Below are 56401 nucleotides of genomic sequence, written 5' to 3' on the forward strand. Positions count from 1 at the left end.
AGCCCGGCTGCCATGAGCACTTGACGCTGATCGACGCCATTGTGGCGGGGTCGCCGGACGCGGCAGCCGCCGCGATGAAAGAGCATCTGCTGAATGTCCGCAAAGCGATCATTTCGCATATACATCACCCGTTTTGACCATTTTTGCAGTCTGTGATGCAGCGCAATGAAACGTGCCAGTTGACTTGGCATCCGGCGTGTATACCATCTGCATACCAGTGAGTACCGGGGGTGATAATGGTCACGGCAGCGACGGACGTACGGCGACCGGACGGCGGGATCGTTCTGGCGATTACCTTTCAGTACTACCGTGATCTGGCCGCCGCGATGAGGTTCTACGAGGACATTCTCGGCCTGACGCTCGCCATTGATCAGGGCTGGTCCAAAATCTACCGCATTGACGGTCAGGCGCATGTGGGCCTCGTGGACGAGACACGCGGCATGAAGAAATGGCGCGCGGAAAAGACGGTCCAGCTGTGCTTGCGGGTGCCGGATGTCGACGCCTGGTATGCCTGGGCCAAGGCCAGTGCCGTCGCGAACCTGAGCGAGATGTTCGACAGTGCGGAGCTTGGCATACGTGCCTTCGTCATGGACGATCCTGAAGGTTACCAGATTGAGGTGCAGACTGCGAAGCCGGGGCACTGACACGAAAAAGGCGACAAACGCGCCGAAAAAAGAAAACAGTAAGGGAGTTTGCTATGAAATACCTGTCTCAGTCCGCGCTGCGCGCCGGGGCCGTCGGTGTGGCCCTCATGGTCGCAACAGGGGCCACCGCGCAGGAGAAGTCGGTGATCATCGGCTTGACGTCCGATCCCAGCCATCTGTATCCGCTGGCGGGCGAGGAGCTGTCCTCGAACATCATGTACTACCATCTGTACGATCCGCTGGTGAAGCGCAGCGCCGATCTGTCGTTCGGTCCCGGTCTCGCTGAAAGCTGGGAAAACGTGGATGAGACGACCTGGCGTTTCAAGTTGCGCGAGGGCGTGACGTTCCACAATGGCAACACCTTCACCGCTGATGACGTCGTTTTCACGGTCGCCAAGGCACGCGACTCCATCCGCCCCGATCTGGTCGCCAACATCGCCGAGATCGTGGCGGTGGATGATCTGACGGTCGAGATCAAGACACCACAGCCCTATGCGGTGCTGCCGAATGATCTGGCGGAATTGCTGATCCTCGATGAGGAGTACACCACCGAGACGGGCGATGAGCAGATGGACCTCAAGCCCATGGGCACCGGCCCCTACAAGCTGGTGGAGTGGATCAAGGAAGAAAAGCTGACGCTGGAGGCTTTTGACGACTATTGGGCGGGTGCACCCGAGATCAAGAGCGTCACCTTTCGCCCGATCACGAACCCGGCGACGCGCACTGCCGCACTGCTGACCGGCGAGGTGGATGTGATTCAGGATCTTGCCGTGCGGGATGTGGACCGGGTCAAGAGCGAGGCGGATTTCGAGGTGCTGACCCGGCCCAGCCTGCTGAACGTGGTGCTGGCGATGGACACAAGGGCGCAGTCGCCGACGATTGAGGGCGAGAACCCGATGACTGACGTGCGCGTGCGTCAGGCGATCGCCCACGCCATTGACGTGGATGCCATCAACAAGATCGTGATGAACGGGCTGGCGACGCCCAGCGACCAATACGTACCGTCCTCCCACATCGGATATGTCGAAGGTGCGAATTTCCGCGAGATGTATCCGCTGGACATCGAAAAGGCCAAATCTCTCTTGGCGGAAGCGGGACATCCTGACGGTTTCACCATGACGCTGGATGCCACCAACAACCGCTATGTCAACGATGCGCAGATCGCGCAGGCGCTTGCCTCCATGCTGGCCAAGATCGGTGTGACCCTTGAACTCAACATCATGCCTAAGTCGAATTTCTGGGGATACATCCGGGTGCCCACGGAAAACTCCAGCTTCATCATGAGCGGATGGGATGTGCCTGCGGGTGACGCAGGGTCGATGTATGGCGCGCTCTTTTACACGAGAGACAAGAAAGAGGGCTACGGTCAGGTGAACCGCGGCTCCTATTCCAACCCTGAGGTTGACGCTCTCGTTGACAAGGCGGATGCCACGCCCAGCATCGAGGAGCGGGACCAGCATTTGCAGGAGGCGACCAAGATCCTGCTGCAGGAGGTGCCGATGATCCCGGTGCATTATGAGCAGGACATCTACGCCGCGCGGAAGGGTGTGACGCTGGAGCCGCGGGTGGACAAGTTCATCTGGGCCTACGACATGGACGTCGAGTAAGACCATCGGCCCCGGCGGAGCAATCTGCCGGGGCTTTTCTTTATCCTGAGAGACAGAAAACCCCCGCATGTTCGGTTACCTGATCAAACGCCTGATCCAGATGCTGCTGGTGCTCTGGGTCGTCTCGGTCATCGTGTTCCTGATGATGAGTTTCACCGGCGATCCCGTGTTCATGGTGGTGCCCATCGATGCAACCGATGCCGAGATCGCGCAGGCGCGGCGGCTGCTGGGCTTGTACGACTCTCTGTTGGTGCAATACTGGAAGTTCATCACCAGCCTGGTTCAGGGCGATTTCGGGCGATCCTACGTGTTTCGCCAACCGGCAATGACCCTGATCCTCGAACGGATGCCCGCCACGGTCGAGATGGTGCTGGTGGCGATGGTGCTGGCTGTGGTCGTGGCGATCCCGCTGGGCGTCTATGCGGGGGCCAATCCCAACGGACGGTTGAGCCGCATCATCATGTCCAGTTCACTTTTGGGCATTTCGCTGCCGGGGTTCTGGGTGGGTATGGTGTTGATCTATCTTTTCGCGGTGAATTGGGGTGTTTTTCCGTCCTCCGGCCGTGGTGACACGGCCGAGGTCTTCGGCCTGCGTGTCAGCCTGCTGACCTGGGACGGATGGCACCACATCGCGCTGCCCGCGATCACGCTGTCACTGGGGACGATGGCGATCCTGCTGCGGATGACGCGGGCCGGGATGATGGAGGTCAGCCGACAGGATTACATGAAGTTCGCCCGCGCCAAGGGGGCGACGCGCCGCGATGTACTGTACAAACACGGGCTGAAAAACGCGCTCATCCCGGTGGTCACCATATTCGGGCTGCAACTCGGCGATCTGATTGCCTTTGCCACGATCACCGAGACGATTTTTTCCTGGCCCGGCATGGGCAAGCTGTTGATCGACAGCATTTACCGCGCCGACCGCCCGGTGATCGTGGTCTACCTGATGCTCGTTGCGCTGATTTTCGTGGTCATTAATTTCCTCGTCGACATCGTCTATACGCTGATCGACCCGCGCATCACGCTGAAATGAGGGCGCTGGCATGACGGCTTTCCTGAGAACAGAGTTCTTTCACAATTATACGCGCAGTTCCTCGGCCATCATCGGCAGCGCCCTGATGGCGTTCTTTGCGGTGGCCGTGCTCGCGGGGCCGTTTCTGGTGGCGCAGAACCCATACGATATCGCCTCGCTCGATCTTATGGACAGCTATAAGCCGCCGGTGTGGCTGGATGGGGGCGATCCGCGCTACTGGCTGGGCACGGACGGGCAGGGGCGCGACGTCTGGGCGTCTATTCTCTACGGCGCGCGAATCTCGGTCTTCATCGGGCTGGTGGCGATGATGGCGTCCTGCGTGATCGGGACGCTGCTGGGGCTGCTCGCGGGTTTTTACGGTGGCATCGTGGACAGCGTCATCATGCGCATCGCCGATGTGCAACTGTCGTTTCCGTCCATCCTGATTGCGCTTTTCCTCATGTCGGCGGTGGGCACCGGCGTCGACAAGGTGCTGATCGCGCTGACGGCGGTGGGGTGGGTCGTCTATGCGCGTACGGTGCGCGGATCGACCCTGTCTGAGATCGAAAAGGAATATGTGCAGGCCGCGCGGGTGGCGGGGCTGCCCAATCACAAGATCATCCGCAAACATGTTCTGCCCAACGTGCTGACCCCGCTGATCGTGATCGCCACAATCCAGGTGGGTACCTTTGTCCTGATCGAGGCGTCGCTGAGCTTTCTGGGTGTGGGCGTGCCGATCACGCAACCATCGCTGGGACTGCTGATCAAGAACGGTTTTGACGTCCTTTTCAGCGGATTGTGGTGGACGTCGGTCTTTCCGGGCGTGGCGATCATGATGCTGGTCTTCGGGATCAACCTCTTTGGTGATTTCCTGCGCGACGAACTGAACCCGAGGTTGAAGTGATGAAAGACGCAGCCACGCCTGTGCTTCTTGAGGTCCGCGATCTGCGCACCTACTTTCACACGTTTTCGGGGACTGTCCGGGCCGTGAACGGTGTCAGCTTCGAGATCGGGCAGGGCGAGGTGATGGGTCTTGTGGGCGAAAGCGGCGGGGGCAAATCGGTCGTTGGCTTTTCGATACTGGGCTTGATCGACAGCCCCGGCAGGATCGAGGGGGGCGAGATCCTGCTGGAAGGCCGCGACCTTGTCACAGCCGGAGAGGATCATCTGCGTGATGTACGCGGGCGCGAGATTTCAATGGTGTTTCAGGATCCGATGACCTCGCTCAACCCGCTGCACACCGTAGGCCGGCAGATGGACGAGGTTCTGCGCCTGCACAGTGATCTGCGCGCAGATACCCGGCATCGGGCCTGCGTTGAGATGCTGGAGAGTGTCGGCATCAGCCGTGCAGCCGAACGGCTCAAGGCCTATCCGCATCAGTTTTCTGGCGGGATGCGACAGCGGGTCGTGATCGCCATCGCAATGCTGGCCAATCCCAAGCTGATCATTGCCGACGAGCCGACTACCGCGCTGGATGTGACCATCCAAAGCCAGATCCTGAAGCTCATGCGCGCGCAGATCGCAGACAAGGGCGCGTCGATGATTTTGATCACCCATGATCTGGCCGTGGTCTCTGAGATGGCGGACCATATTACCGTCCTTTACTGCGGCAATGTCGTCGAACGCGGACGCACGCGGGACCTGATCGAAAACCCCGCCCATCCCTACACGCGGGGCCTGATCGACAGCATCCCCGACACCAGCGAAAGGCTGGACCGGCTGAATCAGATCCCGGGATCTGTGCCCGATATCCGCACGCTGCCTGCGGGATGCAATTTTCGCGATCGTTGCCCCAGGGCACAAGCGCTTTGCGCGACGGAGGAACCGGTGCTGGCCCCGCAGCACAACGGGCTGATGGCGGCCTGTCATTTCCCCCTGCAACCGGGAGAACGGCCATGACCGACGCCGCCGTTCTGGAGGTGCGCGACCTGCACATGCAGTTTCCCATCGGCGGTGGCATCCTCGACCGTCTCAGGCTGGACCGACGCGGCATCCGGCTGGAAAACCCGATCGTCAAAGCGGTCAATGGCGTAAGCCTGCGGATCGAGCGGGGGGAGATCATGGCGCTGGTGGGCGAAAGTGGTTGTGGCAAGTCAACCGTCGCCAAGACGATCGCGCGCATTTACAAACCGACGCGCGGCGAGGTGCGGATCGACGGCACGGACGTGGCGGATTTTGGTTATGCTCAGATGCTCCCCGTGCGGGCGCGGATGCAGATGATCTTTCAGGATCCCTATGCGTCGCTGAACCCGCGTCAACGGGTGCGCGACATCGTGGCCGAGCCCTTGCTGGAGCAGAGCAAGACGGCGCAAATGCGCGCGGCGGTGCCGGACCGCATCGCGCAGCTTCTGGCGCGGGTCGGTCTGAACGCGGAGCATGCGGGCCGCTACCCGCACCAGTTTTCGGGCGGTCAGCGCCAGCGCATCGGGATCGCGCGCGCACTGTCGGTCACGCCCGGCCTGATCATCGCCGATGAGCCGGTGTCGGCGCTGGATGTGTCTATTCAGGCGCAAATTCTCAACCTCATGAAAGATCTGCGCGACGAATTTGGTCTGGCCTATCTCTTCATCAGCCACGATTTGTCTGTCGTCCATCACATCGCCGATAAGGTCGGCGTGATGTATCTGGGGTTCATGGTCGAAAACGCCGCGCGCGACGTGCTTTTCGCGCGTCCGCGTCACCCCTATACACGCGCGTTGTTGTCGGCGGCCCCCAGCATCAAGCCGAAGCGCGACAAAGAGGAAATTCTGCTGACGGGTGAGGTGCCCTCGGCGCTGGATTTGCCGTCGGGATGCTGTTTCCGGACCCGCTGCCCCTTTGCATGGGACCGCTGCGCCAGCGAGCAGCCGGCGCTGCAGGATGTGGGTGATGGACAGACCGTCGCCTGCCATCTGATCGACGAGCCCGAAAGGGACATATTGTGACGGTCATTGCGCAGGCCCGCCTGGGCATCCACGATCCGCATGATTGCACCGACGCAAGCGATGAGCTGCCGATCCTGCATGCGGTGTACGACACGCTCGTGCGTCGGGTCGGTCAGGATTTCGTGCCGCATCTTGCCGACAGCTGGGAGGTGTCAGAGCAGGCAACGGTGTGGATCTTTCACTTGCGGCCGGACGTCAGGTTTCATGACGGCTCCCCCTGTGACGCAGCCGCTGTTGCGCAAAGCCTTGAGCGGATGGCGCGCGAGGACAAGGGCTATACTCTCGGAGCGCCCGCTGTGTGGCGACAGTTTCTGGGCGGGGCTTTGCTTGAGATCATGGCCCCCTTGTCGCTGCGCGTGACGCTGAAGGCGCCTATGGCCGATCTTCTGGATGTGCTGGAACAGGGGTTCATCGTCGCCCCCTCTGTTTTCGAGGCCTTGGATGCAGGTGACCACAGGGCGCAATGCGGCACCGGACCTTACCGCATCACCTCTATTGCGCCTGACGAGATCAGAGCGACGCACACCAAGGATCACTTTGCCGGACGCCCCGCAAATCCCGATATCACGTGGCGGCTGGTCGCCAGCGCCGCCGAGCGGCTGGCGCAGTTGCAAAACGGCGAGGTGCAGATCGCGAACGCGCTGGACTATGAGGCGTCGCGCGCTCTGGGCGACAGCAGGCAAACGTTTCTCTCACCCGTGGCGATCATCTATCTGCTGAATGCGGCACGCGGTCCGCTGTCTGATGCTCGCGTCCGGCGCGCGCTCAGTCTGGCGGTCGACCGCGAGGGCCTGGTCGAGACGGTGATGCAGGGGGCGGCCCAGCCCTTGCGCGGTTTCGTGAGCCCCAACCATTTTGGCGCGGGGAAAGGTGCGGGGACAGATACCGATCGCGATCTGGCGCGCGACTTGCTGGCACGGGCCGGGTACGGCGAAGGCCTGACATTGGAGGTGGATTGCCCGACGCGCCTGCCCGATGAGGCCGAGCGTCTGACCGCGGCGCTGGCGGATCAGCTTGCCAGTGTGGGGATCACGCTGAATGTCCATGTGCACCCCGAGCGTGAAGACTACGCGCATATGGTGCGGCGCAAGGAAATCCGCGACATGTGCGTTTTCGATTCCAGCCCGATGAGCACCTACCGCGTGCTGTACGAAAAGATCGACTCTCGCGTGGCCGGTTCGTGGTGGCAAGGCTACGCCAATCCGGAAATCGAGGCGCTGATCGACCGGGGCCGCGTGACGATGGACCGCGCCGCGCGCGCCGAGATCTGGCGCGAGGCTTACGCCCTGCTGCAGGAAGATCCGGCCTGGCTCACGCTTTACAACCCGGTGCGTGTGATCGGGCTGGCCGGTCGTCACCCGGATTTTGCGATGCCGGTGGACGGGGTCATCGACGTGCCGCGCCTGCCGTGTTTCGGGGGAACGTCATGAAGGCTGACACGCTGATCCACGGCGGGACGGTCGTGACAATGGATGCTACCCGCCGCGTGATCGAAAACGGGGCCATCGCGATAGAAGCAGGGCGTATCGTCGCTATCGATACCGCGGCTGCGCTGCAAGAGCAGGTCGAGGCGCGGGCGACGGTTGAATGCGCCGGTCATGTGGTGTTCCCGGGTCTGATCGATGTGCACGCGCATGCGGGCCACGGGTTGGTGAAATCCATTGGCATGCACGGTGGTGACCGCTGGGAAGAGATCTGCGGCGAGGTCTACACACAAGCCTCTCCCCCCGCGTTTTGGTACGCAGAAGCGCGGCTTGCCGCGCTGGAGCGCCTGCGCTTCGGTGTGACAACGGGTGTGTCGCTGCTGGGCGGCGGCGACACGATCATGCGCACCGACGATGCGGCCTACGCTGCCGCGCATTGCACGGGCGTGAGGGACGTCGGCACCCGCAGCGTGGTCGCGGTCGGACCCACCCGCGCACCCCATCCGGTGATCTACGCGCATTGGCAAGGCCGGCAGCGCCACACCTATTCCGTCACGTTTGAACGCCAGATGGAGACGTGCCTTCAGATCGTGGATGACTGGCATGACAAGCACGACGGGTCCATCCGGATCGCGATGCTCTACCCTGTGCTGCGCGATGAGCACGAGCGTGACATGACGCCAGAGGACTACGCCACTGCCTGTGCTCAGGCAAAAGCGGTGCGGCAGGTGGCCCGCGACCGGGGGCTGATTTTCACGCAGGATGGTCATTGGCGCGGGTCAATCCGGCGCGCAAGCAAGCTGGGTCTTCTGGGGCCCGACAGCCTCTTGTCGCATTGCATAGACCTGCATGGGGATGAGATCGACCTTGTGGCGCAGACGGATACCAAGATCGCGCATAACCCTTCCGCCAATGCGTCGATCCTCGGGCGCTGCCCCGCGATAGAGATGATGGCAGCGGGCGCAACCGTCGCATTGGGCTCGGACGCGACTGCCCCGGACCGGTCCGCCGACATGTTCCGACACATGCAGCAGGCGATGCACTATCACCGGACCCATTTCAGCGATGCCAGTGTTCTGCCCATCGGCAAGGTGCTTGAGATGTGCACCATCGGCGCTGCCCATGCCTTGGGCCTGGCAGAGGAGATCGGATCCCTCGAAATCGGCAAGCGGGCGGATATCGTGACCATGTCCCTGCGCCGCCCGCATCTTCATCCGCCCCAGATGGCGCTGCACCGGCTGGTGTGTTTTGCCAATGGCAACGATGTCACCAACGTATGGATCGGGGGTGAGATGCTGCTTGAGGATCGCCGCGCCACTCGCGTCGACGAGGCGGCGATACTGGACGACGCCGCGGCGCAGGCGGCGCGGATGATCGAGCGGATTGATGGTGCGGCAGATCTGGCCCTGCCGCCGGATTTCTGGGGCGGCGGGGCGTTGGGCAGATGACTGACTGTGCTGTCACTCCCGGTAGCAGCCAGCAGACAGTTGACAACACTGTCAGCAGGGTCCCGGGGGATATGCGCCTCAGGCACCGCGCCGGTCAAAGGGTGCGGGCCGACCAAACGGTCGCTGCGCGCAGAGAGGCGGGCGCATGCCAATCGCGCGCTTGTGGCCGAACCTGGTCACACAGCGGCAGTGGAACAACGCGACAGGAGCCAAGATGACTGAGTTAACGTCCAAAGCTGCCGGTGTCTTCGTGATTGCGGTGACGCCATTTTACCCGGATGGGCGCATCGACCTGGAAAGCTGTGACCGGATGGTGGATTTCTACCTTCAGGCAGGCGCAACAGGATTGACCGTGCTGGGGATGATGGGTGAAGCGCCCAAGCTGACGGTCGAGGAGTCACGCGAGGTCGTTGCGCGTATTCTGGCGCGCGTTCAAGGCCGCGTGCCGGTGGTTGTCGGCGTATCTGCACCCGGTTTCGCGCAGATCGGGGCGTTGACGCGGATGGTGATGGATCTGGGGGCCGCCGGCGTCATGGTTGCACCGCCCGGCTCCCTCCGGACGGATGAGCAGATCATCAGCTACTACCGGCAGATCGCGGAGTTGATCGGCGATGTGCCCTTCGTCTTGCAGGACTTTCCGCTGGTGACAGGTGTGCAGATCGCGCCGTCGGTCATCGCCCGTATCGTCAACGAACTGCCGCGCTGCGTGTGCCTCAAGCATGAGGATTGGCCCGGGCTCGAAAAGATCAGCTACCTTCGCCAGCAAGGCGTGCTGGAGCGGCCTCTCTCGATCCTTTGCGGCAATGGCGGGCTGTTCTTGCCCGAAGAGATGAGGCGCGGCGCGGACGGCGCGATGACTGGTTTTGCCTACCCCGAGATGATGGTCAGCGTGGTGGCGCATCACGCCCGGGGGTATGACGCGCGCGGGCGTGACATTTTCGATGCCTACCTGCCGCTTGCCCGCTTTGAGCAACAACCGGGGCTTGGGCTGGCAATACGGAAATACACCCTCGCCAAACGCGGGATCATCGCGCACGACGCGCTGCGCAAGCCAGGGGCGGTCCTGTCCGCACAAAGCAGGGCCGAGGTGGATGCGTTGATCGAACGGCAGGAACGCAGATTGAAGGAGTTGCAGTAATGGATCTGGGGATTGCGGGAAAGCGCGCGCTGGTGCTCGGCGCGAGCCGTGGACTGGGCAAAGCCATCGCCCAAGGGCTCTCGGCAGAGGGGGTGAGTGTCTACGCTGCCGCACGGAGTGTGGACAAGATCGCCGCCTATGCAGACGGGGTTCAGGGGTTGCAACCGGTCGCACTGGATCTGGCCGAGAGTGAACAGGTCGAGCAGATTGCAGGCGATCTTCTGCGCAGTGGCGGTGTCGATATTGTCGTGAACAACGGCGGCGGCCCGCCTCCCGGTACGGCGCAGGCAGCAACGCGTGAGGCGTGGCTGTCGCATTTCGAGGCGATGGCAGCGAACCTCTTTCATCTCAATACACGCTTGCTTCCGGCGATGAAGGACAAAGGTTGGGGGCGCATCATCTCGGTCACGTCATCGGGTGTCGAGCAACCCATTCCCAATCTGGCGCTGTCAAACGGGATCCGCTCGGCTGTGGTCGCGTGGTCCAAGACGCTTGCCAATGAGGTCGCAGGCGACGGCATCACGGTGAACGTCGTTATGCCGGGGCGGATCCACACAGAGCGCGTCGATGAGCTGGATGCCGCAGCGGCAAAGCGCACCCATACGGATGTTGCAGAGGTGGCTGCAAAATCGCGCATGACGATCCCGACAGGCCGATACGGCAGACCGGAAGAGTTCGCCGATGTCGTCACCTTTCTGGCATCCACGCGCGCAGCTTATGTGACAGGATCAAAGATCCGGATCGACGGGGGATCAATCAAATCGATCTAAAAGGCTTCGAGGCCTATGATGAGGGCAGGTGAAATAGGGCTCCGGACAGGCTGCGTGTTTTCAGGCAGGGATCGTCGAAAGACCTGACGTGATTGTCGTTCCTGAAAGCGCGGGTCTGGTGATCTATACAGTGTGATGGGCAAAGAGGGGCCGAGCAAAAGATACGTCCGGTTTCGCTATTGCTGTGCCATTGGCGTCCGGATGCCTTTGGCGGTAAGCGACGATCTCTCGCGCAGAGTGTCGATCCGGACGGCACGGACCTTGGGTTGGGGAGACGTGTCGCTCGGCCAGCTATGCACAGAGCATTTGAGCCGCCGTCGTCTTGGGTCAAAGCCGTTCGCTGCAATGCATTGCATCACGACGGAGGGATGCCATCACGCGCTCCGTAGATATTGTTCGCGGAACGGGCCGGAAAGTCTGCCTCGGTCTGCGGAAGCAAGCCTCACGCCAACCATGTCTTGCGGTGCTAGAAGCACACTGCTAGCGTCGGCGTACGCATGGCCAAGATGCCAGGCGATGGAGATTTTATGTTCACGATTGCGGGAAACCGCTAGGTCCTGAACCGCAGGACCATGAAGCTGAATAGGGTCTGAGCACCATGTGTCAGGCTCTGATTTTATGCGACCTGTGAACACCCGAACCACCATGAAAATTCATGATCGAGACACAGGTCGTGCGCCCGTCCCATGGAGCGATCCCGCTCCTGTGGCGGCAGGATGAAAGACAAAAGATCAATGATCATACGAACAACAAAGAACGAAGACATTCCCGCGTTACAGGACGTGCTGGACCGCACGGGGCTTTTCCCGGGCGACGTGTTGCCCGGCATGGCGGCTGATTTTCTCGCTGACGAGGAAAGCCCCGACCTCTGGTTGACATGTGAAGCGGAGGGCAGGGCCATCGGCTTTTGCTACGCGGTCCCGGAAGAAATGGCAGAAGGCGCGTGGAACATGCTGGCCATTGCAGTTTTGCCAAGCAAGCAGGGCGGCGGTTGCGGGGGCGTACTCTTGCGGCATCTTGAGGCAAAGCTGAAGGAACGGGGGCAGCGCATTCTGATCGCTGATACATCGGGTACAGACGCCTTTGCACGGACCCGATCCTTCTACCTCAAGAACGGCTATGCCGAAGAAGCGCGTATCAGGGATTTCTGGGCGACGGGTGATGATAAGGTCGTCTTCTGGAAGTCGCTTGGCTAGTCACTCAGCTAAAGCCGGCCTGTCGTCCGGCAGGCCGGTTTTCGCTCTCCCGGAGCCGCCGCAAAACCCGGCGTCGCGATGCTGCCAACAGGGTGCCGCGAAGCGATCCGTTGGACTTGCCAAAATAAGATGAAAGTGCACGGTCGCCCATGACACAGGTGCCGCGACCACGCATCAATCCTGCGCTGGCTATGCCTTATGCGCACAAACCGCCCCCGCGGGCTTCAGTATGAGTTCACCGATCACCGGATGTCGCGACCCGGGCTGACGTTGGCACCGTGGCGCCCAGCCGCAGCGCGCAGAACTTTCGCTCGACTGCAGCGATGGTCCTTTTTACGTCACCAACCCGCAGCGGTGAACCGGGCACCGGTTTCTGTGCCTCAGCCATCGGTTTGCCCCGCCAGGTTCTTTTTACCGGCTGTAATTGACCGGAACAGGTTTTTTGGCAAGTATCGAGGAATAAAAGGGAATGGCCGCATAGGCCAAGGGAGGAATAGATGAATATCTTTAAGGTCGCCATCGTGGCGCTTGTTGTTGCGGCCGGTTCTGCGGCTGCCGAATACCCCGAACGCGAGGTTCTTGGCGTTGTGATGTGGGGGGCAGGCGGCGCGACGGATACCGTCGCCCGCGCCATAAACCCGGCCGCCGAAGAAGCGCTTGGCAAGCCCATTGTGGTGCTGAACAAGTCCGGCGGCGCGGGTGCGATTTCGACCGCCTTTGTGCGCGCCGCACCTGCGGACGGATATACCTTCCTTTACGGGGCGGAAAACCCGCAGCTTCACGGGGTCATGGGTGTGTCGGACATCGACTACGGAGACATGTATCCGATCAATATCCTCGGGCGCGGAGTGGCCGTCATCGCGGTGCCGGCCGCCTCGGAATACCAGACACTCGGCGATCTGCTGGATGACATCGCGGCGAACCCCGGTTCGGTCAAGATGGGCTCCACCGGCCCGGGCGGTCTGCCCTCCACAATCGCGGCATTGATCTCGAACGCGACCGATTTTGACGTCACCGCCATCCCCTTCGATGGTGAAGGCCCCGGTCTGACCGCGATGTTGGGCGGCGAGGTTGACTTCATGCCGACCGGCATCTCGGCAGCGGCCGAACAGGTCAAGGCGGGCAATATGCGTGCCTTGGCGGTCGTGAACCCCGAGCCGGTAGAGACCTTGCCGGATGTGCCATCCATTACCGACACGCTCCCCGACATGGAACGCTTTCTGCCATGGGGGCCGTTCTACGGCGTTTTCGTTCGAGCCGATGTGCCGGAGGAGGTCAAGTCCACGCTGACCGAGGCGTTTTCAACCGCCGCGACGGCCCCGACCTTCCTTGAACTCATGGCCAATCGCGGCAACGTCGTCATGAACATGAGCGGGCAGGAGGCTGTTGATTTCCTTGCCAAGTGGCAGCAGGTCACCGTCTGGGCACTTCAGGATACCGGTGCTGCCAAAGTGAGCCCGGAGGATCTGGGCATTGCCCGACCGTGACCGTTCTAACCGACCCGCTGATCTGTGGGTGGGTCGGGTCAAAAGCTTCTTATGAAAAGATCTGAACCCCAGCGGCCCGGAGAGCGCCTGTTTGCGCTTCTTCTGGTCGTGTTCGCGGGCTACATGTTCTGGGAATCTCACGCGATTTCCGGTTTCTCTGGTCTGACAACAGGTGGTGTCATGCCAATGCTGGCGTCGGGCGTCATGGTGTTGACAGCGCTCGTGATCCTGACCGAAACGATCCGCAAGACCAGGACTGCCGAGCCCCACCCGCAAGGGCTGATCAGCTATCTGTTTCCGCTTCGCGTGGTGTTGTTCACCGTCCTCGTGGCCGTGTATGTGGCGGCAATTCCCAGCGTCGGTTTCCTGCCCACCTCCGGCGGGCTGCTCTTTGTGTCCATCTGGGCACTCTGGCGACGGGGCCCGGTCTGGTCACTGGCGATTTCCCTTCTTTCGATCGGAGTGATCTATCTGCTGTTCCGTGTGGTCTTCAGCGTTGTCCTGCCCACCGGAAGCCTGTGGCAATGATCGAGACCTTGGGCTTTTTCGCGACGTCGTGGACGGATCCCTACCTGCTGGCTCTCACGGCGCTCGGCACCTTTGCGGGCATCTACATCGGCGCGATCCCCGGCCTTTCGGTGACCATGGCCGCGTCGATCCTGATCTCTTTCACTTTCAAATGGGATGTCAATGACGCACTGGCGCTGATCGCAGGCGTTTATGTCGGCGGTGTCTACGGCGGCGCGCGAACCGCCATCCTGCTGAACATTCCCGGCGCGCCGAGCGCCATCGCCACCGCGATCGACGGCTATCCGCTCGCGCAAAAGGGCCTGGCGGGAGAGGCGATCGGCCTGTCGACCGTGATGTCGGTGATGGGCGGTCTGATCGGTGTTCTGGCGCTCGCAGTCGCGGCGCCGCTGATTGCCGAGTTCGCGATCAAGTTCACGTCCCGCGAATACATGCTCCTGGGTATTATCGGTATTCTGCTGGTCGGAACGTTGTCGGGCGAGAGCTTTGCCAAAGGAGCGTTCGCCGGAGCGCTTGGGGTCATGATCGGCATGATCGGTCTTGATCCAATGACTGCCGAGACGCGATTTACTTACGGCTCGATCAATCTGATGGGCGGTGTCCCCTTCGTTGTGGCGATGATCGGGTTCTTTGGTGTGGCAGAAGCGCTGGTTCAGCTCGACCATGTCTCGGTCGCTCCGATCAAACAGAAGGTCGCCCGGATTGTCCCCGCCTGGTCGGACCTGCGCCGCTACCTCGGGCTTGGCCTGCGATCATCCGGGCTGGGCACGGTGATCGGCGCGCTGCCGGGCACCGGTGGCGACATCGCCGCACTTCTGGCCTATGATCAGGCAAAACGCAGCACCAAGGATCCCGAAGTCCCTTTCGGCGAAGGTGCCAAAGAGGGGCTGATCGCGCCCGAGACGGCAAACAACGCGGCGGTTGGTGGTGCCTTTGTTCCGATGCTGACGCTGGGCATCCCCGGGGATGCGGTGACGGCCATCATCATCGGCGCGCTCTACATTCACGGATTGAAACCGGGGCCGCTGCTGTTGACCGATACGCCGCATCTGTTCTGGTTCATCGTCGGGAACCTGACGCTGGCAAACCTCTTTTTGCTGGTGTTCGGTCTGACGGGCATTCGCATCTTTACCAAGGTCGTAGAATGCCCGCGTGCGGTTCTGATCCCGTTGATTATCATCCTGTCCGCTGTCGGTGCCTACGCAATCCAGAACAATCCGGTCCATATTTCTTGGGCACTGGCATTTGGTATCCTCGGGTACATTCTAAAGCGCTACGGGTTTCAGGTGGGGCCGATCATTCTCGGGGTGATCCTGGGGCCGATGATTGATGCGAATTACCGGCGCGCGATGATCGGGGCACAGGAGAACGTAGGTACATTCCTCTACGATCTTGTGAGCCACCCGATTTCATGCGTCTTGACCGGAGCGCTGATCTTGATGCTTGTCAGCCAGCTTCCGTTTGTAAAGCAGTGGCGTAAGGGGTCGCCTCCAGACAACCACGGTCCGGCGTAGGTCCGAAGGTACCGGTCTGGCGGTGTTGCCAGCATCTGCGCTTGCGAATTTCGTGCGGTACGATGCCGCGCAAAGATCGCGTTGAGCTTTGTCGACATGACACAGGTGGGGGGTGGCGTGTGTCGCAGAGTATTCTGGTGGCGGATATCAATGCTGAGCGGATTGCCCGCATTTGCTATCGAGCACCTGAAAGCCGCGGGGTCGTTCGCTTGAGACGCGTTCGGACAATCCCGATTGCCAAGATATGAGTTGCGCCAGCGGTGACCGGAGAGCTTTGGCGGAAAGGAGTAGGAGATGCCTCGACAGCAGTCAGGGACGTTTCCGCCGACCGTACAACGCGCCGATGGTCAGCCGCTACAGCTACCTCGTCACGGAGAATTACTTAAGGGGAGAAGTGGCAGCCCGTAGGGGAATCGAACCCCTCTTTCCAGGTTGAAAACCTGGCGTCCTAACCGATAGACGAACGGGCCACTGACGTGAGCGGTTGATTAGGCAATCCGCGCCCGGCGCGCAAGCGGAAATTTCACGGCTTCCCAAGAAACTTGATCGGTTCAACCCTCCGCCGGGGCGGCGTCTTCAAGGCGCAATTGCACGGATTGGCGACCGCGCCAGCTGTTGAGCTCCAGACGCCCGGCGAGATGAAAATGCCCGCCGCCATGGCCGCTGAGTGCCGCACCCAGCGGGCCGTCAAAGGCGCTGAAACAAATGGCATCGAGGGTCTGTTCGCCCGTCGCACCAAAGCTGAGTTTCAGATGACTTTCCCCCACCCGCTTGGCAAAGCGGATGGCCATATCCGCAAAGACATAGCGCGGGGCAGCCGCACCGGCGCCGTAAGGTCCCGCTTGTTCGATCTGGCTGATCAGATCCACCGTCGCAGCCCCGGGCATCAGCATCCCATCGAGCCGCAGATCCCGCGGGCCCGCGAGATGCGCACCCTGGCGGTCCAGCAGTTCAGCCAGCCGTGCCATCGCCGCCTCCAGCTTATCCTCCGCTACGGTGAGCCCGGCGGCCATCTTGTGACCACCGCCCTTGATCAGCAGGCCCTCGCGCGCCAACCGCTGGATGGCACCGCCCAGATCAATGCCCGCGATGGAGCGACCCGAGCCTTTGCCGATGCCGTCCTCCACGCCGATGACGATGCTGGGGCGGTTGCAGGCGTCCTTGAGACGTGAGGCGACGATACCCACGACGCCCGGATGCCAGCCGGGTCCTGCGGCCCACACCAGCGCGCTGTCCATTCCGCGCGCTTCGGCTTGGGCAAGGGCTGCGGCGCGCACGCTGGCCTCGATCTCGCGCCGTTCGGTGTTGAGGTTCTCCAGCCGGTCGGCAAGTGCGTCCGCCTCGTGCGGGTCCTCGGTGGCCAGCAGGCGTGCGCCCAGATCCGCCGCCCCGATACGCCCGCCTGCATTGACGCGGGGGCCGAGCAGAAAGCCCAGGTGGTAGGACGTGGGCGCGGTATCCATGCGTGCGGCATCCGCAAGTGCGGCGAGCCCCACCCGTTCGCGCCGTGCCATGACCCGCAGGCCTTGCCGGACAAAGGCGCGGTTCACCCCGATCAGCGGCGCCACATCGGCGACGGTCGCCAGCGCCACCAGATCCAGCATCGCCATCAAATCCGGGCCGCTTTTGCCCGCGGTGCGCAATTGACGGCCCAATTCCACCAGCAACAAGAACACCACACCTGCGGCGCAGAGATGGGCAAGATCACCGCTCTCATCCTGCCGGTTCGGGTTCACCACGGCGAGCGCGGCGGGCAGTGTCTCTGCCCCAAGGTGGTGATCGAGGATCACCACATCCGCGCCGCGTGCCGCTTCCACCGGGCCATGTGACAGTGTTCCGCAATCCACGCAGACGATCAGATCATGGTCTCGGGCCAGCTCCGCCATTGCCGCATCGTTGGGCCCGTAGCCTTCGTCGATGCGGTCGGGGATATAGAGCGTCGCGCGGCGCCCCATCTGCCGCAGCCAGACGATCAGCAGTGCGGCGGAGGCGCCGCCATCCACATCGTAATCGGCAAAAATCGCAATCCGCTCGCGCCCGGTCACAGCGGCCAACACGCGCAGCGCCGCCTTTTCCATGTCCTTGATCGCATGAGGGTCAGGCAGCAGCTCACGCAGGGAAGGGGCGAGGAACGCAGCCGCCTCACCCGGCGGGACCTGCCGCCGCGCGAGGATGCTGGCGACGGGTGTGGGCAGGCCGGTTTGCTGGGTGATGGCTTCTGCCGCGCGCGCCACGTCGAGCGGCGGTCCAACCCAGCGGCGCCCCGTTAAGCTCTGCTCGACGCCGAGAAAGCTCACACCGGTTAGTGGGTGTCGACGGGGGTGCGGTAGTTGATCCGGCGGACAGAGCCGGTTTTGGAGCGCATGATCAGCGTCTCCGTCGTCATCCAGCCGGGTTCGCGTTTCACCGCGGGCAGGATGTTGCCTTCGGTGACACCGGTCGCGGCAAAGATCACGTCCTCTGTCACCATCTCGTCACGGCTGTAGATCTTGTCGAGATCGGTGATACCCGCTTTGGTGGCGCGGCCGCGTTCATCGTCGTTGCGAAAGAGCAGGCGACCGTACATTTGCCCGCCCATGCATTTCAGCGCGGCCGCGGCCAACACACCTTCGGGGGCGCCACCTGATCCCATATACATGTCGATGCCGGTCATGGGCTCGGCGCAGTGCATGACACCTGCCACATCGCCATCGGTGATCAGCCGGATTGATGCGCCGGTGCCGCGCACATCGGCGATCATCTCTTCGTGCCGGGGGCGTTCGAGGATGCAGAGGGTGATGTCCGAGGTCTGGCAGCCCTTGGCCTTGGCCAGCGCCTCGACTCGTTCGGCGGGGCTCATGTCAAGGGTGACCACGTCGGGCGCGTAGCCCGGCCCGATGGCGAGCTTGTCCATGTAGACGTCCGGCGCGTGCAGCATGGAGCCGCGCGGGCCCATCGCAATGACGGTCAGCGCGTTGGGCATGTCCTTGGCGGTGAGCGTCGTCCCTTCGAGCGGGTCGAGTGCGATATCCACGCCGGGCCCGTTCCCGGTGCCGACCTCTTCCCCGATGTAGAGCATGGGGGCTTCGTCCCGCTCGCCCTCACCGATCACAACCACCCCCGCGATATCGAGCATGTTAAGCTGCTCGCGCATGGCGTTGACGGCGGCTTGGTCAGCCGCCTTTTCGTCGCCGTTGCCAACCAGCCGGGCGGAGGCGAGCGCTGCTGCTTCGGACACGCGGGCAAGCCCGAGAGAGAGCATACGATCCTGGAACTGGGCGTTGGCTGGCATATCGGTGATCCTTGTGTGGTCGGTTTTGATTGGCGTCAGGTGTACCGGGGGCTGCGGCGGCGCACAACCGCGCGGCGGGCATGGCGGTCAGACCGCTTCGATCCGCAGCGCGACAGGGTCGGCGGAAAGCACACCGGTGCCCGCCATGGCATCCATCGCGGTGGAGAGCGCGTCGGGTGTCGTTTTATGTGTGACGATCAGCACAGGCGCGGCGGTATCCTCGTGACCGTACTGGCGCATCCGGTCGATCGACACCCCGGCCTCGCCGAGCACGGTGGCGATCTTGGCGAGTGCGCCGGGTTTGTCTTCCAGCGACATGCGCAGATAATAAGGCGCGGGCAGTTCCGCATGGGCCGCAGGCATCCGGGTCAGCGCGTTCACGGGCATGCCGAAGACCGGGCCTGTCACACCCCGCGCGATGTCACAGACGTCAGCCATGACCGCACTGGCGGTGGGGCCTTCGCCCGCGCCGGGGCCGCGCAGCACAATCTGGCCCACAGCATCACCGTCGAGCACGACCATATTGGTGCCGCCATCGAGCTGCCCCAGAGGAGACGTGTCGGGTACAAGACAGGGCTGCATGCGCTGCTCCAGCCCGCGACCGGTCTTTTGCGCCACCCCCAGCAGCTTGATCTTGTAGCCCATATCAGCGGCGGCGCGGATGTCCTCGATGCTGACCCGCTCGATCCCTTCCAGCGTGATGCCATCGAAATCGACGACCGTACCAAAGGCCAGCGACGACAGGATCGCCAGCTTGTGGGCTGCATCAATACCGCCCACATCGAGCTGCGGATCCGCCTCCAGATAACCCAGGCCGTCCGCTTCGGCAAAGACCTCTTCGTAGGTGAGGCCCGCGCTTTCCATCCGGGTCAGGATGTAATTGCACGAGCCGTTCATGACGCCCATGACACGGGTGACCTCATTCGCAGCCAACCCCTCGCTCAGCGTCTTGATGACGGGGATGCCGCCAGCCACGGCCGCCTCATAGCGCAGAGTGCTCCCGGCTGCCTCGGCCGCTTCGGCCAGGACGTGGCCGTGCATGGCGAGCAGTGCCTTGTTGGCGGTAACCACCTGTTTTCCAGCAGTAATAGCAGCCTCGACGGCGTCCTTGGCAGTGCCTTCGTGACCGCCCACAAGTTCCACGAACACGTCCACGTCGGAGCGTGTGGCCAGGGCCACGGCATCATCTTCCCAGTCATAGCCGGTCAGCGATAGTCCGCGATCCTTGGCGCGGTCCCGGGCGGAAACGGCGGTGATCACAATGTCGCGCCCGGTGCGCTGGCGCAGCAGCGCGGCTTGCTGGCGAATGATGCGGACAACGCCGATCCCGACGGTTCCCAGACCGGCAATTCCAAGACGCAGCGGCGCAGACATAGGCAATCCTTTGAACGAGATCGGCAGAAGGGTCGCGGGCCGTGTAGCCCGTTCGCCCAGGCCATGCAACGCGCTTGGGGCTACTGGATTGTCTCTTGCAGGCGATTTCGCTCCGCATCGCTCAGACCTGCCTGCTTAAGGCGGGCGGCGCGCGCCCTGAGGCGCGCGGCGCGGGCTTCCAGGGTCTCTTGCGTCTCGGCGCTCTCCTGAGACTGCGGTGCCGCCTGATCGGTGATCCGGTTCAGCGGCACCAATTCGACGTAGGGCGCATCGCGTGCCACATCATCGGTCGCGGCGTCGATCTCCGGAAATCGGGTGCATCCCGCGAGGCAAAGGATCACAAAAGCAGCAAGGCGCATGGAGCAGGTCCCGGGCAAACTGACATCATCTTTGCCCCAAGACAGCGGGTGCCGCAAGAGGAGGGTCCGCACGAGGCACCCGCGCTCAGACCAGAGCGCCCGCAGACGACAGCGTTGTCCGACCGCTCAGATAAGGCGCCAGCACCTCCGGCAACATCACCGATCCATCTGCGCGCTGGCCATTCTCCAGTACCGCGATCAGGCAGCGGCCCACCGCAAGGCCCGAGCCGTTGAGGGTATGGACGAACTGCGGCTTGCCGCCGTCCGCGGGCTTGAACCGCGCGTTCATGCGGCGGGCCTGAAAATCGCCCGTGGTAGAGACCGAGGAGATCTCACGGTAGCTGTTCTGACCGGGCAGCCACGCCTCGATGTCATAGGTGCGCCGCGCGCCAAAGCCCATGTCGCCCGTGCACAGGATCACCGTCCGGTAAGGGATGCCCAGCCGTTCCAGCAGATCCTCGGCGCAGCGCAGCATGCGCTTTTGCTCGGCGTCGGAGTGATCGGGTAGGGTGATGGAGACCATCTCGACCTTTTCGAACTGGTGCTGCCGCAGCATCCCTGCCGTATCGCGCCCTGCGCTGCCCGCCTCCGACCGGAAACACAAGGTATGGGCCGTGTAGCGGCGGGGCAGGTAGCTTTCGTCGATCACATGCTCCGCCGCAATATAGGTCAGCGGCACCTCCGAGGTTGGCACCAGCCACATGCCGTCTTCGGTGCGGTAGCTGTCCTCGCCGAACTTCGGCAGCTTGTCGGTGCCGTACATCGCCTCGTCGCGCACCAGCACGGGCGGGTTTGTCTCGATCAGCCCGTTTTCCTCCACATGCGTGTCGAGCATGAACTGCGCCAGCGCGCGGTGGATGCGCGCCACTGCGCCGGACATCAGCACAAAGCGCGCGCCGGAGATCTTGGCCGCCGTCTCGAAATCCATCCCGGCGGCCACGCCGGGGATGTCATAGTGCTCCTTGGGGGTGAAATCGAAGTCGGGCATCTCGCCCCAGCGGGTGATTTCAACGTTGTCGTTTTCATCTGCGCCCGTGGGGACGTCCTCGGCGGGCAGGTTGGGGATCCGGGCAAGCTGGTCGGTCAATTGCGTGTCCAGATCCTTGGCCTCGGTCTGCATCGCGGCGATTTCGGCTTTTTTCTCCCCGACCAGGGCGCGCAACCGCTCGAACTCCGCCTCGTTCCCGGCGGCCTTGGCGGCGCCCACCTCTTTGGCGGCCTTGTTCTGGTCGGCCTGTGCGGCTCCGGCGGCGGCGATCTTGGCACGTCGGGCGGTATCCAGTTCCAACAAGGCAGCGGTAGCTGGCGCGTCGCCCCGCCGGGCGAGGGCTGCGTCAAAGGCATCGGGGTTGTCACGGATGGCGCGGATGTCGTGCATGGAGGCGGTCCCTGATCTGAGTCGTCCAGTGTGGTTGCTTATGACGCATAAGTTGCGCTCAGGACAGGCAGATTTACCCGTCGGGTGCCGCGTTGCGTGCCCGCGCCAACCCCTGACGCCATTCCTCCAGCAGCCAATCGCCCACCGGCACGGCGAGCGCGCGGGGTTCATAGCCCCCGATGCGCTGGGCGACGACCCCGATGATGACCCAGCCCGCGTCTGTCTGCGCCAGCACCGGGCCGCCCGAGTTGCCGCTGATCACCTCGCAGTCGATGGTGATGATGTCGATGTCACCGCTCCAGCGCTGGCAGTCGCTGCGCCCGCTGAGCAGATGCGGTCTTTTGCGGTGATAGCCCAGCAGGGTCATGGAGGTGTCCCGCAACGCAGGATCATCGCTGAGCGGCAGTGGCGTGATCACCTCCGCCGGGATCGGCTCTGACAGCCTCAGCAGGGCCACGTCAAAGCGCGGGCGCCGTCCTTCGGGCGCAACCGCATAGGCGGGGTGAGAGAGCGCCTCGGCACTGATCCGGTGGGCCACGAACTTTCCGCGCTCCCATCCGGCCACAAAATGGCGCTGGCCGTCCACGCAATGGGCGGCTGTCAGCACCAGATCGGGTGCGATCAGCGTGCCCGTGCAGGAAGAGATCGACCGGAAGCCCGCGCGGTTGACGGTGCCGACAGCAGTCCATTTAGCGCGTTCCTCGGGCGGCAGAACCGGAAAGGGCTCCGCCAGCAATGGGGCTGTGAAAACCGCGGCCACCAAGACCAGAGCGAGGGCTTTCACACGGTTGCGGCGGCAGGTCACGTCGGGCTTCGATGGTGTTGGGCGGCGTGGGATCATCGGGGCAGAATGACCTGTTTGTCCGGTGCAGCCAAGAGGGTGGCTCGGCAGCCCCGGTCACAAATGCGAATCCTGCCCAGCCTCCCTTGCAAAGCGCCATCACTGGCCATAGGTTCCGCCAAACTTTGACGCGCCGCTTTTGTGCAGGCGCGCCCTACCCGGAAGGACAGTTCACATGGAAGCGTTCGCGCAGTTCGTACCCCTCATCCTGATTTTCGCGATCATGTATTTCCTGCTGATCCGGCCCCAGCAAAAGAAGGTCAAGGAACATCAGGCGATGGTGTCAGCGCTGCGGCGGGGTGATCAGGTGATCACGCAGGGCGGTGTTGTCGGTAAGGTTGCCAAGGTCAAGGACGATGGCGAGCTGGAAGTCGAGATTGCCGAGGGCGTCAAGATCCGGGTGATCCAGTCCACCATCGCCAGTGTTATCTCCAAGACCGAACCGGCGAAGTAACAGCGCTGCTGTCCTGCTGAAAAGGCGCCTCCCATGCTGCAGATCGACCTTTGGAAGCGGATCCTCATCTGGCTGACCTGTGCCACCGGCCTGTGGCTGGCCATGCCGAATGGATTTTACACGACGGTCGAGCGGCACAATGATGCGGTACAGGCCATTGAGCTTGGCGCCGACACGGCAGAGAACCGCGCCGACCGCGGTGTTTGGCCAGACTGGATGCCCTCGGGGCTGGTGAACCTCGGGCTCGATCTGCGCGGCGGGGCACATTTGCTGGCCGAGGTTCGGGTGGAGGATGTCTATGCGGCGCGCATGCAGGCCGCCTGGCCCGAGATCCGCGATGCGCTGCGGCCAGAGCGCAGTACGGTCGGCACTATCCGTCTGCAGCCCTCCGCCGAAGACGAGGTGCGCGTGCGCATCAGTGAGCCTGCGGGCATGCCCCGCGCGCTGGAGATCGTCCGCGGTCTGGCGCGGCCTGTGCAGACGATCACGGGCGTGGGCGCTACGGATATCGACGTCCGGGCCGAAGGCGACGTGATCGTTGTGACCCTGTCTGAGGAAGAAAAGCTCGCCACTGACGAACGCACCGTGCAGCAGAGCCTTGAGATCATCCGCCGCCGTATAGATGAGGTCGGCACCCGCGAACCCACCATTCAACGCCAGGGCGCACAGCGGATCCTTATTCAGGTGCCGGGCATCGGGTCTGCCGGGGAGCTGAAGGAGATCATCGGCACCACGGCGCAACTGACCTTCAATCCGGTTGTTACCCGCGGCACCAACCCAGATGCCGCCCCCGGGATCGGCAACAGCATCGTGCCGTCGCTGGATGAGCCGGGCGTTTTCTACACCATCGAGAGCGCGCCGGTTGTTACAGGCGAGGAACTCGTGGACGCACAACCCGCCTTTGACCAGAACGGCCGGCCTGCAGTGAATTTCCGCTTCAACAGCTCCGGCGCGCGCAAATTCGGCGACTACACGGCGGAGAATATCGGCTCCCCCTTCGCCATCGTGCTGGATGATGAGGTCGTCAGCGCGCCCACAATCCAGAGCCACATTCCCGGCGGCTCGGGCATTATCACCGGGCGCTTCACGGTGGAGGAATCCACCAACCTTGCCGTGCTGCTGAGGGCAGGGGCGCTGCCTGCGGGGCTCGATTTCCTCGAAGAACGCACCATCGGGCCGGAGCTGGGACAGGACAGCATCGACGCGGGCAAGGTCGCGACAATTGTCGCCTTTGTCGCCGTGCTGGCCTTCATGCTGCTGAGCTACGGGCTGTTTGGATTGTTTGCCAATGTGGCGCTGATCATCAATATCGGGCTGATCTTCGGCCTTCTGAGCCTCATTGGTGCCACGCTGACCCTGCCGGGGATCGCGGGTATTGTGCTGACGGTCGGCATGGCGGTTGATGCCAATGTGCTGATCTTCGAGCGGATCCGAGAGGAGCTAAAGACTTCCAAAGGGCCCGCCCGCGCGATTGAGCTCGGCTACGAGAAAGCGCTCAGCGCCATTCTGGACGCCAATATTACCACCTTCATCACGGCAGTGATCCTCTTTGCCATGGGCTCCGGCCCGGTGCGCGGCTTTGCCATCACGCTGGGCCTCGGGATCCTCACCTCCGTGTTCACGGCGATCTTTGTCACGCGTCTGCTGATCGTGATGTGGTTCGAACGCCGCCGCCCCAAGACAATCGAGGTCTGACATGCGCCTGAGACTGGTCAAGCAAGGCACGAATTTCGACTTCTTCAAACGGTGGAAACTGTGGCTGGGCATCTCGGGGCTGATGATGATCGTGGCCTTTGCGTCCTTCATGATCCAGGGGCTGAATTACGGCATCGACTTTCGCGGCGGCACGACCATTCGCACGGAGAGCACCCAGCCCGTCGACATCGGTGTCTACCGTGACGCGCTGGCGCCGCTGGAGTTGGGCGATATCTCGATCACCGAGGTGTTCGATCCGCAGTTCGCCGCCGATCAGAACGTCGCCATGATCCGCATCGAGGCGCAGGAGGGTGACGAGGCGGTGCAAAGCCAGCTGATCGCGCAGATCGGCACCGCCTTGCAGGGGGCGGATCCGGGGCTGAAACTGCCTTTCGCGTCGGTGGAATCGGTGGGGCCCAAGGTATCGGGCGAGCTTATCCAGACGGCGGCCATCGCGGTGCTGCTCGCCATCGGTGCGGTGCTGATATACATCTGGCTGCGTTTTGAGTGGCAGTTCGCTCTCGGCGCGGTGCTGGCGCTCGTGCATGATGTGATCCTGACCATCGGGGTGTTTTCCGAACTTCAGATCCGCTTTGACCTTGCGATCATCGCCGCACTTCTGACCATCGTGGGCTATTCGCTGAACGACACGGTGGTGGTCTTTGACCGGGTGCGGGAGAACCTGCGCAAGTACAAAAAACGCCCGCTCAACGAGGTGCTGAACATCTCCATCAACGAAACGCTCAGCCGGACTTTCATGACCTCGGTGACCACGCTGCTGGCGCTGATAGCGCTCTTCGTGCTGGGCGGCGACGTGATCCGCGGCTTTGTCTTTGCCATGATCTGGGGCGTGATCGTGGGGACATACTCTTCGATCTTCGTGGCATCTGCTGCGCTGCTGTACCTCGGGGTCAAGCGCGACTGGTCCAAGCCCGATGCCAATTCGGGGAACCAATACGCCAATATAGATGCTTGACGTCATCGCGCTGCCGGGGCTCGTCTGGGTTCTGGCGGCGACTTTTGCGGCAGGGCTGGTCTACGGCTTCACAGGCTTTGGTGCTGCGCTGATCTACATGCCTGTCGCGACCGCCTTTGTGGCGCCGCCGCTGGCGATGGGCGCTTTCGGACTGTCGGCGCTCGCTTCTTTCGTGACACTGGTACCGCAAGCCTGGCAACAGGCCGACCGGCCCAACACGCTGCTGATGATCGGTGCGGCCATTCTTTGTGCCCCACTGGGGATCTGGATCCTGCGGACGACGGATGTGACCGTGATCCGCTGGGTGCTGTCGGGGATTACCGCGGGGACGCTGGTGATGCTCATGGCTGGCTGGCGCTACCACACGGTGCCGACCAAATCCCTGCGCGCAGGCATCGGCGCCGCCGCCGGGGTCATGATGGGGTCAGTGGGGCTCAACGGTCCGCTGGTGATCCTGTTTCAGCTGGGCGGTCAGGACAGCATCGCGCGCAGCCGAGCCAACACGGTGCTGTTCCTGACGATCACATCGCTATCGCTGCTGCCGCTGATGATGCTGCAGGGCATCATCGGGATGGAAGCATTCTGGCTCGGCCTGCTGCTGCTGTTGCCCTACGCGGGCGGAACGCTTCTGGGCCGGGCGTTGTTTGACCCGGAGCGCGAGGCGCTTTACCGTCGCAGCGCCTATATGGTCGTGGCAGCGGCGGTCGTGATCGGCTTGCCCGTCTGGAGCTAGGAGAACGCGATGCGCCTCAACGAGATCACCTTTACGGACGCCAAACCTGTCGAGGGCTATGGCCCGGGCTTTTTCCGCATTGGCGGCGAGGTTTTGCACGGGCCGCTTCTGACCGGACCGACCGGCGCCCGTGGCTGGGGTGGCTATGATGACGCAGAGACGCTGCTGACCCTGGCCGGAGAGATTGATGTCCTGTTTGTGGGGACGGGAGCAGAGATTGCGCATCTGCCCGATGCATTGCGCGACGCGCTGGAGGAAGCCGGTATTGGCGTGGAGGTTATGGCGAGCCCTGCCGCCTGCCGCACCTACAACGTGCTGCTGAGCGAGGGTCGCCGCATCGCGCTGGCGCTGATCCCGGTCTAGGTACCCTTTTATCGGGCTTTTGGTCGCCCCGCCAATCGGTTAACGCTGAGCGTATGACGCTGACAATCCGTGATCTTTGCGTGGCGCGTGGCGGTTTGCCGGTGCTGGAAGGCGTGTCCTTCTCGCTCGAACACGGGCAGGCGCTGATCCTGCGGGGGCCGAATGGATCGGGCAAGACCACGCTCCTGCGCACCCTGGCCGGGCTGCAGCCGCCGCTGTCGGGCGCGATTACAGGCGCGCAGGACCGCATCGCCTATGCCGCGCATTCCGACGGGTTGAAGGCGATGTTGAGCGTGACGGAAAACCTGCGCTTCTGGGCGGCGGTCTTTGGTCAGCGCGACATCACACCTGCGGTGGAGTCTTTTGCGCTCGCACCCTTGCAGGACAGGTTGGCGGGCACGCTGTCGGCGGGGCAAAAGCGGCGGCTGGGGCTGGCCCGGCTTTTGGTGACGGGGCGGCCGATTTGGGTTCTGGATGAGCCGACCGTGTCGCTGGACCGGGAGGCTGTGGCGATGTTTGCGCAGGCTGTCAGAGCGCATCTGGCAAGCGGCGGGTCTGCGCTGATCGCAACCCACATCGATCTGGGACTGGAGGCCGCTACGCTGGATGTGGCCCGGCACCGCGCGACGTCGCAAACCCGTGCCGGCGCCACGGACGAGGCGTTCTTGTGACGGCGCTGCTGACCCGGGATCTGGCGCTGGCCATTCGGGCAGGTGGGGGCTTCGGTCTCGGCCTTGCTTTCTTTCTGATCGTCACGGTGATGGTCCCCTTTGCGGTGGGGCCGGTGCCCGAGCTGCTGGCGCGGATCGCCCCGGGTGTTCTGTGGCTGGGCGCACTGCTGGCGTGTCTGTTGTCGCTCGACCGGCTGCTGGCGCTGGATTGGGAGGACGGCACGCTCGATCTGCTGGCGACCTCGCCGCTGCCGCTGGAGGCAGCCCTCAGCATCAAGGCGCTGGCCCACTGGATCACCACCGGCCTGCCGCTGGTGCTGATCTCGCCCGTGCTGGGTGTCTTGATGAACCTGCCCGGACCGGGGTTTGTCTGGCTGGTGGTCTCGCTTGCGCTCGGCACGCCCGCGCTGTCGGTGATCGGCACCTTTGGTGCGGCTCTCACTGTCGGGGTCAAACGGGGCGGGCTGCTGATGTCGCTGCTGGTGCTGCCGCTTTACGTGCCCACGCTGATTTTCGGTGCCGAGGTCGCGCGCCGCGGGGCGCAGGGCATGGATCCCACAACCCCGCTGCTGATGCTCGCGGGGATCACGGCGGGGGTTGTGGCGCTGATGCCCCTCGCCTCTGCTGCGGCGCTGCGGGTGAACTTGCGGTGAACGGGACCATTTGCCCATTGAGCCGCCCTCCCCAACAGACTAAATCTGCTTCATGTCGATGAGCAACGAGACCGCCGCGCCCAAGCGTCCCTCCGGCTTTTGGAGCTATGCCAATCCGGTGAAATTCCTCGGGCTGACGGAACGGGTGCTGCCCGCCCTGTGGCTTCTGTCGGGCTTGTCGCTGGTGGTCGGGCTGATCTGGGGGTTCTTTTTCACCCCCGATGACTTCCGCCAGGGCTCCACGGTCAAGATCATCTACCTGCATGTGCCGTCCGCTCTGATGGCGATCAACGCGTGGTTCATGATGCTGGTGGCTTCGCTCATCTGGCTGATCCGGCGGCACCATGTCAGCGTGCTTGCCGCCAAGGCCGCAGCGCCCGTGGGCGTGGCCATGACGCTGATCGCGCTCTTTACCGGGGCGGTCTGGGGTCAGCCCATGTGGGGGACCTGGTGGGCCTGGGATCCGAGGCTCACGTCCTTTCTGATCCTGTTTCTGTTCTACCTTGGCTATATGGCGCTCTGGGCCGCGATTGAGGATCCCGATACGGCGGCGGATCTCACCTCCGTCCTGTGCCTGGTGGGGTCGGTTTTCGCGGTACTCAGCCGCTATGCGGTCAACTTCTGGAACCAGGGGCTGCATCAGGGCGCCTCGCTGAGCCTCGACAAGGAGGAGAACGTGGCGGACGTGTTCTATTTCCCGCTGCTGGTCTGTATCGCAGGCTTTGTGCTGCTCTTCTTCGCGCTGGTACTCTACCGCACGGGGACCGAAATTCGCCTCCGTCGCGCCCGCGCGCTGCTGGCCCGCGAGGCGCGCGCATGATGCCGGATCTGGGGAAATACGCCGATGCGGTGCTGTCGGCTTACGGCGTGTCGATCCTGCTGCTGGTCGCATTGGTGCTGCTGACCATTGTGCAAGGACGCCGCGCGCGCCGCGCGCTCATCGCCATTGAGAAGAGGAGCCGCAACGATGGCTAGGATCTCACCGCTGATGCTGGCGCCGCCGTTGATCTTTGCCGGTTTCGTGCTGATGGCAGGCGTCGGTATGTTCCGCGATGATCCCACGGGTCTGCCATCGACGCTGGTCGGACAATCCGCGCCACAGATTACGGAGCGCACTCTGGGAGCCTTTGACGGGGTGACGCCCGAGATGCTGGCGGGAGGGCAGGTCACGCTTGTGAACTTCTGGGCTAGCTGGTGCCCGCCGTGTCATGCCGAACATCCCAAGTTGCTGGAAATGGCCGCCGAGGGCATGCCGATCATCGGCGTGAACTTCAAGGATCAGGAGCGCACCGCCAGCGGCTATCTGGAAGAGGATGGCAACCCTTTTGTGGGCGTGGCCTTCGATCCGCAGGGGCGCACGGCGATTGACTGGGGCGTGACCGCCCCGCCCGAGACCTTTATCCTTGATGCCGATGGCACGGTGCTGTTCCGCTTTGCCGGGCCGCTCCTGGGCAGCGACTATGAGCAGCGCTTTCTGCCCGCTCTGGCCGAGGCGCTCGGGGAGAATTGAATGCCTCCTGCGGGAGAGACCGTCGGAGATCGCGGACGCCAGAACTGCCTGATCCGCACGCTACGTCCTATCTGGCATTATCACATCCGAAAACTGGATACATCCGCGCGATGGGCGCTGTGGCCGTTCCTGTGTTCTGGCGTCAAAGCAGGTGAAATCCGGCTGCCGTAGACCCCTTTGCGCACAAGGTACGCTTAAAACATCGGCTTTGGGCTCTTATTCAGGGCGCAGACGGTCGCGACGGCGGCAATGGCGCGCATCGGTTCGCTTTTTTGAGACACCGGGCCCGGTTCTTTGAGACAATTTTGCTTGTACATCAGCGCTCCGTGTGGATGGTAGCGTTTCGAAAAAGCAAGAACGCAGGCAACTGCGCACCAAAACCTAAACAAACGCCGGACGGGACAACCGGTGCTAAGGCGAAGCATTCGCCACGCCGCTCCTGACAAGATCGCCAAAGCGGTCGCCGGAGCACTGACAAGGAGAGAAAGACCATGAAGAATACAACAATCATCGCCGCCGGATCGGCGTTTCTGTTCGCTGCCCCCGCGATGGCAGCGGATGTCGTTATCGGTGTGCCTAACTGGGCCTCTGTCAACGCAACGGCCCACGTCCTGGAAGTCGTGATCGAGGAAAACCTGGGCCTCGACGTTGAGCTGCAGAACGGCACCAACCCCATCGTGTTCGAGGCCATGGACAAAGGCTCCATGCACGCGCACCCCGAGGTCTGGATGCCGAACCAGCAGAACCTGCATGACACCTATGTCAAGGACAGCGGCACCGTCGTGATGAACCAGAACCCGGTTCAGGCGGAGCAGGGCATGTGCGTGCCAACGGCCACGGCTGAGAAGTACGACATCAAATCCATCGATGATCTGAGCGATCCTGACAAGATGGCGATCTTTGACACCGACGGCAACGGGACGCCAGAGGTCTGGATCGGCGCACCCGGTTGGGCCTCTACCGTGGTGGAGAAGATCCGTGCCAAGTCCTACGGCTACGACCAGATCTTTGAGCTGACCGAATACGAAGAAACCATCGCCTATGCGAACCTTGCCAACGCCGCACAGGCCGGTGAGCCATGGGTTGGCTTCTGCTACAGCCCGCACTACATCTTTGTGACCCAGGATCTGACCGTGCTCGAAGAGCCAGCGCATGATCCGGCCACCTGGACCATCGTGCAGCCCACGGACGATCCTGACTGGCTGGCAAAATCCGAAGCGTCCACGGCATGGAACGGTGCGACCTTGCACCTGCACTACGCCAAAGAGTTGGAAGAAACCTATCCGGAGGTCGCGTCGCTGTTCGCGAACTTCCAGATGGACGGCGAGTCGCTCAGCGCGATGGGCAAGGCTCTGGCCGTTGACGGTCAGGAAGCGGCTGCCTTTGCCAAGGAATGGGTCGCGGCCAACGAGGAAACAGTTCTCGGCTGGCTGACCAACTAAGCGCCCACCATACCCGGCTGTCGCTGCCCCTCGCGGGGGGCGGCGACAGTCATAACCAACACAAAGGGGGATGGGGTGAGCGAAACCGTCGTAAAACTAACGGATGTCTGGAAGATCTTTGGCGACCGCGCCGAAGAGGCCATGTCAGCCGTGAAGAGCAGGGACATCGGCAAGCCCGAAGTTCTCTCGGAATTTCAGTGTGTGGTCGGCGTCCAGGGCGCGACCTTCGAGGTCGCCCGGGGCGAGATCTTTTGCATTATGGGCCTGTCGGGATCCGGCAAATCGACCCTGGTCCGACACGTCAACCGCCTGATCGAGCCCACCGCCGGGACAATCGAGATTCTTGGGCAGGACGTCTCCACCATGAGCAAGGGCGATTTGCGCCGCGTTCGGGCGCAACAGATTGGCATGGTTTTCCAGCATATGGCGTTGATGCCGCACCGCTCGGTGCGCGAGAATGTGGCTTACCCGCTGGAGATCCGCAAAATTCCGAAGTCGAAACGCTGGGCGGTGTCCGATCACGCGCTCGGCCTTGTGAACCTGACGGGCTACGAGGACCGTCTGCCACGCGAGCTGTCGGGCGGCATGCAACAGCGCGTGGGCATTGCGCGCGCGCTGGCCTCCGACCCGGAGATCCTGCTGATGGACGAGCCGTTCTCGGCGCTTGATCCGCTGATCAGGCTGCAGTTGCAGGACCAGTTCAAGGCGCTCGTCGCACAGCTCAAGAAGACGACGCTCTTTATCACCCACGATCTGGATGAGGCCATCCGCATCGGGCACCGCATCGCCATCATGAAGGACGGTGTGATCGTGCAGATCGGCACGCCCGAACAGATCGTGATGGAGCCGGCGGATGACTACGTACGTGAGTTCGTGCAGGGCATCTCCAAGCTCAAGCTGGTCAAGGCGCATTCCATCATGCAGTCGCTCGGTGAGCATCAGGGATCGCTTGATGGTGCGCCGCGGGCAGATCACAGTGCCGATCTTGATCAGTTGATCGATCTGGCGGTCACCACGGATCTACCGGTGGTCATAACCGAAGACGGCACCGACGTGGGTATCGTCACGAAACCGCGCCTGCTGCGCGGCATTCAGGGGGGCAAGGATGACTGACGCTACAACAGAATTGAAGGTCACCGCCGCCTCTGACATCGAGGTGGACAACGAGGCGCTGGACGGCTCCATTCGCGAGTTCGCCGAGGTCAATGGCGACTACTATGTAAAGGCCTTCCACAAGATCCACGACAACACGGGCTTTCTGCCCGCCACGTTCAACCTCTGGGCTGCGGTGGTTGGACCCATGTGGGCCGCAAGCCGGGCCGTCTGGGGGATGTTCTGGGGGTTCCTGATCCTGGAGATCATTGCCTGGGTGCAGATCGGGCGCGGTCTTTGGGGGACCCCGGGGGCGGAGTTTCTGGAACGTGCCGCCTCGCAGGCTGAGACGATGCAGCGGCGACTGGATCAGGCGGCAGCGGCCACAGATGATGCAACGCGCGAGCGCTTCACGCAGCTGGCCGACAACATGCAGCGCGCCATCGACACGAATATGGAACGGGTTGAGCTGGCCCAGGCCGAGGCGTCGGGGATCATGCTGACGGGCCTTGCGATGCTGGTGGTCTTCAAGCTGATCCAGGGCTTCTACGCCAATACAGTCTACGAAAAGCAGTATTCGCGCTGGCGGATCGACCCTGACAGCACGGAGAGCGGGCGCTCGACCCGCAACATCGTCTTGGGGGCCGTGCTGACACTGGCCATCGCACCGCTGGTCATCTACCGCTTTACCGTCAATGCCTCGATGGCGGTGCTCGAAACCTTCCCGGAACAGCAGATCTCGACCCTCATTCTGGGCGAGGGGAACGGGACGCTGTTTGGCGCCGTGGCCTCCTGGATGGAGGCACGGATCGACGGTGCCGCCCTCGCGGGTGATGACGTCTTTGACGGCATCGTCTCGGGCGTGCGCACGGTTCTGGATGGTCTGACGGTTGCGCTGAATGGCTCGCCCTGGCCGGTGGTGATGGTGGTGATTGCCGTGACGGCATGGCGCGCAGCGGGACCGCGGGTCGCGATCTTCACGGTGGCGGCGATGGCCTATACCGCGCTCTTGGGCTACTGGGCGCTGGCGATGGAGACCGTGGCGCTGGTGGGGGCGGCGGTGCTGCTCTGTGTGGTGATCGGCATTCCGCTGGGTATCTGGTTCGGCAAGTCCAAACGCGCCTACCGCATGGCTGAACCCGTGCTGGACCTCATGCAGACCTTGCCTGCCTTCGTCTACCTGATCCCGATTATCGCCTTTTTCGGCACGGGCAACCCGCCCGGTATCCTTGCAACGATCATCTTCGGGATGCCGCCGGTGATCCGTCTGACCGCGCTTGGCATGCGCGGTGTGCCCGAAAGCATCAAGGAGGCAGCTGTCGCCTTTGGTGCCTCGCGCTGGCAATTGCTCAAGGACGTGGAGGTGCCGCTGGCGCTGCCTTCGATCATGACAGGTGTGAACCAGACCATCCTGATGTGTCTGTCGATGGTGGTGATCATCTCGCTCATCGGTGGCGGCGGGCTGGGCCAGGAAATCCTCGAGGCGCTTCAGTTCGCGGCCAAGGGACCTGGGCTGTTGGGTGGGTTCGCCATCCTCTTCCTCGCCATGGTCATGGACCGTATCGTGCAGGGTGCTTTCCGCCGGAAGGACCAGCAGGACTGATAAGACCGCCAAAGGCCCGGCACTGCGCCGGGCCTTTGACGTTCGGAGGCGTGGGTATGAGCGATCCCTACCAGCAATCCATGATGGACAACCTCTATTGGTGGGGGATCCCCACGCTCTTCCGGTGCCCGCACAGCGGGCCGGAGGGGCAGGACATCGCCCTTGTCGGCGTCCCCCATTCGACGGGCAACGGCACCACCGAGCGCGACCAGCACCTGGGCCCGCGTGCGCTGCGCAATGTGTCTGCGGTGGGGCGGCGGGTGCACGGCGAGTTCGGGCTGGATCCCTGGAGCGCGGCAAAGATCGCGGATATCGGCGACGTGCCCTTTCCGCGGGCCAATGACAACGAGGCCTGCATCGCGCAGATCACCAGCTTCTTTGAGCAAATAGACGCCGCCGGTGCGCGCCCCTTTTCGGTGGGGGGCGATCATTCGATCACCGGCGGGATCCTGCAGGCCCTCGGGCACGGAAGTCTTGCGGGTGGTGCGCCTGTCTGCCTGCTCCATCTTGATGCCCACACGGATGTCTTCACCAAGGTGGATCACTTTCTGGGCGCCCGGAAGTCGGCGGCCCATTGGGGCGCCTATCTCGCGGATCAGGGTGATGTCGATCCGGTACACTCGATGCAGATCGGTTTGAGGGGACATCCGCGGACGCTGGACTGGCTGCAGCCTTCTTATGACTACGGCTACAACGTGGTCACGATGAAGGATTTCCGCCGCCGCGGGGTTGCAGACGTGGTGGCGCAGGCGCGGGAGACCATCGGCGACCGGCCTGTCTACATCACCTTTGATCTCGACTGCCTCGATCCAACGATCGCACCGGGCGTGTCCAATATCGAGCCGGGCGAGCGTGGCTTTGACATAGACGAAGCCGTGGCGCTGCTGCATGCGGTGCGCGGGCTCAACATCATCGGCGGAGACGTCGTCTGCATGATGCCCACCAAGGACAGTCCCAATCAGATCACCGCCCTGACCGCAATGGCCGTGATGTTCGAGATGATCGCCATGGCCGCGGAAAACGTCGCCGGGGGCCGGGGGCACGACGGCGGCTGATCGGCATCGCCACACGCTGGTGTGGCGCTCGTTTCCGAGCTACGCTGACCCGCCAAAGGGAGCCGCTATCATGGATACCATCACCACCGCCTTGCCGGGCATCCTGATCGCCTACGGCGTCTTCGTGATGGGGATGTTCAGCCCCGGGCCGAATATCCTGTCGATCATTGGGACGTCCATGAGCGTCAACCGGGACGCAGAGCGGGCGCTGGCGATGGGTGTCGGCACCGGTTCGCTTCTATGGGGGCTCTTGGCCTGGGGTGGTCTGACAACCCTCTTGATGGCCTACGCCGGGCTGATGACCGTGATCAAGATCGCCGGTGCGCTCTACCTGTTGTGGCTGGCTGTGAAGTCCTTTCGTGCGGCGGCTACCCGGCAGGATCTGGCGGCGCAGGCGCTGGCGCTGCCCGGCGGACCGCGCGCCTACTTCTGGCGGGGTCTGACCATCCAGATGACCAACCCAAAGGCGGCGCTCACCTGGACTGCGACCATCTCGCTGGGTCTGGCGCCCGGTGCGCCGTGGTGGATCGGGGGCATCATCGTAGGGGGAACGACCATCATCTCCTTTGCCGGGCATCTGGCCTATGCCGTGGCCTTTTCGACGCAGCCGATGGTGGCGGCCTACCTGCGGGCACGTCGGTGGATCCAGGCGGGTCTGGGTGTGTTTTTCTGCTTCGCGAGCCTCCGGCTGCTGACCTCACGCACTTGACGCGTAACGGCACGCGGGTGAGACACCGGCGCGCCGTGTGCGGAGGACCATCTACCGGGCGTTCAGCAAGTCCGGCACGTGAAGGCGGATCACTTCGTTGCTATCCGCCACGCCGAGGGTCCGACCCGCGGAAAAGGGCAGGTTGTTGTCGTTCGAGACCAAAATATGCTCCGGGCCGTCGCGCAGCACGCTCTCGATTGTGACAAAGGGAAAAGCAAAGATCCCCTCAGCCAGATCGCCCGAGGTGTCGGTCATACGGCTGATGCCATCCGGATCGCGGATCTCCATCAGGTCGATCTGCGCGATCCGGGCCACGAACCCATCCTCGTCGATCTGTGCAGTGTCGATCAGCGTCACGCGTTTTACCTCGGCGGGCCGGTCGAAACATTCCTCGGTCTGGCCCTCGGCGCAGGCGGCGGAGGGATGGCCCTGACCACCGTCGCGCTCAATCACCAAGGCGCGGGTCTCGTCGATGAAGTTGAAATCACCAATGGCCACCGCCCCTTCGGTCAGCGCAAACTTGAAGCTGTCGCCGGTCCACTCCCGGGCATCGGGATCAAACGCGAGGACGCGCAGGAAATTGCCCTCGCTCTCGCCATCCTCCGCCAGCAGCGGCTTTTCCAGCATCGCCCAGAGCAAGGCTTGATCCGGTGTCAGAGCGAGCCCCTCATAGCCGCCCGACCGGGGCAGCCGCCAATCCGTCCCGGCCACCGCCGGAACCTGCAGCGCTGGGTGATCGGGGGAGCGGAGTTCTTCCCCCTCCACCAGCGTGGGGAACACGCCGGTGACGCGCCCGTCCAGGCTGGCGGAGATGAGGTAGGGGCCGAATTCTTCGCCGATCCAGGCTGTCTCACCGACGATCTGCAGCCCTTCCAGATCGAAATCGGCACCGGTCAGATAGCGCGTCTCGGTCGCTTCATGGGTGATACGGAACGGCACCAGACGGTCGGGGTCGTGCAGCCAGACGCGCGCGCGCACATCGATCTGGCCGGTCTCGAAATCGGGGGTGATCCGCGTGAACCCCAGCAGGGCGTCGGAGCTGTTTGCCTTGCTGCCAAAGCCGTTGTCGATCAGCGCATAGAGGCTGTCGTCCTCCGCGCGGTTCAGCGCGTAGCCCGAAAACCCTTGCAGCGGCTGACCGAAGAAGGGGCGCATTACCCCGTTCCGCGCCACTGACTGCGGTGTGTTGACGGGGGCTGCCCCATCGGTGAAGCGGCCTGAAACCCATGTCTCCCGCGGGGCATCGCCGGGTGGGGCGGAAAAGGACATCGCTGGCAGCACCGCATGACCGGCGAGCGTTGCGGGCACCATCTCCTGTGCCGAGACGGTCAGGGGTAACAGGGTGGCGGCGAGGATATAGACGGGCAGGCGGGTCATGGGATTCTCCGGACATTCAGACTACGCGCAGGAATAGAGAGGCCGGGTAACAGGGGTTTGGCGCTAGGGTAACGGTTTTGCAACGCACCACCGCGGTCCACTGCGGCGGGGCTACCCGGGGCAGAGCGCCTCTGCCTCGATCTCCACCAGGTAGCCGCCGATCAACCCGGCCACGACCACCAGCGTATTGGCGGGTTTGATCTGACAAAAGACGCGCCCGTGCGCACGGCTGATGGCCTCCACATCCGCCTCGTCGGTGATGTAGATACGGGTGCGGATGATGTCCTCTACCCGCCCGCCGAGCGCTTCGACCGCGGCGATGATCTTGTCCAGAACATAGGTCGTCTGCGCCCCCGCATCGCCGGGCGCGACCCGGCGATCTACCCCTGCGGTCGCCGTGGTGCCGGAGACGAGGATACGGTCGCCCAGCCGCTGCGCCCGCGCGTAGCCCGCGATCTCCTCCCATTCCGAGCCGCTGCTGACCTGCGTACGACCGGCCGCACCGGGCGTCGCCTCAAAGGGCAGGGGCATCGCATCCAGATGATGGCTCAGATCACCGGAGGCGGTCAGAAACGGCGGCTTGCGGTATTCGTCGCCACAATCACCGGGGATGGGCGTGCTGGTGGCAAAGGCTGTCTCCAGCCGCGCTTTGTCCTCTGCATCCAGCGCAAAACCAAACAGCGCGAGGTTGTCCGCCACATGCACCCGCTCACCCAGCCGCGCGCCCACGATGACGCCCGCGACGCTCGCATGTTCCAGCACCCAGCGGGTGGCGACATTCGCGATGGAAACGCCGTGCTTGCGCGCGATGGTATCGGCAGCGGACAGGAGGCCCTGAAATACCTCCCAGCCGCCTGCCACGTCGATAAAGCGCTTGTACTTCATCTTGGACCAATCGGTGATCTGCCGCGGTTCGGGCGTGTTCAGCCAGCGTTCCGACAGAAACCCGCCGCAGAGCGTCCCGTAGGCCAGCAGCTTGACGTCTTGGGTGGCGCAGAGCGTGGACAAGGCGCCCGCGGCGCGACGGTCCACCAGCGAGAAGGACACCTGATTGCTGACTAGCGGCACCCCGTCCGCAAGGGCCAACGCCAGATGCGCTGCATCGAAATTGGTCACGCCGATTTCCGCGATGAGCCCTTCGTCGCGCAGGCGGGAAAGCTCATGCAGCGCGTCGAGCCAGCCGGGATGCTGAAACCCCCACCAGTGAAACTGCAAAAGGTCCACGCAGGACACGCCCAGCCGGTCCAGCCGGTCCTGAACACCCGCGCGCACGGTCGCCGCATCCATCGGCCCGGGCGAAGGGCACCATTTCGTAAAGGCTAGCGGGCCGGGGTGCCTGGCCAGATGACGGCCTGCGATAATCTCGGCACTGCCGTAGTGATCGGCCATGTCAAAGGTGTCGAAGCCCTGCGCGCTGTAGGCCGCCAACCAGTCCGCGCCGGTGTCCGGATCAATGACCGTGCCATCCTTTTCAATGTCCGCCACTTGCCACAAGCCTGTGAGAACACGCGAGATATTCAACCTGTAAGAGAGTTGAAACCGCTCCGGAGCTGCGTTTTCCGTCATGCCAGGGCACCTTTCCCTATCGGCGCGATTGCTCCTTGAGAGCCGCGCAACTTTGGTTAACATGATCCGGGTACACCGGGGCGGCACCCCCGTCCAGCGGAAGGGCGCGCATGACATCGCAGCAAGAGGAGCGGGGGTTCTGGCTCTATGACCTCAAGATAGAGACCGTGCTCGACGGTCGCACGCCCGTCTGCCGCCACATCGAGGGGGAGAGTTTTCTGGTCGAGGGCGAAGCGCTGGTATTCGCGCCGGGCACGCGCGTATCGATGTATGCGCTGGCTGCTCTGTTGCCGCTTTTGCCGGTCAAGCAGCGCCAGACGGACCCCGACGACTGGATCAGTACGGACGCGGAGGTGGCCTGTCCCGATCCGCATTGCGGCGGGCGGTTCCGGATCACCCGGCTGCCCGAGAAGCGCTGGTTCTCGCATGCGGCCACCACCGGTCTGCCCGAGGACCGTGCGGTGCCGTATTGGCAGAAGGACACGCAACATGAGCGTTGAGACACGCGCGCTGCGGGGCGGCTACGAGACCTCTCGCGTGATCAAGGGCGGCTGGCAGTTGGCGGGCGATCACGGTGCCGTGGACCGGGCGCAATCGGTGCGCGACATGGAGGCCTTTCTGGACGCGGGCATCACCACTTTCGACTGTGCGGATATCTACACGGGCGTGGAGGAGATGATCGGGGATTTCATCGCTGATGTGCGCCAGCGCCGTGGTGCCAGTGTGGCGGCTCGCGCCCAGATCCACACCAAGCTGGTGCCCGATCTGGGGCGGCTCGCGGACATCCGGGCCGACGAGGTGGAGGCGATCATTGACCGATCCCTGAAGCGGTTGAGGGTAGACCAGCTGCATCTGGTTCAGTTCTACTGGTGGGATCTGTCGCTGGGCGATGCGCGCGTCGGGCTGGAGGTGCTCAAACGCTGCCAGCAAAAAGGCAAGATCGCCCACCTCGGCGTAACGAACTGGGACGTGGCCGAGACGGCGCCATTCGTGGCGGCAGGCTTTGATCTGGTGTCGACCCAGGTGCAATATTCGTTGCTCGACCGGCGGGCCGCAGGGGCGCTGGTGCCCTGGGTGCGCGATCACGGGCTGCAGCTTTTGTGCTACGGCACGCTGGCAGGCGGGTTCCTCACCGACCGCTGGGTGGGACAGCCCGACCCGGGCTTTGCCTTTGAGAACCGCAGTCTGGTGAAATACCGCCTGATCATTGATGAGTTTGGCCCCTGGGCGCGGTTTCAGGAACTGCTGTCGCTGTTGCAGCGGATCGGGAACAAGCACGGCGTGTCGCTGGCATCGGTCGCCACCCGCTGGGTGCTGGACCAGCCACAGGTCGCCGCCGCCATCGTCGGTGCGCGGACGGCGCGACATTTGCCCAAGACGCTTGAGGTATTTGCCTTCACACTCGACACAGAGGACCACGCCGCACTGACAGCACTGCTCGATACAGCACCGGGCCCGCAAGGACCAGTTTTCGGATTGGAGCGGGACCGCAACGGGCGCCATGGCCGGATCATGAAATACAACCTCAACACCAGGCCTGAAGATGCGGTTCTGGGGGCCACGGATGGCTGAGCCCATTCTGTCCGTCAGGGGGCTCAGCAAATCCTTTGGCACGCTGCGCGCGGTGGATGCGGTGTCGGTCGATATTGCGCGGGGCAGTATCACCGGCTTGATCGGGCCGAACGGGGCGGGGAAATCCACGCTTTTCAACCTGCTGACGGGAACGCTGCGCGCGGATGCGGGTACCGTGATGCTCAAGGGACAGGATGTGTCGCGCGCGGGTCCGGCGGCGCTTTTTGCCCGCGGGATGGCGCGGACCTTTCAGATCCCGCGGCCCTTCGCGCGGATGAGCGTGTTGGAGAACCTGATGCTGGCCCCGACGCACCAAGCGGGCGAAACCGTGGCAGGCCCGTTTCTCAGGGGCAAAGCGGTGCGCGCGCAAGAGACGCTGATCCGCGACAAGGCCATGGCGGTGCTGGATTTTGTCACGCTACAATCGCTCGCGGATCACCCGGCGGGGCAGCTGTCGGGCGGGCAGATGAAACTGCTGGAACTGGCCCGGGTGCTGATGGGGGATCCGGATCTGATCCTGCTGGATGAGCCTGCCGCCGGTGTGAACCCGGTGCTGACGGAAACACTGATCCATAAGATCAAGGAGCTGAACGGGCAGGGCAAAACCTTTGTCATCATCGAGCACAACATGGAATTTGTGATGCAGCACTGCGCACCCGTGATCGCGCTGGCCGAGGGTCGCGTGGTCTTTGAGGGCAGCCCGGCGCAGGCGCTCGCCGATCCGCTGTTGCTCGACGCCTATCTGGGGGCGCCGCTCGATGGCTGAGACGGTGCTGGAGGCCAGGGGTATCACCGCGGGCTACGTGCCGGATCTGCCGATCCTACGGTCGGTCTCGCTAAAGGTCGCTGCAGGTCAGGTGACGCTGATCGTCGGACCCAACGGGGCGGGCAAATCCACGCTGATCAAGGCCATTGCGGGTTTGCTGCCGGTCAGCGAGGGACGCATAACGCTCGACAGCCGCGAGATCACCGGCATCCGGCCAGATCAACTGACGGCACGCGGTATCGCCTACGTTCCCCAGACCGACAACATCTTTCGCGGCCTGACGATTCGCCAGAACCTCGATCTGGCGCTGCGTGGCGCAGGGGCGGAGGGCACGTCACGGCTGGAAGCGCTGCTCGCGCAGTTCCCCGCGCTGGCCGAGAAACAGCGCGACCGGGCCGGGACCCTCTCCGGTGGGCAGCGGCAGTTCCTCGCCGTGGCCATGGCACTGGCGACAGCGCCGCGGCTGATCATGATGGACGAGCCGTCCGCCGGGCTGTCACCCAAAGCCGCCGAAGAGGTGCTGATCCACGCGCGCGGCCTTGCGGACGAAGGGCGCGCCGTGTTGCTGGTGGAGCAGAATGTGAAGCAGGCGCTGCGGCTGGCCGATCATTGCTATGTGCTCGCCGAAGGGCGCAACCAGCTTGACGCGCCAGCGCGTGATCTGCTGGGCGACACGGTGCTGGGCGAGATCTATCTCGGCAAGCGCAGGCTGGCCCCGGAAAGCGGTGCCGCATGATCCAGAACGTGATCGACGGCGTGTTGACGGGGTCCTACCTGTCGCTGGGGGCCATCGGGCTGACGCTGGTGATGCACATCCTGCGGTTCGCCAACTTCTCTCACGCGGAGCTTTTGTCGCTCGGGGCCTATGCGGCGCTTGTCTGTGACGCGCTGGTCACCGCGCTGGCACCTGTTCTGGCGATCAAGCTCGCCCCCCTGTCGCTGACCTGGGCGCTCGGACTGGCTATCGTGCTGTCGATGGTGCTGACGGGGCTTTCCGCCGTGGTGATTGACCGGCTGGTCTTTCGCCGGGTGCGCGAACGCGGCGCGGAGCTGTCGATGGTCTTTGCCAGTTTCGGCATGGCGCTGGTCATCCGCAACATCATCGGGCTGATCTTTGGCCTGTCGCCAAAGCTCTACTCGCAGGAGATCGCCTTTGCCACGGTGCTGAGCTTCGATCCGCTGATCCTTGTGAAGCCGGATCAGGTCTTTGTGCTGCTTGCCGCCCTTGTGTTGATGTTCGCGCTGCATCTGGTGCTGTCGCGCACGACCTTTGGGTACAGTCTACGCGCCGTCGCGGAAAACCCCGCGCTGGCGCAGATCAACGGGGTGAACCTCGCCCGCACCATCGTGGCGGTCTGGCTGATCGGCGGCGGTCTGGCAGCGGTTGCGGGCATTTTCTACGGGATGAGCCACCAGATCATCCCCGTCATGGGGCGCGATCTGGTGTTGCCGATTTTCGCCGCCACTATCGTGGGCGGCATTGGCAGCGTCTATGGCGCGGTTCTGGGCGGCTTTATCGTGGGACTTGCGGGCAACCTTGCCCTGCTGGTGCTGCCCGCGGGCTACACGCCGTCGGTGCCGTTCCTGCTGATCCTCGCGGTGCTGATCCTGCGACCGCACGGGCTTTTCGGCGAGGCGCGGGCGTGATCGGGGTGATCTCATACCTGGTGTTTTTCGCCACAACTGCGTCGATCCTCGCCATCGCGGTGCTGGGGCTGAACCTGCAGTGGGGCAACACCGGGCTCTTTAACGGCGGCGTCGTGGCGTTCTTCGGGGCGGGCGCCTACGGGACGCTGATCCTCGGCGGGGCGGCGCAGGCGGGCCATCTGGGCGGCTACGGCTTGGCCTATCCGCTGGCGCTTCTGGGCGGGATGATCGCGGCCGGGCTGATGGCCTGGATCGTCGGGCTGCTGACGCTGCGGCTGCGGCATGACTATCTGGCCATCGCGACCTTCGGAGTGGCCGTCGCCTTTGAGAACCTGATGCGCAATGCGGAATGGCTGGCCGGTGGTGCCAAAGGCGTGCGCGGGTTCGAGCGGCCTTTGCGCAGCGCATTGGGCGACGGATTTATCTACAACCTGCTGTTTTTCCTCGCAGTCCTGCTGATCCTGATCGCTGTCTACCTGTTTCTGGAACGGCTCGTCGCCTCGCCCTTCGGACGGCTGCTCCGAGCGGTGCGCGAGGATGAAGAGGCCGCCGCCTCGCTCGGCAAATCGCCCGCACGGCTGCGCCTGACGGCCTTTGTCACCGGCTCCGTGATCCTCGGTCTGGCGGGCGGGCTCTACGGCACGTTTTACGCCTTTGTCAGCCCGCAGGACATTCTGCCCACACTGACCTTTCAGATCTGGGCAATGCTGATCGTCGGCGGGGCAGGTAACAACCGCGGGGCAATCTTTGGTGCATTTCTCATCTGGGGCGCCTGGACGGCGTCGGGTTGGGCACTGTCGCGCTTTGCCCCGGTCGAGGCGCAACTCTACACCGGATCTTTGCAGTTTGTGTTGATCGGCTGCGTCATCGTCGGCATGCTCATGTGGCGACCGCAGGGGCTTTTGCCGGAGCGGCTCGTCGTATCACAGAGGGGAAAACCCCCGTCGGTTCAATAGGGAGACCAGGATGTTCAACCACACTCACCGCGCTGCGAGCGCGGGCCTCGCCTTCGGCCTCGCGGTGCTTGGCACCACGGCCAGCGCCCAGGAGTGCACGACCAAGATCGGCGCAGTGCTGCCTACCTCCGTTGACTGGGGCCGTCCCATTGCCGAGACCGCGCAATTCGCTGTCGATCAGGTCAATGAGGCAGGCGGTGCTGCCGGTTGCCAGATCGAAATGGTGCTGCGCGACACCCAGGTTGATCCCAAGGTGGGGGTTGATGCGGCCAAGGCGCTCGTGGATCTCGAAGGGGTCAAGGTCATGTTGGGGGCCGTTTCCTCGGGTGTCTCCATGCCGATCCTGACCTCTGTGACGGTGCCGGGCGGCGTGATGCAGATGTCGTGTTGCTCCTCCTCTACCGCCTTCACGGGGCTGGCTGAGGAAGGCAAGACCGAAGGGTTGTGGTTCCGCACCTTTGCCACCACCGCGGTGCAATCGGCGATTGGTGCAAAAGTCGCGCAGGATCAGGGCTATGGGTCGGTCGCGATCCTTTACAAGAACGACGACTGGGGTCAGGACATGGGCCGCATGATCGCCGCGGACTTTGAGGCCGTCGGCGTCGCGGTAACCACATCCATCGCGATCAACGATGCCCAGCCTTCCTACCGGGCGGAGGTCACGGAGGCGCTGCGCACCCAACCGGATGCGATCTATCTGGCGCTCTACCCCGCCGAGGGTACCGCGGCCGTGCGGGAGTGGATTTCGCTAGGCGGGACGCAGAACATGATCCTGGCCAATTCCCTGAAATCCGATGAGTTCCGCGAGAATGTGGGGATGCAGTATCTGGGCTCGGCCCTTGGCACCGACACGTCCTCGCCACGGTCGGACAGTGCGGATGCATTCCGTGCCGCTTACATGGCGCGGTTTGACAGTGAGCCCAACGGGCCCGGTCTGGCCAACAGCTATGACGCGACAATGATCGCCCTGCTGGCGATGGAGGCAGCGGGGCCGGACGCCACCGGCGCCCAGATCGCGGAAGCCGTGGCGCGTGTGACCGACCCTGCAGGCACGCCGGTGACCGCTGATGCGGCAGGTTTTGCGCAGGCGCGCGACGTGTTGGGCGGTGGCGGCACCGTGGCCTATCAGGGCGCGACGGGGAACGTGCAGTTCGATGTCAACGGTGACGTCTCTGCCCCCGCGGTCGTCTGGTCCTTTACGGAGACGGGCACCCAAGAGGTCAGCTATCTCCCGCTCGACGAGGTGGACGCCTTCATCGGCTCGCTTCGGTAAGAGCGGCTAGCCCAGTTCCATGGTGGCGATGGCGTAAAACGGCGGCACGTCGGCCGTTGGCGGGGTGCCCAGTACCATGCGCGCCGTGTCGAAAACCGGCGTGAATCCCTGTCTGATCAGCAGATCGCTCAGGGCAGGGGAGGTGTCCGGCACATCAACAAAGAGCGTCGAGACATCAAGCCGCTCCTGTGCTGCGTGCAGCAGCGCCATGGCATCTTGGGCGTTGCGCGCGTGCAACGGGCCGATCTTGGCGCCGATACCGCAGCGGCGCGCGGTGGCGAACCCTGTGATCTCCTCGCCCGACCGCACCAGCAGAGTCACGCGGGTCTGGGCCCGCGTGAACCACGCGCTGGCGAAACCGGCGCGCGTCATGCCGGTGGCCGCCGCGTCCGCCGCCAGAAGGGCCGGCAGGTCTGCCTGCGCCGCCTCGGTGGTATGGGCGGAGGCACCGGTCGTCAGCGCCCCTTCGTACCGCACGGTTTTCCCGCAGAGCGCGAAACCCGATTTGGCGTAGTTTTGCTGTTGCGCGGGCACCCCGTCCAACTCCACGTTGCGGGTGCCTGCATGGGCCAGTCCCGCGCGCCAGACGGCCATGCCATGGCCCTGGCCGCGGTACTCCGGATGGCAGAGATAGAGGCCCAGAAAGGCATGATCTGCGGTATGATTGACCACCGAGATCGCCGCGACGGGTGCCCCCTCCACCGTCTTAATCAGAAACCCGGGCGGATCAGCGGGCAGAAACGCGGCGGCGTCTTCATGGCCGGGGTTCCAGCCTTCGGCGGCTGCCCAATCCAGCACGAGCTGCAGATCAGCGGGCGTCATGGTGCGGATGGTCATCGGCTGAGCACTTCCTTGAGCGAGGTCTTCCGGTCGGGGCGGGGGCGCAGATCCAGTGCAGAATGCAGATCGACCAGATGGCTGCGCATCAGTGCCGACGCGGCGTCCGCTTCGCCCTTGGCCAAGGCAGCGAGCAGCGCGCCATGGGCGTGCTTGTCACAGAGCGCACTTTCCCGCCGCCAGTAGAGTGCAATGATCAGCGAGGATCTTGCGATCAATGTCTCGATAAAGCGGGCGATGGTGGCTTGCCCGGCAATGCGCGCGATTTCCAGATGAAAGAGCCCGGACAGATGCAGCGCGCGCCCCGGGTCCGATGCGGCCAGCGCGCTGTGCTCATCCTCGATATGACGGTGAAGAACGGCAATATCGGGCGCCTTGGCGCGCAGAGCCGCGGAATGTGCCGTGCGCGGCTCCAGCAGTTCACGCGCTTCAAACACCTCGCGGGCCTCGGTGCGGGAGGGCTCAGCCACGAAAGCGCCCTTGTTGCGGTGGATGTCCACGAGCCCGATGTAGGAGAGTGACTGCAGCGCCGCGCGGACGACGGTGCGCGAGACGCCGTAGATCTCGCCCAGCTCATCCTCGCCCAGTTTTGTCCCCGGAGCGATGCGATGTTCGTGGATCGCCAGTGACAACGCCTCCGCGATGGGCGAGCTGCTGGTCTGTCCGGAGGGTGGCGCGGTTGGGAGCTTCATCAACGATCCTTGTGGTGGGCACTGGTGTGACAGAGACGCCCGGTGCGCTCAAGTCGTGGCGGGGAGCGCGTCCCGCTTTCAGGATCGTATACAATAATGTGTGCAATTGTGGGCGATAGGTGGCAAGAATGCAAAAAAAAGAGGCATCTGGACAAAGCCTGTGCCGCACGGGTCCCCGGGGGTTTGTGCTGCCGCTGCCGCACCGCTTTGCTGCCACTCAGACTGATGGGGAACGAATGGATCAAATCCGGAAAGATCTGGAGCTTGTCGCGCTCAGCAAGTGCTACGGTGACGCGGTTGCTGTCGATGCGATCACGCACCGGTTTGCGCCGGGCAGCTACGCTTGTCTATTGGGGCCGTCGGGGTGTGGTAAATCCTCGACGCTGCGGATGATCGCGGGGCATGAGAGCGTGACCGAGGGTGCAGTCCTGCTGGGTGGGGCGGATATCTCGCATTTGCCGCCCGCCAAACGCGGCACGGCGATGATGTTCCAGAATTACGCGCTTTTCCCGCACCTCAGCGTGGCGGAGAATGTCGCGTTCAGCCTGAAGATGAAGGGTGTGGAGCGCGCCGAACGGATGGCCAAGGCGGGCGAGATGTTGGAGCTGGTGGATCTGTCAGCGCTCAGCGACCGGCTGCCCGATCAACTCTCCGGCGGGCAACAGCAGCGTGTCGCGCTGGCGCGCGCGCTGATCACCCGGCCTCAGGTTCTGCTGCTGGACGAGCCCTTGTCGGCGCTCGACCCCTTTCTGAGGATCCGCATGCGCGGTGAGCTCAAGCGGCTGCAGCGCGAGCTGGGCATTACCTTTATTCATGTCACGCACGGTCAGGACGAAGCCTTGGCGCTCGCCGATGAGATCGTCGTGATGAACGATGCGGTGATCGAACAGGCGGGCACCGCGCGCGATGTTTTCAACGCGCCGCGTACGGCCTTTGTGGCGCAGTTCATCGGCGGACATAACGTCATCGCCCTGCCGCAAGGGCGCTTTGCGATCCGCGCAGATGCGGTGCAGGTGACCGCAGAGATGGTTGGCGACTGCGAAGGTCAGATCACGGGCGTCGAATACCAGGGCACCCATGTTGCCGTCGCCACCCGTATCACGGGTGATCAGGAGTTGAGTGCACTGGTGCCGGAGGCCGCGTTTTTCGCCCAACCGTTCAGCCCCGGCGACCGGGTGGGGTTGGTCTGGGATGCCGCGGACCTGCACGAACTCACCGCATAACAAAAAACAAACCAAGAAAACGACCCGACAAGGAGAGAGACCAAATGACCAAGCTATCCAGAAGAAACGTATTGAAGGGTGGTGCCGCCTTTGCCGCTGGCAGCACATTGGGCGCGCCCATGATCTGGGCCCAGAACATCAAGGATGTGACCCTGCGCCAGTTCGGCACCGGTGTGTCCAACCTCAATGAGGTGGCGCAGAAGGTGAAGGAAGATCTGGGCTTCACGCTTGAGATGACAGCGCTGGATTCCGACAGCGTGACACAGCGTGCGGCCACTCAGCCCAACAGCTTTGATATCGCCGACATCGAGTACTGGATCTGCAAAAAGGTCTGGCCCACGGGCAACCTGCAGGCGATGGATACCAGCAAGATCAAGAACTACGACAAGATCGTGGGCATTTTCCGGGACGGCAAGCTGACACCCGAGAGCACGATTGCCCAAGGGACCGCACCTCATTCCGTGGGCTTTACCTCCGGCCCCGACGGCACTGATTTCGTGGACAACGAAAGCGGTTGGATGACGCTGATCCCCACCATCTACAACGCCGACACACTGGGCATCCGTCCGGACCTGATCAACCGGCCCATCAGCAACTGGTCGGAGCTTCTCAATCCTGAGTTCAAGGGCAAGGCGTCGATCCTCGACATCTCCTCCATCGGGATCATGGACATGGCGATGGTTGTGGAATCCATGGGGGAATACACCTATCCCGACAAGGGCAACATGACCCGCGAAGAGATCGACCTGACCATGGCGATCTTTACCGAAGCCAAGCGCAACGGCCAGTTCCGTGCCTTCTGGAAGAGCTTTGACGAGAGTGTGAACCTCATGGCTTCCGGCGAGGTGGTAATCCAGTCGATGTGGTCGCCAGCGATCACCGCCGTCAAATCGCGCGGCATCCCGTGTGTCTACCAGCCGCTGGAGGAGGGTTACCGCTCCTGGGGCGGGGGTATCGGCCTGTCCGCGGCACTCACTGGGTTGGAGCGGGACGCAGCCTATGAGTACATCAACTGGTATCTCGATGGCTGGGTCGGTGGGTTCCTAATGCGGCAGGGGTATTACTCCGCCGTGCCGGAGACCTCCAAGAACTTCATGTCCGAGAATGAGTGGGGCTACTGGTTCGAGGGCAAGGAAGCCACCGATACGATCACCTCGCCCTTTGGTGATCCGCTGGCCCAAGCGGGCGACGTACGTGATGGCGGGTCGTTCAACGACCGCATGGGCGCTGTCGCCTGCTGGAATTCGGTGATGGACGAGAACCAGTACATGGTGCGCAAATGGAATGAGTTCATTGCGGCCTAAGGCGCGCAGGCTGCCGGCTGGGGGGCTGTCTGCCCCCCAGACCCCCCGAGAGTTTACGGGCAAGATGAAAGAGCAAGGAGACGGCGTTGCATCGTCTTTTGGGTAGCAGGCATGTTCTGGGCTGGTTGCAGGTAGCGCCGCTGGCGCTGGTATTGGTGGTTTTTCTGGTGCTGCCGATCGTGATGATCGTCACGGTCAGTTTCTGGCGGGCGACGGAGTTTTCGATCATCCCGGCCTTCGTTTGGGAGAATTACGAGTTTCTCTTTGGCTCGTCGGTGACCTACCGGGTTTTTCTCAATACGTCCAAATATGCGGTGATCACCTGGGCGCTGACGCTGGTGATCGGCTTTACCGTCGCCTATTTTCTGGCGTTCCACGTGCGCACGCTGACCTGGCAGGTGGCGCTATTTCTTGTTTGCACGATCCCCTTCTGGACGTCCAATATCATCCGCATGATCAGCTGGATCCCTTTTCTGGGGCGCAACGGCATCGCCAATTCGACGCTGATCTCCTGGGGGGTAATCGATGAGCCGGTGGAGTGGCTGCTCTTCAGTGATTTCGCAGTGATCCTCGCCTTTGTGCATCTCTACACGCTGTTCATGGTGGTGCCGATTTTCAACACGATGATGCGGATCGATCCGTCGCTGATCGAGGCCGCCCGCGATGCCGGTGCCTCGGGGGTGCAGATCCTGTGGAATGTGATCATCCCGCTTACAAAACCCGGGATCATGATTGGTACGATCTTTGTGGTCACGCTGGTGATGGGGGACTTCATCACCGTCCGGTTCATGTCCGGAAGCCAGTCGGCGAACGTGGGCAGGCTGATCTCCAACGACATCGCATTGCTGGCCTACCCGTCGGCGGCCGCGACAGCGGTGGTGCTGTTGCTGACGGTGCTGATCGTCATCGGTATCCTGCTGCGCTTTGTCGATATCCGGAAAGAGCTCTGAGATGTCGCCGCGTCCGCGCTCCTTCTACATCCTCGCAGCGTTCTTCGGTCTGTTTCTGCTGTTCCTTTACGGACCGACAATCACCATCGCCATCCTTTCCTTTCAGGGGCCGGGTGGCGGGCTGACCTTTCCCATGCGCGGCGTGTCGCTCCATTGGTTCCGTGATCTTTTTGAACAGCAGGCGGTCGGCGACATCTGGGGCAGCTTCCGCCGTAGCCTGGCTCTGGGCTTGATGGTGATGGTCACTACGGTGGTTGTATCGGTCATGGGCGGGCTCGCCTTCCGGCGACGTTTTCACGGCTCGGGGCTGCTGTTCTACCTGATCATCACCGCATTGGTCATCCCGTCCATCCTCGTTTCCCTCGGGGTCGGGCTGATCTTCTCGCAGGCCGGATGGCAGGTGCACTGGGCCACCTCCGGCTTTGGCGCGCAGCTGACGTGGACGCTGCCCTTTGGTCTGTTGATCATGTTCGCGGTGTTCAACCGCTTTGACAAAAGCTACGAGGAAGCTGCCCGCGATCTGGGCGCCAGCAACTGGCAAACGCTGCGCCACGTGGTGCTGCCCATCATCGGGCCATCTCTCATCGGGGTCGCGCTCTTTGGCTTTACGCTCAGCTACGATGAATTCGCCCGAACCCTGCTGACCGCAGGCAGCTACAACACCCTGCCGCTGGAAATCTTCGGGATGACCACGAATGTCACCACCCCGGTGCTCTATGCCCTGGGAACCCTGACGACCGTATTCTCGCTGATGATCATCGCGCTCTTTCTTCTCCTGGCCTGGGTCAGCGCCCGGCGCAAGGCACGCGCGGGCTCGGATGCGGGTGACGGGCTGCGATGATTGTCCTGATCAACCCCAACAGCACGGGCTCCATGACCGATGCGATGCTGCGCACCGCACGTGCAGTGGCGCCGGGTGCGGTCATCGAAGGCTGGACATCACATGCTGGCCCGCCCGCGATCCAGGGCGAGGTGGATGGCGCGCTGGCCGAGGCCCCTCTGCTGGCTCTGGTGGAGCAAGCCGCGGCAGCGGGTGCCTCGGCGATTATCATCGGCTGTTTCGATGATACGGCCCTGTCGCAGGCGCGGGCGGCCGTTTCCTGTCCCGTGATTGGCATCGGTCAGGCCGCCTACCATCTTGCGGCCACGCTGGGGCCGCGGTTCTCGGTTGTGACGACGCTGCAGGTCTCCGTCCCGATCCTGGAACGGAACATTCAAGCCTATGGTCTGGGACACGCCCTGTCACGGGTCCGTGCGAGCGATGTGCCCGTGCTGGATCTGGAGCGGGATGCAACAGCGGCAACAGACCGGGTGCTGTCGGAGGTACAGGCCGCGGCGGCGCAAGACGATGTGCAATCAGTGGTGCTCGGCTGTGCCGGGATGGTCGATATCGCGGGACAGGCTCCGGGAGGCACCCGGGTGCACCTGATCGACGGGGTCCGCGCCGCTGCCATGTTCGCAGCTTCGGTCGAGGTCGTCTGACCGCATCTCGGCGGTATCATCGCAGAGGTCATCTGTACCTACCGCCCACCAGCTCCTTTCATCTTGCCAAATAAACTCAAGACGCTCCCTCACCACCTGCGGGCCCCCACAGCAGGGCCCCCAACCGTCAATCCGAAATTTGTCGGGCGACAGCCCAACCAAGTTCAGTATCCATGCCCCGAAACCCTTCAACGGCGTCCAGCGGTATGCGACACTTGCCCGACATGTTGAGCGGCTGTCGGGCCAAGACCTGAGCAAGTTCAAAGAAAGCGAGACATCGCACCTGAAAGTCGGTGTGAACGCCGACCGCGGCTCAATGAGACGTCTGGCATCGCTGAAGTTGCGTCAAAGCAAGGAGGCGGGTCCCGGGCGATACAGGGCAGATCCGGCCCGACCTGATCATCCTTCCAAACGCGGCGTCGGTGCGACCAGCCAGCTGCGTTGTCCTTCGTGCATCGACCTCGCAAGACCGGGCGGCAAGACGTGACCGGACACCTTAAGGGGATCGGATTTTACGCCAGTAACACGAGCGGCATAAGCCCCGGCGGGTCAGGCCGCCCGCATGGCGATTTCGTTCTTGAGTGTGAGGGCGTACAGTGCCTCGAAGATCTCCACCCCGGTCAGATTGCTGATGTCGAAATGGGTCGCCGACCCGATCCGGTCAAATAGCTGCGCGTGCATCTGGTCTGCGCCGACAAAGCCCATGGACCAGTTGGTAAAGGCCCGCTCCTGAACGCGGCCAAGCTCCAGAATGGTCACATCGTCGTGTCGGTCGTCCATCTGGATCCGGTCAAATGTCTCTTCCACCGCATCGATCGGACCTTCCAGTACCTGACCGAACACACCGGCGTTGAAGATCAACGCGCCGGTGACGCCGACCTTGGCATTGTTCCGTTGGGATGCTTCAAGGATCGCGTCGATTTCCCAAGCCATCTCAGCATCGCTGTGGTCACCGTCAAAGCGGCTGAAATACACGACCCGCAACAGCTCCTGATCACTGTCTGTCATCTTCTTTCTCTCCTTCTTGTGGAGGTGTGGTGAAGGCAGCATCACCGCCCGTGGTTTTCAGAAAGTCATCAACGGCATCAGCACTGATCGGCTTGCTCAGGAAATATCCCTGTACAGAAGAGCAGCCCTGATCCCGGATCTTGGAAAGTTGTTCTCTGGTTTCGACACCTTCGGCCAGCACGTTCATGCCAAAGGCGACGCCCAGTTGTGCCACCGCACCGATGATATGGCTGGCCTGCTGGTCGGCCAAGGGTTCGCGCACAAAGGACTGGTCGATCTTGACCTTGTCGAAGGGATACTGGCGCAGGTAATTCAATGAAGAGTAGCCGATACCAAAGTCGTCCAGCGAAATCTTGACCCCTTGTGCACGCAACTCCTCTATGCGGGCGCGCACGAGGTCGACGTTGTTGAGCAATGCGGTTTCGGTGATTTCCAGTTCCAGACGACTGGGGTCGAGGTTGGTGCTCTGCAGGACCAACTGCACCGTGTTGATGAAGCTTTCGTGCTCGAACTGAACAGGCGAGACATTCACGGCAACCGACAGGTTGGCGGGCCAGTCACAGGCAGTTTCGCATGCCTTGCGCAGCACCCAGGCGCCCAAGGGCACGATGCTGCCCGTTTGTTCTGCAATATGAATGAACTTGTCTGGCGTGATCAGGCCTCGCTCGGGGTGATGCCAGCGGATTAGCGCTTCGAACCCTGTAATCTTGGTGCTGTCGAGCAGCATCTGCGGTTGAAAGAGCAACTCAAACTGTTCCAGCAAAACTGCCTTTTTCAGGTCATTTTCGATCTGCTGCTGATCAAGCAACCTCTCCTGCATATGGCTTTGGAACCATTGAAACCCGCCACGACCTGCATTCTTGCTTTCGTAAAGTGCAATGTCGGCTTGCTGCAACACCGTGTCCAGGCACGGCGCCTCCGGGGATAACCGTGCAAGTCCAATGCTGATGCCGATGGTCAGCTGTTTGCCATCCACCAGAAACGGGCGCGCAATCAGCTTTGCGATCCGTCGGGCCACATCCTCGGAGGCGGCATCATCGCGCCCTGTCAGCAGGATCACGAATTCGTCGCCACCCACACGGGCAATGATGTCCTCCTGCCGCAGCGAACTGCGCAACCGGTCTGCCGTCTTACGCAACAGACCGTCGCCTGTAGCGTGGCTGAAGGTATCGTTGATCGGTTTGAACCGGTCCAGATCTAGGTAGAGCGCGACCACGTCGGGACATCCTGCGCGCGGCTGGCGGCTGAGCCTTTCAAAGCAGTGGCGCAGATAGACGCGGTTGCCGAGGCCGGTCAGATCGTCCGTCATCCCGGGATCAGACAGGGCCGAAGGTTGCGCCGACGCAGGTGATAGCGTCCCGATCCAGCCACCGGTCGGATTTCTCGTCCAGGTGATGGCCCAGGGTCGGCCAGCGGCATCTGTGAATGAGGCGGACTGCGCTGTATCCGCGTCAGCGATGATCGGCGCATCGGGGAAAAGATCTGAAAATGTCTGACCGCAAAAGCTGCCGGGCTGAGCGGTCGCGAGGCCCGTCAAGCTGAGGAATTGGGTGTTGATGAAGATGATGGAGTGGTCTGCCTCGACGGCGATCAGGCCGACATTGATGTCAAGAAGACCTTGAAGAACATTGGACGCGGTTGCGGGGGACGGGAGCGACGTCGCGATCTCTATGGTATCCGAATTGTGTTTTCTTTTCTGACCCATGAACTTGGCACCTTTATGCGTGGCGGTGACATAGACGGCGCTGGTAAAGGAAAACCTGATACAGGCAGGTGGATTAGCGAAAATTTATTGTAACAGGTCGCGCGGCCCTTTTGTGATACGGTCCGCAGCGGTCGAGATGTCTTTGGCTACGTGCGTTGTACCTGTTGACAGGAGGGTGTTGGCGGATGGGAAGCGGCCTTTGGTCACTGTCCTGCATTGGGCTTCGAGGGCTGTTTGCTGTCGCTGCGATGGCGTGACCTGCGTGTGTGACGGACAGTCTGCAACGACATAAAAGCGCGGTGATGGGATCATTCTGTACGGCGCCCAATATGAAGCCGCCGCAGGGATTACAGCCAAGATCTGTGATGCGGACCGGTGTCAGACGCGGGGCCTCAGGTAGCAAGAGAACCCGCTACGCCGGTGAGACCTCTGTGGGTTAGGGGACCAGGCAGCCGGGCTGGGACAGGCTGCATTGGCGTTGTGCCTGTGAGTGACGGCATATCGCGCCCGTTCCACGTTGTCTTCCGCCAGGATCATCCGTAGGTTTGGGATCAGCTCTGGCAGAATCGCTTCGCTCGAGATAGAACATAACAGGAACAAACTTTAGATACGTCCTCGTGTTTTATGTCAGCATATCTTTCCAGCAAGCGGCTTTCGGGTGCGACACCCCTGGACCGGCGCGCGCAGGTCGCACTGTCGGAGGTCTTTCCCACAACCGTCACCGACGCGAGCGCCACGGGGTTCGTATTGTCCCGACTGCGGGGTGGGGGGCCGGTGCTGTGGGTGCAGGACAGGCTGTCGCGCAAGGAGGCAGGGGTGCCCTATCTGCCGGGTCTGCGAGACCTGCGTGGTCTGCCAGATCCGCCGGGGCTGCAAGGCCTGCCGAAACAACAGCCCGTGATCCAGGTGAATTTGAGCGGGGCGGCGGATGTGCTCTGGGCGATGGAAGAGGGTCTGGGCTGCAAGACGCTCTGCGCCGTGATCGGCGAGATCTGGGGCACGCCACCGGCGTTGAGCTTTACCGCCACCAAACGTCTGGCGCTGAGGGCGGAGACGGCAGGCGTGGCCTGCTGGCTCATCCGGCGCGCGGCGGAGCCGGGGCTGAGTGCCGCGCGGGAGCGTTGGCGCGTGGGGTCGCTGCCCGCGGCCGCGCACCCCGACGACGCGCAGGCGCCGGGCACCCCGCGCTGGCAGGCGGAGCTGTTCAAATCCCGCAGCCGCAAGCCCGGGATCTGGGTGATCGGCGATGACGGATCGGCGGATCCTCTCCCTGTCGCTGCCCCATTTCGCGATGGAACGCTGGCAGAGACACGCGACGCGGAACGGCGACGCGCCCAGCGATGATGTGCCGCTCGCGTTGGTGCGCGAGGGCCCGCACGGCCAGGTAATCCACGCCACTAACCGCGCCGCCCGTCTGTCAGGCGTCACAGCGGAGGCGCGGGTGGTCGATATGCGGGCGGTTTGCCCGGCGCTGCGGGTGGAATACGCCGATCCCGCAGGCGATGCGCAGGGGCTTGAGCGGCTGGCGCTATGGGCGCGGCGCTGGTGCCCGTGGAGCGTGCGCGATGGCGTGGACGGACTGGTGCTGGAGACCACGGGCAGCGATCACCTCATGGGGGGCGAGGCTGCGATGCTGACCGAGATGGAATCCCGGCTGTCGCTGCTGGGCCTGACGACGCGGCTGGCGGTGGCGCCAACCTGGGGTGCGGCCTGGGCGCTCGCACGCTTTGGCCCTGTCCGCGCGATCTGCCATGAGGCGGATCTTGTCATGCAATTGGCCCCGCTGCCGGTCGCCGCCCTGCGGCTGGAGGCGGATACCCTGCTGCTGTTGCAACGGCTCGGGCTCAAGACCATCGGGCAACTGGCGCAGGTACCGCGGCTGTCACTGGCCCGACGCTTTGTCCGCAGTCCGTTGGAGGCAAACCCGCTGATGCGGCTGGATCAGGCCATGGGCCGCCTGGCCGAGCCTGTGGCCAGCGTCGCCGCAGACCCGCCGATCCTGGCGCGCGCGGGTCTGCCCGAGCCCATTCAGGATCCCACCGCCTATCTGCCGCAGCTCTGTCAGGATCTCTGCGCGCGCATGGACCGCGCGGGCGTGGGCTGCCGCCGCCTGCATCTCACCGTCTACCGCACCGATGGCGAGGTCAGCCGGCTCGACGTGGCGACCGCTGC

Annotated in this window: 56 protein-coding genes and 1 tRNA gene (2 of these 57 only partly in view); 44 read left to right on the plus strand and 13 right to left on the minus strand. The window is 63.1% G+C overall.

Annotated features, from left to right (window positions below; translation table 11 throughout):
- The 15 genes from Q1A53_RS12840 to Q1A53_RS12910 form a co-directional block, all read left to right on the plus strand.
- A protein-coding gene (locus Q1A53_RS12840) for a GntR family transcriptional regulator (RefSeq protein WP_299967234.1) crosses the window boundary here: on the plus strand, window positions 1-137 show its 3' portion. The gene continues 511 nt to the left of window position 1, outside the view; the window shows 137 of its 648 coding nt (coding positions 512-648); the start codon falls outside the window, past its left edge; its stop codon occupies window positions 135-137.
- 99 nt (window positions 138-236) lie between these two features.
- A complete protein-coding gene (locus Q1A53_RS12845) occupies window positions 237-644 on the plus strand; it encodes a VOC family protein (RefSeq protein ID WP_299967237.1) in 408 nt (135 codons plus the stop codon).
- Between the two features lie 53 nt (window positions 645-697).
- Entirely contained in the window at window positions 698-2251 is a 1554-nt protein-coding gene (locus Q1A53_RS12850; protein WP_299967240.1) for an ABC transporter substrate-binding protein, read from the plus strand.
- Window positions 2252-2318: 67 nt separating this feature from the next.
- On the plus strand, window positions 2319-3284 hold the full coding sequence (locus tag Q1A53_RS12855; protein WP_299967243.1) for an ABC transporter permease: 966 nt from the start codon (window positions 2319-2321) through the stop codon (window positions 3282-3284).
- 10 nt (window positions 3285-3294) lie between these two features.
- The gene (locus Q1A53_RS12860) at window positions 3295-4167 is read left to right on the plus strand and encodes an ABC transporter permease (RefSeq protein ID WP_299967246.1); all 873 of its coding nucleotides are present in this window, start codon (window positions 3295-3297) and stop codon (window positions 4165-4167) included.
- A complete protein-coding gene (locus Q1A53_RS12865; protein WP_299967249.1) occupies window positions 4167-5162 on the plus strand; it encodes an ABC transporter ATP-binding protein in 996 nt (331 codons plus the stop codon). The genes Q1A53_RS12860 and Q1A53_RS12865 overlap by 1 nt, the downstream gene beginning before the upstream one ends.
- Window positions 5159-6187 carry a dipeptide ABC transporter ATP-binding protein gene (locus Q1A53_RS12870; RefSeq protein ID WP_299967252.1) on the plus strand — a complete coding sequence of 343 codons (1029 nt, stop codon included), beginning with the start codon at window positions 5159-5161 and terminating at the stop codon, window positions 6185-6187. The genes Q1A53_RS12865 and Q1A53_RS12870 overlap by 4 nt, the downstream gene beginning before the upstream one ends.
- Complete coding sequence (locus Q1A53_RS12875; protein ID WP_299967255.1) at window positions 6184-7617, plus strand: ABC transporter substrate-binding protein; 1434 nt, start codon at window positions 6184-6186, stop codon at window positions 7615-7617. The genes Q1A53_RS12870 and Q1A53_RS12875 overlap by 4 nt, the downstream gene beginning before the upstream one ends.
- Complete coding sequence (locus Q1A53_RS12880; protein ID WP_299967257.1) at window positions 7614-9059, plus strand: amidohydrolase family protein; 1446 nt, start codon at window positions 7614-7616, stop codon at window positions 9057-9059. The genes Q1A53_RS12875 and Q1A53_RS12880 overlap by 4 nt, the downstream gene beginning before the upstream one ends.
- Before the next feature lie 214 nt (window positions 9060-9273).
- A complete protein-coding gene (locus Q1A53_RS12885) occupies window positions 9274-10197 on the plus strand; it encodes a dihydrodipicolinate synthase family protein (protein ID WP_299967259.1) in 924 nt (307 codons plus the stop codon).
- Complete coding sequence (locus tag Q1A53_RS12890) at window positions 10197-10967, plus strand: SDR family oxidoreductase (RefSeq protein ID WP_299967262.1); 771 nt, start codon at window positions 10197-10199, stop codon at window positions 10965-10967. The genes Q1A53_RS12885 and Q1A53_RS12890 overlap by 1 nt, the downstream gene beginning before the upstream one ends.
- 734 nt (window positions 10968-11701) lie before the next feature.
- Window positions 11702-12163: a GNAT family N-acetyltransferase gene (locus Q1A53_RS12895; RefSeq protein WP_299967265.1), complete on the plus strand. Its 462-nt coding sequence runs from the start codon at window positions 11702-11704 to the stop codon at window positions 12161-12163.
- 497 nt (window positions 12164-12660) lie between these two features.
- Complete coding sequence (locus Q1A53_RS12900; protein WP_299967268.1) at window positions 12661-13650, plus strand: tripartite tricarboxylate transporter substrate binding protein; 990 nt, start codon at window positions 12661-12663, stop codon at window positions 13648-13650.
- Between the two features lie 51 nt (window positions 13651-13701).
- Complete coding sequence (locus Q1A53_RS12905) at window positions 13702-14178, plus strand: tripartite tricarboxylate transporter TctB family protein (protein WP_299967270.1); 477 nt, start codon at window positions 13702-13704, stop codon at window positions 14176-14178.
- Window positions 14175-15692: a tripartite tricarboxylate transporter permease gene (locus tag Q1A53_RS12910; protein ID WP_299967273.1), complete on the plus strand. Its 1518-nt coding sequence runs from the start codon at window positions 14175-14177 to the stop codon at window positions 15690-15692. The genes Q1A53_RS12905 and Q1A53_RS12910 overlap by 4 nt, the downstream gene beginning before the upstream one ends.
- Window positions 15693-16087: 395 nt before the next feature.
- Here the strand turns inward: Q1A53_RS12910 and Q1A53_RS12915 are convergent.
- From Q1A53_RS12915 to Q1A53_RS12945, 7 genes are all read right to left on the minus strand, one after another.
- Window positions 16088-16162 (minus strand) — tRNA-Glu (locus Q1A53_RS12915).
- An 81-nt stretch (window positions 16163-16243) separates the two neighbouring features.
- Window positions 16244-17989, minus strand: a complete 1746-nt coding sequence (gene recJ / locus Q1A53_RS12920; protein ID WP_299967275.1) for a single-stranded-DNA-specific exonuclease RecJ — start codon at window positions 17987-17989, stop codon at window positions 16244-16246.
- A gap of 5 nt (window positions 17990-17994) precedes the next feature.
- Window positions 17995-18963 (minus strand): class II fructose-bisphosphatase, encoded by a 969-nt coding sequence (gene glpX, locus Q1A53_RS12925; RefSeq protein ID WP_299967276.1) that lies wholly within the window; start codon window positions 18961-18963, stop codon window positions 17995-17997.
- 87 nt (window positions 18964-19050) lie between these two features.
- Window positions 19051-20337 (minus strand): homoserine dehydrogenase, encoded by a 1287-nt coding sequence (locus Q1A53_RS12930; protein ID WP_299967278.1) that lies wholly within the window; start codon window positions 20335-20337, stop codon window positions 19051-19053.
- Between the two features lie 80 nt (window positions 20338-20417).
- Entirely contained in the window at window positions 20418-20696 is a 279-nt protein-coding gene (locus Q1A53_RS12935; RefSeq protein ID WP_299967280.1) for a hypothetical protein, read from the minus strand.
- Window positions 20697-20781: 85 nt separating this feature from the next.
- On the minus strand, window positions 20782-22074 hold the full coding sequence (serS, locus tag Q1A53_RS12940; RefSeq protein WP_299967283.1) for a serine--tRNA ligase: 1293 nt from the start codon (window positions 22072-22074) through the stop codon (window positions 20782-20784).
- 73 nt (window positions 22075-22147) lie between these two features.
- Window positions 22148-22879, minus strand: a complete 732-nt coding sequence (locus tag Q1A53_RS12945) for a trypsin-like peptidase domain-containing protein (RefSeq protein ID WP_299967285.1) — start codon at window positions 22877-22879, stop codon at window positions 22148-22150.
- A 211-nt stretch (window positions 22880-23090) separates the two neighbouring features.
- On the opposite strand from Q1A53_RS12945, the gene yajC reads away from it, so the two are divergent.
- The 15 genes from yajC to Q1A53_RS13020 all read left to right on the plus strand — a co-directional run bounded on the left by yajC (window position 23091) and on the right by Q1A53_RS13020 (window position 35871).
- Window positions 23091-23369: a preprotein translocase subunit YajC gene (yajC, locus tag Q1A53_RS12950; RefSeq protein ID WP_299967288.1), complete on the plus strand. Its 279-nt coding sequence runs from the start codon at window positions 23091-23093 to the stop codon at window positions 23367-23369.
- Between the two features lie 33 nt (window positions 23370-23402).
- Window positions 23403-25064, plus strand: a complete 1662-nt coding sequence (gene secD, locus Q1A53_RS12955) for a protein translocase subunit SecD (protein WP_299967291.1) — start codon at window positions 23403-23405, stop codon at window positions 25062-25064.
- A 1-nt stretch (window position 25065) separates the two neighbouring features.
- On the plus strand, window positions 25066-26040 hold the full coding sequence (secF, locus tag Q1A53_RS12960; protein WP_299967294.1) for a protein translocase subunit SecF: 975 nt from the start codon (window positions 25066-25068) through the stop codon (window positions 26038-26040).
- Window positions 26033-26773: a sulfite exporter TauE/SafE family protein gene (locus Q1A53_RS12965; RefSeq protein WP_299967297.1), complete on the plus strand. Its 741-nt coding sequence runs from the start codon at window positions 26033-26035 to the stop codon at window positions 26771-26773. The genes secF and Q1A53_RS12965 overlap by 8 nt, the downstream gene beginning before the upstream one ends.
- Window positions 26774-26782: 9 nt before the next feature.
- Window positions 26783-27136, plus strand: a complete 354-nt coding sequence (locus Q1A53_RS12970; protein WP_299967300.1) for an Mth938-like domain-containing protein — start codon at window positions 26783-26785, stop codon at window positions 27134-27136.
- A gap of 53 nt (window positions 27137-27189) precedes the next feature.
- Window positions 27190-27807: a heme ABC exporter ATP-binding protein CcmA gene (gene ccmA / locus Q1A53_RS12975; RefSeq protein ID WP_299967303.1), complete on the plus strand. Its 618-nt coding sequence runs from the start codon at window positions 27190-27192 to the stop codon at window positions 27805-27807.
- On the plus strand, window positions 27804-28460 hold the full coding sequence (gene ccmB / locus Q1A53_RS12980) for a heme exporter protein CcmB (protein ID WP_299967306.1): 657 nt from the start codon (window positions 27804-27806) through the stop codon (window positions 28458-28460). The genes ccmA and ccmB overlap by 4 nt, the downstream gene beginning before the upstream one ends.
- A gap of 52 nt (window positions 28461-28512) precedes the next feature.
- Window positions 28513-29280: a heme ABC transporter permease gene (locus Q1A53_RS12985; protein WP_299967309.1), complete on the plus strand. Its 768-nt coding sequence runs from the start codon at window positions 28513-28515 to the stop codon at window positions 29278-29280.
- A complete protein-coding gene (ccmD, locus tag Q1A53_RS12990) occupies window positions 29277-29435 on the plus strand; it encodes a heme exporter protein CcmD (RefSeq protein ID WP_299967312.1) in 159 nt (52 codons plus the stop codon). Before Q1A53_RS12985 ends, ccmD begins: the two co-directional genes overlap by 4 nt.
- The gene (locus Q1A53_RS12995) at window positions 29428-29970 is read left to right on the plus strand and encodes a DsbE family thiol:disulfide interchange protein (protein WP_299967315.1); all 543 of its coding nucleotides are present in this window, start codon (window positions 29428-29430) and stop codon (window positions 29968-29970) included. The genes ccmD and Q1A53_RS12995 overlap by 8 nt, the downstream gene beginning before the upstream one ends.
- 491 nt (window positions 29971-30461) lie before the next feature.
- On the plus strand, window positions 30462-31412 hold the full coding sequence (locus Q1A53_RS13000; protein WP_299967318.1) for a glycine betaine ABC transporter substrate-binding protein: 951 nt from the start codon (window positions 30462-30464) through the stop codon (window positions 31410-31412).
- A gap of 75 nt (window positions 31413-31487) precedes the next feature.
- A complete protein-coding gene (locus Q1A53_RS13005; protein WP_299967321.1) occupies window positions 31488-32525 on the plus strand; it encodes a glycine betaine/L-proline ABC transporter ATP-binding protein in 1038 nt (345 codons plus the stop codon).
- The gene (locus Q1A53_RS13010) at window positions 32518-34107 is read left to right on the plus strand and encodes an ABC transporter permease subunit (RefSeq protein ID WP_299967323.1); all 1590 of its coding nucleotides are present in this window, start codon (window positions 32518-32520) and stop codon (window positions 34105-34107) included. Before Q1A53_RS13005 ends, Q1A53_RS13010 begins: the two co-directional genes overlap by 8 nt.
- A 56-nt stretch (window positions 34108-34163) precedes the next feature.
- On the plus strand, window positions 34164-35162 hold the full coding sequence (locus tag Q1A53_RS13015) for an arginase family protein (protein WP_299967326.1): 999 nt from the start codon (window positions 34164-34166) through the stop codon (window positions 35160-35162).
- A 70-nt stretch (window positions 35163-35232) separates the two neighbouring features.
- Window positions 35233-35871: a LysE family translocator gene (locus Q1A53_RS13020; RefSeq protein WP_299967329.1), complete on the plus strand. Its 639-nt coding sequence runs from the start codon at window positions 35233-35235 to the stop codon at window positions 35869-35871.
- Window positions 35872-35922: 51 nt separating this feature from the next.
- Here the strand turns inward: Q1A53_RS13020 and Q1A53_RS13025 are convergent, their stop codons facing one another.
- Together Q1A53_RS13025 and Q1A53_RS13030 are read right to left on the minus strand one after the other, a co-directional pair.
- Window positions 35923-37248: an esterase-like activity of phytase family protein gene (locus tag Q1A53_RS13025; protein WP_299967332.1), complete on the minus strand. Its 1326-nt coding sequence runs from the start codon at window positions 37246-37248 to the stop codon at window positions 35923-35925.
- A gap of 111 nt (window positions 37249-37359) precedes the next feature.
- Complete coding sequence (locus Q1A53_RS13030; protein ID WP_299967335.1) at window positions 37360-38814, minus strand: aldo/keto reductase; 1455 nt, start codon at window positions 38812-38814, stop codon at window positions 37360-37362.
- Window positions 38815-38924: 110 nt separating this feature from the next.
- On the opposite strand from Q1A53_RS13030, the gene Q1A53_RS13035 reads away from it, so the two are divergent.
- Genes Q1A53_RS13035 through Q1A53_RS13065 form a run of 7 tightly spaced genes read left to right on the plus strand, consistent with a single transcriptional unit; the run spans window position 38925 to window position 45028 of the window.
- Window positions 38925-39314, plus strand: coding sequence for a TIGR04076 family protein (locus Q1A53_RS13035; protein ID WP_299967338.1), 390 nt, complete (start codon window positions 38925-38927; stop codon window positions 39312-39314).
- Window positions 39304-40386, plus strand: coding sequence for an aldo/keto reductase (locus tag Q1A53_RS13040; protein WP_299967341.1), 1083 nt, complete (start codon window positions 39304-39306; stop codon window positions 40384-40386). Before Q1A53_RS13035 ends, Q1A53_RS13040 begins: the two co-directional genes overlap by 11 nt.
- Window positions 40379-41152, plus strand: coding sequence for an ABC transporter ATP-binding protein (locus tag Q1A53_RS13045; protein ID WP_299967343.1), 774 nt, complete (start codon window positions 40379-40381; stop codon window positions 41150-41152). Before Q1A53_RS13040 ends, Q1A53_RS13045 begins: the two co-directional genes overlap by 8 nt.
- Window positions 41145-41888: an ABC transporter ATP-binding protein gene (locus tag Q1A53_RS13050; RefSeq protein ID WP_299967346.1), complete on the plus strand. Its 744-nt coding sequence runs from the start codon at window positions 41145-41147 to the stop codon at window positions 41886-41888. The genes Q1A53_RS13045 and Q1A53_RS13050 overlap by 8 nt, the downstream gene beginning before the upstream one ends.
- Entirely contained in the window at window positions 41885-42799 is a 915-nt protein-coding gene (locus Q1A53_RS13055) for a branched-chain amino acid ABC transporter permease (protein WP_299967349.1), read from the plus strand. Before Q1A53_RS13050 ends, Q1A53_RS13055 begins: the two co-directional genes overlap by 4 nt.
- Window positions 42800-42804: 5 nt before the next feature.
- Entirely contained in the window at window positions 42805-43755 is a 951-nt protein-coding gene (locus Q1A53_RS13060; protein ID WP_299967352.1) for a branched-chain amino acid ABC transporter permease, read from the plus strand.
- A 10-nt stretch (window positions 43756-43765) separates the two neighbouring features.
- Entirely contained in the window at window positions 43766-45028 is a 1263-nt protein-coding gene (locus tag Q1A53_RS13065) for an ABC transporter substrate-binding protein (RefSeq protein WP_299967354.1), read from the plus strand.
- Window positions 45029-45034: 6 nt separating this feature from the next.
- Here the strand turns inward: Q1A53_RS13065 and Q1A53_RS13070 are convergent, their stop codons facing one another.
- Together Q1A53_RS13070 and Q1A53_RS13075 are read right to left on the minus strand one after the other, a co-directional pair.
- Window positions 45035-45865, minus strand: coding sequence for a GNAT family N-acetyltransferase (locus tag Q1A53_RS13070; RefSeq protein WP_299967357.1), 831 nt, complete (start codon window positions 45863-45865; stop codon window positions 45035-45037).
- The gene (locus Q1A53_RS13075; RefSeq protein WP_299967359.1) at window positions 45862-46557 is read right to left on the minus strand and encodes a GntR family transcriptional regulator; all 696 of its coding nucleotides are present in this window, start codon (window positions 46555-46557) and stop codon (window positions 45862-45864) included. Before Q1A53_RS13075 ends, Q1A53_RS13070 begins: the two co-directional genes overlap by 4 nt.
- Window positions 46558-46793: 236 nt before the next feature.
- Here Q1A53_RS13075 and Q1A53_RS13080 point away from each other — a divergent pair, with 236 nt between their 5' ends.
- The 5 genes from Q1A53_RS13080 (at window position 46794) to Q1A53_RS13100 (ending at window position 51516) form a co-directional block, all read left to right on the plus strand.
- Window positions 46794-47780, plus strand: coding sequence for an ABC transporter ATP-binding protein (locus Q1A53_RS13080; RefSeq protein ID WP_299967361.1), 987 nt, complete (start codon window positions 46794-46796; stop codon window positions 47778-47780).
- Window positions 47781-47824: 44 nt separating this feature from the next.
- The gene (locus Q1A53_RS13085; RefSeq protein ID WP_299967363.1) at window positions 47825-49084 is read left to right on the plus strand and encodes a PotD/PotF family extracellular solute-binding protein; all 1260 of its coding nucleotides are present in this window, start codon (window positions 47825-47827) and stop codon (window positions 49082-49084) included.
- A gap of 86 nt (window positions 49085-49170) precedes the next feature.
- The gene (locus tag Q1A53_RS13090) at window positions 49171-50034 is read left to right on the plus strand and encodes an ABC transporter permease (protein WP_299967365.1); all 864 of its coding nucleotides are present in this window, start codon (window positions 49171-49173) and stop codon (window positions 50032-50034) included.
- 1 nt (window position 50035) lies between these two features.
- Window positions 50036-50875 (plus strand): ABC transporter permease, encoded by an 840-nt coding sequence (locus tag Q1A53_RS13095; RefSeq protein ID WP_299967368.1) that lies wholly within the window; start codon window positions 50036-50038, stop codon window positions 50873-50875.
- Window positions 50872-51516, plus strand: coding sequence for an aspartate/glutamate racemase family protein (locus Q1A53_RS13100; RefSeq protein WP_299967371.1), 645 nt, complete (start codon window positions 50872-50874; stop codon window positions 51514-51516). Before Q1A53_RS13095 ends, Q1A53_RS13100 begins: the two co-directional genes overlap by 4 nt.
- A gap of 549 nt (window positions 51517-52065) precedes the next feature.
- Here Q1A53_RS13100 and Q1A53_RS13105 read toward each other — a convergent pair.
- Both Q1A53_RS13105 and Q1A53_RS13110 read right to left on the minus strand, forming a co-directional pair.
- Complete coding sequence (locus Q1A53_RS13105; RefSeq protein WP_299967374.1) at window positions 52066-52524, minus strand: BLUF domain-containing protein; 459 nt, start codon at window positions 52522-52524, stop codon at window positions 52066-52068.
- Window positions 52511-54229 (minus strand): EAL domain-containing protein, encoded by a 1719-nt coding sequence (locus Q1A53_RS13110; protein WP_299967377.1) that lies wholly within the window; start codon window positions 54227-54229, stop codon window positions 52511-52513. Before Q1A53_RS13110 ends, Q1A53_RS13105 begins: the two co-directional genes overlap by 14 nt.
- A gap of 624 nt (window positions 54230-54853) precedes the next feature.
- Between Q1A53_RS13110 and Q1A53_RS13115 the strand changes: the two genes are divergently transcribed.
- Window positions 54854-55573: a hypothetical protein gene (locus Q1A53_RS13115; protein WP_299967380.1), complete on the plus strand. Its 720-nt coding sequence runs from the start codon at window positions 54854-54856 to the stop codon at window positions 55571-55573.
- Window positions 55476-56401, plus strand: the 5' portion of a protein-coding gene (locus Q1A53_RS13120) for a DNA polymerase Y family protein (protein WP_299967382.1). The gene runs 601 nt beyond the window's last position; only the first 926 of its 1527 coding nucleotides appear in the window; its start codon is at window positions 55476-55478; its stop codon lies off the right edge, out of view. The genes Q1A53_RS13115 and Q1A53_RS13120 overlap by 98 nt, the downstream gene beginning before the upstream one ends.

It is taken from the genome of uncultured Roseobacter sp. (assembly GCF_947496515.1).
Lineage (GTDB): Bacteria > Pseudomonadota > Alphaproteobacteria > Rhodobacterales > Rhodobacteraceae > Roseobacter.

Excerpts from the sequence above, each read along its gene's own strand:
- Q1A53_RS12845 (WP_299967237.1), top strand. The coding sequence starts at position 237 with ATGGTCACGGCAGCGACGGACGTACGGCGACCGGACGGCGGGATCGTT.
- Q1A53_RS12850 (WP_299967240.1), top strand. The coding sequence starts at position 698 with ATGAAATACCTGTCTCAGTCCGCGCTGCGCGCCGGGGCCGTCGGTGTG.
- Q1A53_RS12855 (WP_299967243.1), top strand. The coding sequence starts at position 2,319 with ATGTTCGGTTACCTGATCAAACGCCTGATCCAGATGCTGCTGGTGCTC.
- Q1A53_RS12860 (WP_299967246.1), top strand. The coding sequence starts at position 3,295 with ATGACGGCTTTCCTGAGAACAGAGTTCTTTCACAATTATACGCGCAGT.
- Q1A53_RS12865 (WP_299967249.1), top strand. The coding sequence starts at position 4,167 with ATGAAAGACGCAGCCACGCCTGTGCTTCTTGAGGTCCGCGATCTGCGC.
- Q1A53_RS12870 (WP_299967252.1), top strand. The coding sequence starts at position 5,159 with ATGACCGACGCCGCCGTTCTGGAGGTGCGCGACCTGCACATGCAGTTT.
- Q1A53_RS12880 (WP_299967257.1), top strand. The coding sequence starts at position 7,614 with ATGAAGGCTGACACGCTGATCCACGGCGGGACGGTCGTGACAATGGAT.
- Q1A53_RS12885 (WP_299967259.1), top strand. The coding sequence starts at position 9,274 with ATGACTGAGTTAACGTCCAAAGCTGCCGGTGTCTTCGTGATTGCGGTG.
- Q1A53_RS12890 (WP_299967262.1), top strand. The coding sequence starts at position 10,197 with ATGGATCTGGGGATTGCGGGAAAGCGCGCGCTGGTGCTCGGCGCGAGC.
- Q1A53_RS12895 (WP_299967265.1), top strand. The coding sequence starts at position 11,702 with ATGATCATACGAACAACAAAGAACGAAGACATTCCCGCGTTACAGGAC.
- Q1A53_RS12900 (WP_299967268.1), top strand. The coding sequence starts at position 12,661 with ATGAATATCTTTAAGGTCGCCATCGTGGCGCTTGTTGTTGCGGCCGGT.
- Q1A53_RS12905 (WP_299967270.1), top strand. The coding sequence starts at position 13,702 with ATGAAAAGATCTGAACCCCAGCGGCCCGGAGAGCGCCTGTTTGCGCTT.
- Q1A53_RS12910 (WP_299967273.1), top strand. The coding sequence starts at position 14,175 with ATGATCGAGACCTTGGGCTTTTTCGCGACGTCGTGGACGGATCCCTAC.
- glpX (WP_299967276.1), bottom strand. The coding sequence starts at position 18,963 with ATGCCAGCCAACGCCCAGTTCCAGGATCGTATGCTCTCTCTCGGGCTT.
- Q1A53_RS12930 (WP_299967278.1), bottom strand. The coding sequence starts at position 20,337 with ATGTCTGCGCCGCTGCGTCTTGGAATTGCCGGTCTGGGAACCGTCGGG.
- Q1A53_RS12935 (WP_299967280.1), bottom strand. The coding sequence starts at position 20,696 with ATGCGCCTTGCTGCTTTTGTGATCCTTTGCCTCGCGGGATGCACCCGA.
- serS (WP_299967283.1), bottom strand. The coding sequence starts at position 22,074 with ATGCACGACATCCGCGCCATCCGTGACAACCCCGATGCCTTTGACGCA.
- yajC (WP_299967288.1), top strand. The coding sequence starts at position 23,091 with ATGGAAGCGTTCGCGCAGTTCGTACCCCTCATCCTGATTTTCGCGATC.
- secD (WP_299967291.1), top strand. The coding sequence starts at position 23,403 with ATGCTGCAGATCGACCTTTGGAAGCGGATCCTCATCTGGCTGACCTGT.
- secF (WP_299967294.1), top strand. The coding sequence starts at position 25,066 with ATGCGCCTGAGACTGGTCAAGCAAGGCACGAATTTCGACTTCTTCAAA.
- Q1A53_RS12965 (WP_299967297.1), top strand. The coding sequence starts at position 26,033 with ATGCTTGACGTCATCGCGCTGCCGGGGCTCGTCTGGGTTCTGGCGGCG.
- Q1A53_RS12970 (WP_299967300.1), top strand. The coding sequence starts at position 26,783 with ATGCGCCTCAACGAGATCACCTTTACGGACGCCAAACCTGTCGAGGGC.
- ccmA (WP_299967303.1), top strand. The coding sequence starts at position 27,190 with ATGACGCTGACAATCCGTGATCTTTGCGTGGCGCGTGGCGGTTTGCCG.
- Q1A53_RS12985 (WP_299967309.1), top strand. The coding sequence starts at position 28,513 with ATGTCGATGAGCAACGAGACCGCCGCGCCCAAGCGTCCCTCCGGCTTT.
- ccmD (WP_299967312.1), top strand. The coding sequence starts at position 29,277 with ATGATGCCGGATCTGGGGAAATACGCCGATGCGGTGCTGTCGGCTTAC.
- Q1A53_RS12995 (WP_299967315.1), top strand. The coding sequence starts at position 29,428 with ATGGCTAGGATCTCACCGCTGATGCTGGCGCCGCCGTTGATCTTTGCC.
- Q1A53_RS13000 (WP_299967318.1), top strand. The coding sequence starts at position 30,462 with ATGAAGAATACAACAATCATCGCCGCCGGATCGGCGTTTCTGTTCGCT.
- Q1A53_RS13010 (WP_299967323.1), top strand. The coding sequence starts at position 32,518 with ATGACTGACGCTACAACAGAATTGAAGGTCACCGCCGCCTCTGACATC.
- Q1A53_RS13015 (WP_299967326.1), top strand. The coding sequence starts at position 34,164 with ATGAGCGATCCCTACCAGCAATCCATGATGGACAACCTCTATTGGTGG.
- Q1A53_RS13020 (WP_299967329.1), top strand. The coding sequence starts at position 35,233 with ATGGATACCATCACCACCGCCTTGCCGGGCATCCTGATCGCCTACGGC.
- Q1A53_RS13025 (WP_299967332.1), bottom strand. The coding sequence starts at position 37,248 with ATGACCCGCCTGCCCGTCTATATCCTCGCCGCCACCCTGTTACCCCTG.
- Q1A53_RS13030 (WP_299967335.1), bottom strand. The coding sequence starts at position 38,814 with ATGACGGAAAACGCAGCTCCGGAGCGGTTTCAACTCTCTTACAGGTTG.
- Q1A53_RS13035 (WP_299967338.1), top strand. The coding sequence starts at position 38,925 with ATGACATCGCAGCAAGAGGAGCGGGGGTTCTGGCTCTATGACCTCAAG.
- Q1A53_RS13040 (WP_299967341.1), top strand. The coding sequence starts at position 39,304 with ATGAGCGTTGAGACACGCGCGCTGCGGGGCGGCTACGAGACCTCTCGC.
- Q1A53_RS13045 (WP_299967343.1), top strand. The coding sequence starts at position 40,379 with ATGGCTGAGCCCATTCTGTCCGTCAGGGGGCTCAGCAAATCCTTTGGC.
- Q1A53_RS13050 (WP_299967346.1), top strand. The coding sequence starts at position 41,145 with ATGGCTGAGACGGTGCTGGAGGCCAGGGGTATCACCGCGGGCTACGTG.
- Q1A53_RS13055 (WP_299967349.1), top strand. The coding sequence starts at position 41,885 with ATGATCCAGAACGTGATCGACGGCGTGTTGACGGGGTCCTACCTGTCG.
- Q1A53_RS13065 (WP_299967354.1), top strand. The coding sequence starts at position 43,766 with ATGTTCAACCACACTCACCGCGCTGCGAGCGCGGGCCTCGCCTTCGGC.
- Q1A53_RS13070 (WP_299967357.1), bottom strand. The coding sequence starts at position 45,865 with ATGACCATCCGCACCATGACGCCCGCTGATCTGCAGCTCGTGCTGGAT.
- Q1A53_RS13075 (WP_299967359.1), bottom strand. The coding sequence starts at position 46,557 with ATGAAGCTCCCAACCGCGCCACCCTCCGGACAGACCAGCAGCTCGCCC.
- Q1A53_RS13080 (WP_299967361.1), top strand. The coding sequence starts at position 46,794 with ATGGATCAAATCCGGAAAGATCTGGAGCTTGTCGCGCTCAGCAAGTGC.
- Q1A53_RS13085 (WP_299967363.1), top strand. The coding sequence starts at position 47,825 with ATGACCAAGCTATCCAGAAGAAACGTATTGAAGGGTGGTGCCGCCTTT.
- Q1A53_RS13095 (WP_299967368.1), top strand. The coding sequence starts at position 50,036 with ATGTCGCCGCGTCCGCGCTCCTTCTACATCCTCGCAGCGTTCTTCGGT.
- Q1A53_RS13100 (WP_299967371.1), top strand. The coding sequence starts at position 50,872 with ATGATTGTCCTGATCAACCCCAACAGCACGGGCTCCATGACCGATGCG.
- Q1A53_RS13105 (WP_299967374.1), bottom strand. The coding sequence starts at position 52,524 with ATGACAGACAGTGATCAGGAGCTGTTGCGGGTCGTGTATTTCAGCCGC.
- Q1A53_RS13110 (WP_299967377.1), bottom strand. The coding sequence starts at position 54,229 with ATGGGTCAGAAAAGAAAACACAATTCGGATACCATAGAGATCGCGACG.
- Q1A53_RS13115 (WP_299967380.1), top strand. The coding sequence starts at position 54,854 with ATGTCAGCATATCTTTCCAGCAAGCGGCTTTCGGGTGCGACACCCCTG.